This window comes from Pseudoalteromonas sp. S3431 (assembly GCF_000690035.1).
Lineage (GTDB): Bacteria > Pseudomonadota > Gammaproteobacteria > Enterobacterales > Alteromonadaceae > Pseudoalteromonas > Pseudoalteromonas fuliginea.
The window spans coordinates 1-57,671 of sequence record NZ_JJNY01000036.1 but is presented as its reverse complement, the minus strand read 5'-3'; the positions used below and the strand labels follow the sequence as shown (position 1 = coordinate 57,671).

45 protein-coding genes (1 of these 45 running past the window's edge) are annotated in these 57,671 nt (G+C 38.3%); 7 read left to right on the top strand and 38 right to left on the bottom strand.

What is annotated here, in order from left to right:
* Both fldA and fur read left to right on the top strand, forming a co-directional pair.
* Positions 1–501, top strand: partial view of a flavodoxin FldA gene (gene fldA / locus DO88_RS10765; protein WP_007375757.1) — the 3' portion only. 27 nt of this gene lie to the left of the window's left edge; only the last 501 of its 528 coding nucleotides appear in the window; its start codon lies off the left edge, out of view; it ends in the stop codon at positions 499–501.
* 186 nt (positions 502–687) lie between these two features.
* Positions 688–1,131, top strand: a complete 444-nt coding sequence (gene fur / locus DO88_RS10770) for a ferric iron uptake transcriptional regulator (protein ID WP_002962922.1) — start codon at positions 688–690, stop codon at positions 1,129–1,131.
* A 307-nt stretch (positions 1,132–1,438) separates the two neighbouring features.
* On the opposite strand, the gene glnS is transcribed toward fur, so the two are convergent.
* Complete coding sequence (glnS, locus tag DO88_RS10775; protein WP_033039030.1) at positions 1,439–3,097, bottom strand: glutamine--tRNA ligase; 1,659 nt, start codon at positions 3,095–3,097, stop codon at positions 1,439–1,441.
* A 217-nt stretch (positions 3,098–3,314) separates the two neighbouring features.
* Between glnS and DO88_RS10780 the strand changes: the two genes are divergently transcribed.
* Positions 3,315–4,385, top strand: coding sequence for a DUF3083 family protein (locus tag DO88_RS10780; protein ID WP_033039029.1), 1,071 nt, complete (start codon positions 3,315–3,317; stop codon positions 4,383–4,385).
* A gap of 58 nt (positions 4,386–4,443) precedes the next feature.
* Here DO88_RS10780 and sucD read toward each other — a convergent pair whose 3' ends face one another.
* The 8 genes from sucD to sdhC all read right to left on the bottom strand — a co-directional run bounded on the left by sucD (position 4,444) and on the right by sdhC (position 14,307).
* Positions 4,444–5,316: a succinate--CoA ligase subunit alpha gene (gene sucD, locus DO88_RS10785; RefSeq protein WP_002961811.1), complete on the bottom strand. Its 873-nt coding sequence runs from the start codon at positions 5,314–5,316 to the stop codon at positions 4,444–4,446.
* On the bottom strand, positions 5,316–6,482 hold the full coding sequence (gene sucC / locus DO88_RS10790; RefSeq protein ID WP_007375754.1) for an ADP-forming succinate--CoA ligase subunit beta: 1,167 nt from the start codon (positions 6,480–6,482) through the stop codon (positions 5,316–5,318). Before sucC ends, sucD begins: the two co-directional genes overlap by 1 nt.
* A 177-nt stretch (positions 6,483–6,659) precedes the next feature.
* Complete coding sequence (odhB, locus tag DO88_RS10795; protein ID WP_007375753.1) at positions 6,660–8,177, bottom strand: 2-oxoglutarate dehydrogenase complex dihydrolipoyllysine-residue succinyltransferase; 1,518 nt, start codon at positions 8,175–8,177, stop codon at positions 6,660–6,662.
* Between the two features lie 3 nt (positions 8,178–8,180).
* Positions 8,181–11,000: a 2-oxoglutarate dehydrogenase E1 component gene (gene sucA / locus DO88_RS10800; protein WP_033028374.1), complete on the bottom strand. Its 2,820-nt coding sequence runs from the start codon at positions 10,998–11,000 to the stop codon at positions 8,181–8,183.
* 91 nt (positions 11,001–11,091) lie between these two features.
* The gene (locus tag DO88_RS10805; protein ID WP_007375751.1) at positions 11,092–11,808 is read right to left on the bottom strand and encodes a succinate dehydrogenase iron-sulfur subunit; all 717 of its coding nucleotides are present in this window, start codon (positions 11,806–11,808) and stop codon (positions 11,092–11,094) included.
* Positions 11,809–11,818: 10 nt separating this feature from the next.
* Positions 11,819–13,591, bottom strand: a complete 1,773-nt coding sequence (gene sdhA, locus DO88_RS10810; RefSeq protein WP_007375750.1) for a succinate dehydrogenase flavoprotein subunit — start codon at positions 13,589–13,591, stop codon at positions 11,819–11,821.
* Positions 13,592–13,939 (bottom strand): succinate dehydrogenase, hydrophobic membrane anchor protein, encoded by a 348-nt coding sequence (sdhD, locus tag DO88_RS10815; protein WP_007375749.1) that lies wholly within the window; start codon positions 13,937–13,939, stop codon positions 13,592–13,594.
* Positions 13,930–14,307: a succinate dehydrogenase, cytochrome b556 subunit gene (sdhC, locus tag DO88_RS10820; RefSeq protein WP_076914908.1), complete on the bottom strand. Its 378-nt coding sequence runs from the start codon at positions 14,305–14,307 to the stop codon at positions 13,930–13,932. Before sdhC ends, sdhD begins: the two co-directional genes overlap by 10 nt.
* A 419-nt stretch (positions 14,308–14,726) precedes the next feature.
* On the opposite strand from sdhC, the gene DO88_RS10825 reads away from it, so the two are divergent.
* The 3 genes from DO88_RS10825 (at position 14,727) to DO88_RS10835 (ending at position 17,815) form a co-directional block, all read left to right on the top strand.
* Positions 14,727–16,013, top strand: a complete 1,287-nt coding sequence (locus DO88_RS10825; RefSeq protein WP_007375747.1) for a citrate synthase — start codon at positions 14,727–14,729, stop codon at positions 16,011–16,013.
* 125 nt (positions 16,014–16,138) lie between these two features.
* Complete coding sequence (locus DO88_RS10830) at positions 16,139–17,365, top strand: aminotransferase class V-fold PLP-dependent enzyme (RefSeq protein WP_033023176.1); 1,227 nt, start codon at positions 16,139–16,141, stop codon at positions 17,363–17,365.
* A 33-nt stretch (positions 17,366–17,398) separates the two neighbouring features.
* The gene (locus DO88_RS10835) at positions 17,399–17,815 is read left to right on the top strand and encodes a SufE family protein (RefSeq protein ID WP_007375745.1); all 417 of its coding nucleotides are present in this window, start codon (positions 17,399–17,401) and stop codon (positions 17,813–17,815) included.
* Here the strand turns inward: DO88_RS10835 and tcdA are convergent.
* Genes tcdA through DO88_RS10870 form a run of 7 tightly spaced genes read right to left on the bottom strand, consistent with a single transcriptional unit; the run spans position 17,812 to position 25,294 of the window.
* Positions 17,812–18,630 (bottom strand): tRNA cyclic N6-threonylcarbamoyladenosine(37) synthase TcdA, encoded by an 819-nt coding sequence (gene tcdA / locus DO88_RS10840; RefSeq protein ID WP_007375744.1) that lies wholly within the window; start codon positions 18,628–18,630, stop codon positions 17,812–17,814. The two genes, DO88_RS10835 and tcdA, sit on opposite strands and share 4 nt — an antisense overlap.
* On the bottom strand, positions 18,631–19,311 hold the full coding sequence (locus DO88_RS10845; protein ID WP_007375743.1) for a TIGR01621 family pseudouridine synthase: 681 nt from the start codon (positions 19,309–19,311) through the stop codon (positions 18,631–18,633). It lies immediately after the preceding gene.
* Positions 19,308–20,069 (bottom strand): 3-deoxy-manno-octulosonate cytidylyltransferase, encoded by a 762-nt coding sequence (gene kdsB, locus DO88_RS10850; RefSeq protein ID WP_008133700.1) that lies wholly within the window; start codon positions 20,067–20,069, stop codon positions 19,308–19,310. The genes DO88_RS10845 and kdsB overlap by 4 nt, the downstream gene beginning before the upstream one ends.
* On the bottom strand, positions 20,057–20,254 hold the full coding sequence (locus tag DO88_RS10855) for a Trm112 family protein (protein ID WP_007375741.1): 198 nt from the start codon (positions 20,252–20,254) through the stop codon (positions 20,057–20,059). The genes kdsB and DO88_RS10855 overlap by 13 nt, the downstream gene beginning before the upstream one ends.
* Complete coding sequence (lpxK, locus tag DO88_RS10860; protein WP_007375740.1) at positions 20,244–21,224, bottom strand: tetraacyldisaccharide 4'-kinase; 981 nt, start codon at positions 21,222–21,224, stop codon at positions 20,244–20,246. Before lpxK ends, DO88_RS10855 begins: the two co-directional genes overlap by 11 nt.
* Complete coding sequence (msbA, locus tag DO88_RS10865; RefSeq protein WP_033014902.1) at positions 21,221–22,966, bottom strand: lipid A export permease/ATP-binding protein MsbA; 1,746 nt, start codon at positions 22,964–22,966, stop codon at positions 21,221–21,223. The genes lpxK and msbA overlap by 4 nt, the downstream gene beginning before the upstream one ends.
* A gap of 60 nt (positions 22,967–23,026) precedes the next feature.
* Positions 23,027–25,294 (bottom strand): DNA internalization-related competence protein ComEC/Rec2, encoded by a 2,268-nt coding sequence (locus DO88_RS10870; RefSeq protein WP_033039027.1) that lies wholly within the window; start codon positions 25,292–25,294, stop codon positions 23,027–23,029.
* On the opposite strand from DO88_RS10870, the gene DO88_RS10875 reads away from it, so the two are divergent.
* Positions 25,274–25,780 carry a DUF2062 domain-containing protein gene (locus DO88_RS10875; protein WP_033014898.1) on the top strand — a complete coding sequence of 169 codons (507 nt, stop codon included), beginning with the start codon at positions 25,274–25,276 and terminating at the stop codon, positions 25,778–25,780. The two genes, DO88_RS10870 and DO88_RS10875, sit on opposite strands and share 21 nt — an antisense overlap.
* An 89-nt stretch (positions 25,781–25,869) precedes the next feature.
* Here the strand turns inward: DO88_RS10875 and DO88_RS10880 are convergent, their stop codons facing one another.
* The 22 genes from DO88_RS10880 to DO88_RS10985 all read right to left on the bottom strand — a co-directional run bounded on the left by DO88_RS10880 (position 25,870) and on the right by DO88_RS10985 (position 57,079).
* Positions 25,870–27,612 carry a DUF3466 family protein gene (locus DO88_RS10880; protein WP_033039024.1) on the bottom strand — a complete coding sequence of 581 codons (1,743 nt, stop codon included), beginning with the start codon at positions 27,610–27,612 and terminating at the stop codon, positions 25,870–25,872.
* Between the two features lie 11 nt (positions 27,613–27,623).
* Positions 27,624–29,537, bottom strand: coding sequence for an ATP-binding cassette ATPase Uup (gene uup, locus DO88_RS10885; RefSeq protein WP_033039022.1), 1,914 nt, complete (start codon positions 29,535–29,537; stop codon positions 27,624–27,626).
* Between the two features lie 15 nt (positions 29,538–29,552).
* Positions 29,553–29,792, bottom strand: coding sequence for a glutaredoxin family protein (locus DO88_RS10890; RefSeq protein WP_033039020.1), 240 nt, complete (start codon positions 29,790–29,792; stop codon positions 29,553–29,555).
* Positions 29,785–31,902 carry a bifunctional 23S rRNA (guanine(2069)-N(7))-methyltransferase RlmK/23S rRNA (guanine(2445)-N(2))-methyltransferase RlmL gene (rlmKL, locus tag DO88_RS10895; protein WP_033039018.1) on the bottom strand — a complete coding sequence of 706 codons (2,118 nt, stop codon included), beginning with the start codon at positions 31,900–31,902 and terminating at the stop codon, positions 29,785–29,787. The genes DO88_RS10890 and rlmKL overlap by 8 nt, the downstream gene beginning before the upstream one ends.
* 452 nt (positions 31,903–32,354) lie before the next feature.
* Complete coding sequence (locus tag DO88_RS10900; protein ID WP_033039017.1) at positions 32,355–32,885, bottom strand: cell division protein ZapC; 531 nt, start codon at positions 32,883–32,885, stop codon at positions 32,355–32,357.
* A 121-nt stretch (positions 32,886–33,006) separates the two neighbouring features.
* Positions 33,007–34,017: a quinone-dependent dihydroorotate dehydrogenase gene (gene pyrD, locus DO88_RS10905; RefSeq protein WP_033039014.1), complete on the bottom strand. Its 1,011-nt coding sequence runs from the start codon at positions 34,015–34,017 to the stop codon at positions 33,007–33,009.
* 119 nt (positions 34,018–34,136) lie between these two features.
* Complete coding sequence (locus tag DO88_RS10910) at positions 34,137–38,978, bottom strand: NAD-glutamate dehydrogenase (protein ID WP_007375731.1); 4,842 nt, start codon at positions 38,976–38,978, stop codon at positions 34,137–34,139.
* A 209-nt stretch (positions 38,979–39,187) separates the two neighbouring features.
* Positions 39,188–41,509, bottom strand: coding sequence for an efflux RND transporter permease subunit (locus tag DO88_RS10915; protein WP_033039011.1), 2,322 nt, complete (start codon positions 41,507–41,509; stop codon positions 39,188–39,190).
* Positions 41,509–42,504, bottom strand: coding sequence for a WD40/YVTN/BNR-like repeat-containing protein (locus DO88_RS10920; protein ID WP_033039009.1), 996 nt, complete (start codon positions 42,502–42,504; stop codon positions 41,509–41,511). Before DO88_RS10920 ends, DO88_RS10915 begins: the two co-directional genes overlap by 1 nt.
* A gap of 126 nt (positions 42,505–42,630) precedes the next feature.
* Positions 42,631–43,995 (bottom strand): DUF1329 domain-containing protein, encoded by a 1,365-nt coding sequence (locus DO88_RS10925; protein WP_033028385.1) that lies wholly within the window; start codon positions 43,993–43,995, stop codon positions 42,631–42,633.
* Positions 43,996–44,008: 13 nt separating this feature from the next.
* Positions 44,009–46,108, bottom strand: coding sequence for a DUF1302 domain-containing protein (locus DO88_RS10930; RefSeq protein WP_033039006.1), 2,100 nt, complete (start codon positions 46,106–46,108; stop codon positions 44,009–44,011).
* A 252-nt stretch (positions 46,109–46,360) separates the two neighbouring features.
* Positions 46,361–46,582, bottom strand: coding sequence for a DUF2835 family protein (locus DO88_RS10935; protein ID WP_033014893.1), 222 nt, complete (start codon positions 46,580–46,582; stop codon positions 46,361–46,363).
* Complete coding sequence (pepN, locus tag DO88_RS10940) at positions 46,583–49,177, bottom strand: aminopeptidase N (protein WP_033039003.1); 2,595 nt, start codon at positions 49,175–49,177, stop codon at positions 46,583–46,585. It abuts the gene before it with no gap.
* 46 nt (positions 49,178–49,223) lie between these two features.
* The gene (gene nhaC / locus DO88_RS10945) at positions 49,224–50,687 is read right to left on the bottom strand and encodes a Na+/H+ antiporter NhaC (protein ID WP_007375724.1); all 1,464 of its coding nucleotides are present in this window, start codon (positions 50,685–50,687) and stop codon (positions 49,224–49,226) included.
* Between the two features lie 179 nt (positions 50,688–50,866).
* Positions 50,867–52,891 carry a carboxy terminal-processing peptidase gene (prc, locus tag DO88_RS10950; RefSeq protein WP_007375723.1) on the bottom strand — a complete coding sequence of 675 codons (2,025 nt, stop codon included), beginning with the start codon at positions 52,889–52,891 and terminating at the stop codon, positions 50,867–50,869.
* Positions 52,892–52,916: 25 nt separating this feature from the next.
* The gene (proQ, locus tag DO88_RS10955) at positions 52,917–53,567 is read right to left on the bottom strand and encodes an RNA chaperone ProQ (RefSeq protein WP_007375722.1); all 651 of its coding nucleotides are present in this window, start codon (positions 53,565–53,567) and stop codon (positions 52,917–52,919) included.
* Positions 53,568–53,582: 15 nt separating this feature from the next.
* The gene (locus DO88_RS10960; RefSeq protein WP_002961910.1) at positions 53,583–53,861 is read right to left on the bottom strand and encodes a hypothetical protein; all 279 of its coding nucleotides are present in this window, start codon (positions 53,859–53,861) and stop codon (positions 53,583–53,585) included.
* Positions 53,861–54,319 carry a GAF domain-containing protein gene (locus DO88_RS10965; RefSeq protein ID WP_007375721.1) on the bottom strand — a complete coding sequence of 153 codons (459 nt, stop codon included), beginning with the start codon at positions 54,317–54,319 and terminating at the stop codon, positions 53,861–53,863. Before DO88_RS10965 ends, DO88_RS10960 begins: the two co-directional genes overlap by 1 nt.
* Before the next feature lie 128 nt (positions 54,320–54,447).
* On the bottom strand, positions 54,448–54,828 hold the full coding sequence (locus tag DO88_RS10970; RefSeq protein WP_007375720.1) for a hypothetical protein: 381 nt from the start codon (positions 54,826–54,828) through the stop codon (positions 54,448–54,450).
* Between the two features lie 180 nt (positions 54,829–55,008).
* A complete protein-coding gene (locus DO88_RS10975; RefSeq protein WP_007375719.1) occupies positions 55,009–55,257 on the bottom strand; it encodes a hypothetical protein in 249 nt (82 codons plus the stop codon).
* 11 nt (positions 55,258–55,268) lie between these two features.
* Positions 55,269–56,090, bottom strand: coding sequence for a CPBP family intramembrane glutamic endopeptidase (locus DO88_RS10980; protein ID WP_033028391.1), 822 nt, complete (start codon positions 56,088–56,090; stop codon positions 55,269–55,271).
* Between the two features lie 119 nt (positions 56,091–56,209).
* Complete coding sequence (locus DO88_RS10985) at positions 56,210–57,079, bottom strand: LytTR family DNA-binding domain-containing protein (protein ID WP_007375717.1); 870 nt, start codon at positions 57,077–57,079, stop codon at positions 56,210–56,212.
* Positions 57,080–57,671: the final 592 nt, after the last annotated feature.

Sequence of the window (57,671 nt, the reverse complement as noted above, 5' to 3'; positions counted from 1 at the left end):
AGTGACACAGGTAACACAGAACACGTAGCAAAAATGATCCAAAAAGAATTGGGTAAAAAGCTAGTGGCTGTTCATGATATTGCAAAAAGCTCTAAAGAAGAGATAGCTGAATTTGATTTAATCTTATTCGGTATTCCGACTTGGTACTACGGCGAAGCGCAATGTGACTGGGACGACTTTTTCCCTGAGCTTGAGGAAGTGGACTTCGAAGGTAAGCTTGTGGCTATTTTTGGTTGTGGAGACCAAGAAGATTACGCAGAGTACTTTTTAGATGCAATGGGCATGATCAACGATATCGTTACTGAGCGTGGCGCTATTGTTGTGGGCCATTGGCCAAGCGAAAGCTATGACTTTGAAGCGTCTAAAGGCATGGCTGATGAGAAGCACTTTGTAGGCCTGGGTATCGACGAAGACCGTCAACCAGAGCTAACTGAGCAACGTGTTAAAGCATGGTCGGCTCAAGTGTATGAAGAAATGTGTTTAAGTGAATTAGCTGACTAATTTTCTACATATATCGCGAGCTGTTTAAATAACTATCAAACAGTTAGCGATTTAAGCTTTAATAGCAATATAAATCAATTGTTCTTTGCACTTAACGCTTAGGCACGTTATCCTGTTTATTGCTAATGTGTCGTGTACATCTTTGCAAGATGTCTAGTATAACCAAATAAAATTGAGACAGATTTAATGACTGATCATAACTTGGAACTTAAAAAAGCCGGTTTAAAAGTAACTTTACCGCGTATTAAAATATTAGAGATTTTACAATCTCCAGATAACCAACACATCAGTGCTGAAGATGTTTACAAAATTCTTTTGGATCTAGGTGAAGAAATTGGTCTTGCGACTGTATACCGCGTACTTAACCAATTTGATGATGCAGGTATTGTAAGCCGTCATCACTTTGAAGGTGGAAAATCAGTATTTGAACTTTCAGGAAGCACGCACCACGATCATTTAGTATGTCTGAAATGTGGTAAAGTTGTAGAGTTTGAAGATGATATGATTGAACGTCGTCAACTTGAGATTGCTGAAGAAAATGGGATTACCCTTACAAATCATTCTTTGTATTTATACGGTGAGTGTAATGATAAAGCAGCGTGTAAAGAGTTTAGCGACGCAAACAGCTAATAGCGCTTTTTAAAGCAATAAAAAACCTGCTAATTGCAGGTTTTTTTGTGTCTAAAATAAATACTTAGTAAATATACCCAGTAAATACTGGGGATACTAAACCTGAACTCTGGTTAAGAGATTTACCAACGTATTGAATCATGGTGATATTCAAATTTATTTTCTCTAGCCAGAGATTTTAAGTGAAAACAAGGCGAATTCACGCGTCAATAGCTGGCCTATTGCAAGTAAATTCAACGCAGTTAGCGCTGAAAATAGCTGCTCGAGATAGATTTATTATCCAGAGTTCAGGTTTTTTAGATATTACTTATTGAGTTTTAGACCATGAATCACGAAGACCGACTGTTTGGTTAAATACAACGTTCTCTGATTTCGAATCACGAGAGAAATAACCCGTACGCTCAAACTGAAAGCCCTGCTCTGCTTGAGAATCAGCAAGCGATGGCTCTAATTTAGCGTTTGGCAAAACAACCAATGACTCTGGGTTTAGTGTTGTTTCGAACTCATCAGCAGCTGCTGGGTTTGGTACGCTAAACAAACGGTCGTATAAACGCACTTCTGCAGTGATAGACTCTGGTGCTGAAACCCAGTGAATAACGCCTTTTACTTTACGTCCATCACTTGGGTTTTTACCAAGTGTTTCGCTGTCGTAAGTACAGAAGATAGTTGTGATTTCGCCATTTTCGTCTTTTTCAACACGCTGCGCTTTAATAACATAAGCACCACGTAAGCGTACTTCTTTATCAAGTACTAAACGTTTGAATTTGTTATTTGCTTCTTCTTTGAAGTCTTCACGTTCGATATAAATTTCACGCGTAAACGGTACATCACGACGACCCATTTCTTCTTTATTTGGGTGATTAGCCACAGATAAAATTTCAACCTTGTCTGCATCGTAGTTTTCAATAACTATTTTAACAGGATTGAGTACAGCCATTGCACGTGGTGCATTTTCGTTTAAGTCTTCACGGATACACGCTTCAAGCATGCCCATTTCGACCATATTCTCTTGTTTTGTTACACCAATACGCAAACAAAATTCACGAATTGAACCTGGTGTATAGCCACGACGACGTAAACCTGCAATTGTAGGCATACGTGGGTCGTCCCACCCTTCTACATGGTTATTAACCACTAAATCACTAAGCTTACGCTTAGACATAATTGTATATTCAAGATTTAAACGTGAGAACTCAATTTGCTGCGGGTGACATTCTAAACTGATGTTATCAAGTACCCAGTCGTATAAACGGCGGTTATCTTGAAACTCTAATGTACATAACGAATGTGTAATACCTTCAAGCGCATCAGAAATACAGTGCGTGAAGTCATACATAGGGTAAATGCACCACTTATCAGCTGTTTGATGATGGTGAGCAAAACGCACACGGTAAATAATTGGATCGCGAAGCACCATAAATGAGCTTGCCATATCAATTTTAGCACGCAGGACACATTCACCCTCTTTGAATTCACCAGCACGCATTTTTTCAAATAACGCTAGGTTTTCTTCAACTGACGTGTCTCTATATGGACTGTTTTTACCTGGCTCTTTTAATGTACCACGGTACTGTCGCGCTTCGTCTGCAGTTAAAAAACAAACGTACGCTAAGCCTTTATTTATTAGCTCAACTGCGTAACCATATAAAGTATCAAAATAGTTAGAAGAATACTTTATATCGCCATCCCAATTAAAACCTAACCACTGTACATCCTCTTTAATAGAATTTACGTAGTTAATGTCTTCTTTTTCAGGGTTTGTATCGTCAAAACGTAGGTTACATAGACCGTTGTAGTCTTTTGCGATACCAAAATTTAAGCAAATTGATTTTGCATGACCAATATGTAAAAAACCATTTGGTTCAGGTGGAAAACGTGTATGCGTTGTAGCATGTTTCCCGCTTGCTAAGTCTTCATCAATTCGGGTTCTAATAAAGTTACTTGGGCGATTCTCAATTTCCGCCATAGGAGTGTGATCCTCTAATATTACGTAATAACAAAACTAATGCATTATTACAAAAACATACACTAACATACAGCAATAGATTAAGGTTTATTTTAGATATTGATTAACTTTAATCCACAGGTTCCATTGTTTATGAATAAAATTTGTTTTAACGCAATATTTAAGTCATCAAAACCGATTATAGTAATCGAATAACCTACTTTATAAGGATCCGAAGATGGCTACACTTAATCAACACCGCGTATATATTCCAACAAACGCACGCGCTAATCACTATTTATTGGCTGAAATAACACCTAGTGAAGCGTTTTACAGTAGTTTTACCACTATAGATTGTTGCTATGAGCGCATTGCGCGTCAATTATTTGCATGTTGTGATGAATATGAGCTTCATAATGTACATTTACTTGCCAACGATAAGCTACCGGTTGTACGATTTCATGATGAGTCATACCAGTTAGAAACGGATAAGCAGATGCTGTTTTTTTATAATCCTCGCTATCACGAAGCGCATAAACTTTATTACACACCAAACACGAAAAGTAAAAAAATACGTTTACTTTTTTTAGCCACCGGTGAGGACTTACGTGCGAATTCAGCTTTGTTTCACAATAAAGTACAAAAAGTATTGACCCTTTTACAAGAGCAATTATTTCTAAATCAACCTCAATTTAAACTTCGCGATCACCAGCATCTTACTTACGATTTGTTTGCTAAAGACAAAGGCAATAAAGAAAGTTATGGTTATAAGCTAAGAAGCCTCTACCCTCGTTATCAGTCGAGGCAATGCAATATACCGGGTGACTATGCTGAAATGACTTACACGACTTTTACTATTCCAATTTCTCGTGCAATCAAAACACAGTTTCAAACAATGGTAAACGATCAGGATTTTAAAAAGTTTTATGACTACTTTGCTGATAGCTTTAAACGAGCATGTGAAATTAATAAACTAACGCATGGCGCAATGGTTGCCAATGGTGCAATACCAATTATCCGTAACAGTAAAATAGATAAAAATGAAGGCAATGTAGAATTGCAGAAATTAAGTTTTGATGTTGAATCAAATGAAAGTCAGATTAAATATTTTTATGATGAAACTAAACTAGTAGAAACCATCCATTTCGTTGTCGTTGCGACAAACCAAGATAAGCATGAGATTGGGTATGGGCGCTTCATGAACCAAGTAGAAAAAACGGTTCACGCTTTATGTGAAGAGCTTGCTATAAATAAACAACGACAAGATTTGTCTGTGCGCTTCTTTCAGCACATTAGTTATCCATTCTAAATTTAACCCAATAACAAAAAGGCCCGCATAAGCGGGCCTTTTCAGAGGGAACAAGCAATTACCAGCCTGTTTTCTCTTTAAGTGCTTTACCGATTTCAGCAAGTGAACGTACAGTTTTTACGCCCGCAGCTTCTAATGCAGCAAATTTCTCATCAGCAGTACCTTTACCGCCTGCGATGATTGCGCCAGCGTGACCCATACGCTTACCTTCTGGTGCAGTAACACCAGCAATGTAAGATACTACAGGTTTAGTTACGTTAGCTTTGATGTACTCTGCAGCTTCTTCTTCTGCAGTACCACCAATTTCACCAATCATTACGATTGCTTCAGTTTGTGGATCTTTTTCGAACATTTCTAAAACGTCGATAAAGTTAGTACCTGGAATTGGATCACCACCAATACCAACACACGTAGACTGACCAAAACCAGCATCAGTAGTTTGCTTAACCGCTTCGTACGTTAAAGTACCAGAGCGAGAAACAATACCTACTTTACCAGGTTTGTGGATGTGACCAGGCATGATACCAATCTTAGTTTCACCAGGAGTAATAACACCTGGACAGTTAGGACCGATCATGCGAGTACCTGTTTGATCTAGTTTAACTTTAACGTCAACCATATCAAGTGTAGGGATACCTTCAGTGATACAAACAATCAGCTCGATGCCAGCATCGATAGCTTCTAAAATTGCATCTTTACAAAAAGGAGCTGGTACATAGATAACTGAAGCAGTTGCGCCAGTTTCTTGAACAGCATCACGAACTGTGTTGAATACAGGAAGACCAAGGTGCGTTTGACCGCCTTTACCAGGGCTTACACCACCAACCATTTGTGTACCGTACTCAAGCGCTTGCTCAGAGTGGAAAGTACCTTGGCCACCAGTGAAACCTTGACAGATAACTTTTGTATCTTTATTGATTAATACAGACATTATTTGCCCTCCGCAGCAGCAACAACTTTCTCAGCAGCGTCTGTTAGTGATTCAGCAGCGATGATGTTAAGGTCAGACTTAGCTAGAACTTCACGACCTAGTTCAGCATTAGTACCTTCTAAACGTACAACTACAGGTACGTTTACGCCAACTTCTTTAACTGCGCCAATGATGCCTTCAGCAATCATGTCACAACGAACGATACCGCCAAAGATGTTAACTAAAACAGCTTTAACATTGTCGTCAGAAAGAATGATTTTGAATGCTTCAGAAACACGTTCTTTAGTCGCGCCGCCGCCAACATCTAGGAAGTTAGCCGGTTTGCCGCCGTGTAGGTTTACGATGTCCATAGTACCCATTGCTAGGCCTGCACCGTTAACCATACAACCAACATTGCCATCTAGAGCAACGTAGTTAAGCTCGAAGCTTGCTGCGTGTGCTTCACGTGCATCTTCTTGAGATGGATCGTGGAACTCACGGATTTTAGGTTGACGGTAAAGTGCATTACCATCAATACCGATTTTTCCGTCAAGACAGTGAAGGTTACCTTCGTCTGTAATTACTAACGGGTTGATTTCAAGTAGTGCGAAATCAAAATCAGTAAACATTTTACCAAGACCCATAAAGATCTTAACAAACTGCTTCATTTGTACTGGGTTAAGACCCAATTTGAAGCCTAGTTCACGTGCTTGGTAAGCTTGAGGACCTACTAACGGGTCGATTTCAGCTTTGTGGATAAGCTCTGGTGTTTCTTCTGCAACAGTTTCAATTTCAACGCCGCCTTCAGTAGACGCCATGAAAACTACTTTGCGAGATGCACGGTCAACTACTGCACCTAGGTACAATTCGTTAGCAATGTCAGTACAGCTTTCAACTAAAATTTTAGCTACTGGCTGGCCTTTCTCGTCTGTTTGGTAAGTAACTAGGTTTTTACCCAACCAGTTAGCTGCAAACGCTTTTACTTCGTCGATAGTTTTTACTAGCTTTACACCGCCAGCTTTACCACGTCCACCTGCGTGAACCTGAGTTTTAACAACCCACATATCACCGCCGATTTTTTCAGCAGCTGCTGCAGCTTCTTCAGGTGTATCGCAAGCGAAACCTTGAGAAACTGGTAAACCATATTCGGCAAAAAGTTGTTTTGCCTGATACTCATGCAAATTCATGATGCTTTATCCAATTTTTTATACTAAAAGAGCTGAATATTTTTGAAAATAAACAACTATCCCAAATTGCGCACCTAGTATAGATCCCAAGGCTTAACATGAAAACCCCAGTACGACCAAAGGCGCAAAAAAAAAGCTGTGAATGTTCATTCACAGCTTACATTTCATACAACTAGATTAAACATCTAGCAATAAGCGTGTTGGATCTTCAAGTAACTCTTTAATAGTTACTAAGAAACCAACAGATTCTTTACCATCAATGATGCGATGATCATAAGAAAGTGCTAAATACATCATAGGTAGTATTTCAACTTTACCATTTACAGCCATTGGACGGTCTTGAATTTTATGCATACCCAAGATTGAAGACTGTGGCAAGTTAATGATAGGTGTAGATAGTAATGAACCAAATACGCCACCATTAGTGATAGTGAAATTACCGCCAGTCATATCTGCAAGCGTTAGCTTACCATCACGACCTTTAAGTGCTAATTCACGAATACCCTTTTCGATTTCAGCAACAGATAGTTTGTCACAATCTTTAAGTACCGGAGTAACTAGTCCACGTGGAGTAGATACTGCAATGCTGATATCAAAATAGTTATGGTAAACAATATCGTCACCATCAATTGATGCATTAACATCAGGGAAGCGTTTAAGTGCTTCAGTTACCGCTTTCACGTAGAAAGACATGAAACCTAAACGAATACCATGGCGCTTTTCAAATACTTCTTGGTACTGCTTACGAAGGCTCATGATTGGTTCCATGTTCACTTCGTTGAATGTTGTTAACATTGCAGTTGAATTTTTAGCTTCAAGAAGGCGTGTAGCAATCGTTTTACGTAAACGAGTCATAGGAACACGTTTTTGAGTGCGGTCGCCCATCGGTGCTGCAGGAGCTGAAGCTTCTGCTTTTTTAGCCGCTGGTGCTGGTGCTTTTAAGAATGTATCAACGTCTTCTTTAGTTACACGGCCATTTTTACCCGTGCCGTTAATTTTAGAAGCGTCTAGGCCTTTCTCAGCAATTAAACGACGAACTGATGGTGTTAACACATCAGAGCTTTCGCTTGAATCTGCTGCTGGCGCTGCGTCTGCTTTTGCAGCTGGAGCCGCTGGTGCACCGCCTGCTTTAACCGAACCAATTACTTGCTCGCCTAGTACAGTATCGCCTTCGTTGTGAATGATATCACCCATGATGCCATCTTCTTGAGCTACTACTTCAAGAACAACTTTATCTGTTTCAATATCTACCAAGTTTTGGTCGCGTGTTACTGCGTCACCTGGTTGTACATGCCATGTAGCAATTGTTGCGTCTGCAACTGATTCTGGAAGTACAGGTACTTTAATGTCCACTTCTTTACCTTCTGGTGCTGGTGCTGATTGCGCCGCTGGCGCGTCTTCTGATTTAGCGGGTGCTGATTCTTCTTTAGATGAACCTTCACTTGCTGGCGCTGCATCAGCATCACCAAGTAAACCCATAACTTGATCGCCAAGTACGGTTGCACCTTCTTCTTGTGATATTTCTGTAATTACACCGTCATGCTGTGCAACAACTTCTAAAACCACTTTATCTGTTTCAATGTCTACTAAGTTTTGATCGCGAGTTACTTTGTCGCCAACACTTACATGCCATGTAGCAACGGTAGCATCTGCAACCGACTCAGGAAGAACAGGAACTTTAATTTCTGTGCTCATTGCTTATCCTTTATTTTCTATAGTAAGCGCGTCGGCAACGAGCGCTTGTTGTTCTTTAGTATGTACTGACATGTAACCACACGCTGGTGATGCAGACGCTTTACGCCCTGCATATTTTAATTTAGCACCTTGTGGGATTGCATCAATAAAGTGATGTTGTGAACAGTACCATGCACCTTGGTTTTGTGGCTCTTCTTGACACCATACAAAATCAGTTACGTGTTGGTAACGCTCCATAATTGTTTGCATTTCGTCGTGTGGGAACGGATATAACTGCTCAACACGAACAATAGCAACATTATCTTGTTCAAGTTTGCGACGCTCTTGTAATAGCTCGTAGTAAACTTTACCACTACAAAATACAACACGTTCTACTTTCTCAGGGTTAATATCATCAACTTCGTCGATCATATTATGGAAAACACCGTGCGAAAGCTCTTCAAGCGATGAAGTAGCAAGAGGGTGACGCAGTAACGACTTAGGCGTCATAACAATCAGTGGACGACGAAGTGGTCGAACTGATTGACGACGAAGCATAGCGTAAACTTGTGCCGGAGTAGACGGAACACAGACTTGCATGTTGTGATCAGCACATAGTTGCAGAAAACGCTCTAAGCGTGCTGAACTATGCTCTGGACCTTGACCTTCGTAGCCATGTGGTAACAAAATTGTCAGACCACATAAACGGCCCCACTTTTGCTCACCAGAACTTAAAAATTGGTCAAATACAACTTGTGCACCGTTGGCAAAGTCACCAAATTGCGCTTCCCAAAGTACTAATGACGTAGGCTCAGCTGTTGCATAACCATATTCAAAAGCAACGACAGCTTCTTCAGATAAAACAGAGTCGAATACTTGGAAAGTACCTTGATCTTCACTTAAGTGCTGTAGAGGTGTATAAGTAGCACCATCTGATTGACTGTGAACAACAGCATGACGATGAAAGAATGTTCCACGACCTGAATCTTGACCCGTCAAACGGATGTCAGTACCTTCAGTTGCAATTGTTGCATAAGCAAGTGTTTCTGCCATACCCCAATCAAGAGGCTTCTCACCAGAAGCCATTAACTTACGATCATCGTAAATCTTTTTAACGCGTGACTGTGCTTTATATTGCTCAGGGTAAGAAGCAATTTTCTCACCAAGTGCCTTAAGCTCTTCAACAGGTACGCTGGCATCGTAATCAACATCCCATTCATGACCAACATACTTTGCCCAATCTGAAGAATGTGATGTCTCTGGCTGAATTTCTGAAACAACACAATTTCCTTCATCTAATGCGTTACGATACTCATCGGCTAAGGCTTTTATTTCTTGTTCAGAAAAAGAACCTTCAGCAATAAGTTGATCGGCATAGATTAAACGTGGAACTGGATGCTTTTTAATTTTTTGGTACATTAAAGGCTGCGTAGCATTAGGCTCATCAGCTTCGTTGTGACCATGGCGACGGTAACACACTAAATCGATTACTACGTCACGCTTAAACTGGTTTCTGAAATCCAGTGCAAGTTGAGTAACAAATGCAACTGCTTCAGGGTCATCAGAATTAACGTGGAAGATAGGTGACTGAACCATTTTAGCAATATCAGTACAGTAATCAGTAGAGCGTACGTCGTCTTGTTTTGATGTAGTAAAACCAACTTGGTTATTTACAACAATACGAATACTACCACCACAACTAAACGCGTTAGTTTGTGATAAATTAAATGTTTCTTGTACAACACCTTGACCTGTAACCGCAGAATCACCATGAATTGTGATTGGTAGCGCTTTAATACCAGAGCTATCACCTAAGCGATCTAAACGAGCACGAACTGAGCCCATAACTACTGGATTTACAATTTCAAGATGAGACGGGTTAAACGCAAGCGCCATATGAACATTGCCACCTTTAGTAGCAAAGTCAGATGAATAACCCATGTGGTATTTAACATCACCAGAACTTAATGTTTCTTTGTGTTTACCAGCAAACTCATCAAACAACTCTGATGGATTTTTACCTAGTACGTTCACAAGCACATTTAAACGACCACGGTGAGCCATACCAATAACAGCTTCTTGTTGGCCGCTTTCACCAGCGCGGTGAATAAGCTCTTTTAACATTGGAACTAATGCATCGCCACCTTCAAGTGAGAAACGCTTGGCACCTGGGAACTTAGCCCCTAAATATTTTTCAAGACCATCAGCTGCCGTTAATCCTTTTAGGATACGCAGCTTTTCTTCTTTTTCGAATTTAGGCCTAGACTGAACAGATTCTAAACGCTGTTGTAACCAACGTTTTTCTTCTGTCGATGTGATGTGCATATACTCAGCGCCAATCGAACCACAATATGTAGTTTTTAGTGCTTGGTATAGTTCACCTAAAGGCATAGTATCGCGGCCAACGGCAAACGATCCTACATTAAATTCGCGGTCAAAATCAGCTGCTGATAAGTCGTGGTAATCTAGCTCTAAATCTCGTACACGTTCTCGTTCCCAAATACCTAATGGATCTAGGTTTGCATTTTGGTGTCCACGAAAACGGAAAGCATTAATAAGTTGTAGAACTTTAACCTGTTTAAGGTCACCGCCACTACCCTCTGCTACCACTACTTCTCTATGCTTGTTTTTGGCAAGCTGTGCAAACTGCGCTCGAACTTCTGAATGTTTTACTTCAACATCCACACCATCAACTTTAGGTAATTGTTCGAACACTTCTCGCCATTCTTCTGGCACAGAAGTCGCATCGTCTAAATACGCTTCATAAAGCTCTTCTACATAAGCAACGTTACCGCCGTTTAAATGTGAAGATTCTAGCCATGCCTTCATCACACCTTCGTGCATTTATAAGCCCTTTTCTTTAGCGCAGAAATTAATAGTTATCATAACAAGATGGCTAATAATCTGTATTAGCCATCTTACGTTTACTAAGTAATCAAACCGCTCGGTTTAATAACATAGATTTGATTTGCCCAATTGCTTTAGTCGGGTTAAGACCCTTAGGACAAACGCTAACACAGTTCATGATACTGTGGCAACGGAACACACTGAACGCATCGTCTAAATCCGCTAAACGTTCTTCAGTTGCTGTATCTCGGCTATCAGCCAAGAAACGGTAAGCGTGAAGAAGCCCTGCTGGACCAATGAACTTGTCTGGATTCCACCAGAACGAAGGACACGATGTCGAACAACATGCACACAAAATACACTCATAAAGCCCATCTAATTTATCACGCTCTTCGATGGTTTGAAGACGTTCGCCTGCAGCAGGCTGATCATTAATTAAATAAGGTTTTACTTTTTCGTATTGAGTGTAGAACTGACTCATGTCAATAACAAGGTCACGAACCACAGGTAAACCTGGTAATGGGCGTACTACGATTTTACCTTTGCCATTTTTTTGTAGCGTAGATAAAGGAGTAATACATGCTAAACCATTTTTACCATTCATGTTAACACCATCAGATCCACACACACCTTCACGGCATGAACGACGGAAAGATAATGTAGGATCTTGTTCTTTTAAAAGAATAAGTGCATCCAACACCATCATGTCGTGACCTTCCTCAGTTTGCAAGGTGTATTCTTGCATACGAGGAGCGTTGTCAACATCTGGATTATAACGATAAACTGAAAATTGTACTTGTGCCATCGTCTATCTCCTAGTAAACACGTGCTTTAGGTGGGAAAGCTTCACGCGTTTTAGGCGCATAGTTTACATCACGCTTGCTCATTTCATCCGTTACAGGATTAAATACTGAGTGACATAACCAGTTTTCGTCATCACGATCTGGGTAGTCAAAGCGAGAATGTGCGCCACGGCTTTCTGTACGGAAGTTTGCAGCTACTGCAGTTGAGTAAGCTGTTTCCATTAAGTTATCTAGTTCAAGACATTCGATACGCTGCGTATTGAAGTCTGATGATTTATCATCAAGACGAGCATGTTGCAGGCGTTCACGAATTTCTTTAAGTTCTTGAAGACCTGCAGCCATTGAGTCACCTTCACGGAATACCGAGAAGTTAAGCTGCATACATTGTTGTAGGTCTTTTTTGATTTGAACTGGATCTTCACCTTGGCCAGCCGTTGAATTTTCCCAACGATTGTAACGTGCAAGAGACGCTTCTAAGTCTGATTCTGAAGCAGCTTTAGATATTTCAACGTCATTTAGGTACTTACCTAAGAAGTTACCCGCAGCACGACCAAACACAACTAAATCAAGTAATGAGTTACCACCTAAGCGGTTTGCACCGTGTACAGATACACATGCAATCTCACCTACTGCAAATAAACCTTGAACTACTGTTTCGTTGCCTTGAGCATCGATTTGTAGCGCTTGTCCATTTACATTAGTAGGAACACCACCCATCATATAATGACACGTTGGAATTACTGGAATTGGCTCTTTTGCAGGGTCAACGTGAGCAAATGTTTTAGCAAGGTCACATACGCCAGGAAGACGTAAGTTAAGTGTTTCTTCACCTAAGTGGTCAAGTTTTAACTTAAGATGTGGACCCCAAGGACCATCACAACCACGACCTTCACGGATTTCAGTCATCATTGAACGTGCAACAACGTCGCGAGACGCTAAGTCTTTTGCGTTTGGTGCGTAACGTTCCATGAAGCGTTCGCCATCTTTATTTAAAAGATAACCGCCTTCACCACGACAACCTTCAGTTACTAGCGTACCAGCACCTGCGATACCCGTTGGGTGGAACTGCCACATTTCCATGTCTTGCATAGAAATACCAGCACGTGTTGCCATACCAACACCGTCACCAGTGTTAATGTGAGCATTAGTGGTTGATGCGAATATACGACCTGCACCACCAGTAGCTAATACAACAGCTTTAGATTTGAAGAAGGTAACTTCACCTGTCTCAATCTCAATTGCAGTACACCCTACCACATCACCATTATCGTTTTTAACTAAATCAAGTGCATACCATTCAGAGAATACATTTGTTTTGTTTTTAACGTTTTGTTGATATAGAAGGTGTAATAGCGCGTGACCAGTACGGTCAGCAGCTGCTGCAGTACGTGCGGCTTGTTCACCACCAAAGTTTTTCGATTGACCACCGAAAGGACGTTGGTAAACACGGCCATTTTCAAAACGAGAAAATGGTAAACCCATGTTTTCTAATTCGGTAATCGCTTCTGGGCCAGTTTGACACATGTATTCAATAGCGTCTTGGTCACCGATAAAATCGGAACCTTTAACGGTATCGTACATATGCCATTCCCAGTTGTCTTCGTGTGAATTACCAAGCGCTACTGTAATACCACCTTGTGCAGATACAGTGTGTGAGCGAGTTGGAAATACTTTAGAAATTAATGCACACGTTTTGCCAGATTCAGTAATTGCTAAAGCAGCGCGCATACCTGCACCACCTGCACCAATTACTACGGCGTCAAATTCACGAACAGAATATTTCACTTAAACACCCCATAATACAATTAGACCAATAGCTACGTACGCAACGGCCATTAGGTTTAATATAAAACCTAAAACAGCACGTAACTTCGCACACTTAACATAGTCTGTAAGAACTTGCCAAAGGCCAATGCGGGTATGAACCATAACGCACACAAGGGTAATTAATGTAAACCCTTTCATTGCTAGGTTAGAGAAGAGGCCTGTCCAGGCTTCGAAAGTGACTTCTGGCGTCGCTAAAAAATAGCCGATAATAAAAATCGCATACGCGCTGATTATTAATGCCGTGGTACGTAAAGATACGAAATCTTGTACACCATCACGTTTAAGAGTTGCTTGATTTAAAACCATATCCACACCCCTGCCAATACGGCAAACACAACACCAAGAGCCATTGAAACTTTAGCGCTGAGGTTACCTGATTCAAGTTCTTCCCAATGTCCCATATCCATAATCATATGACGGATACCACCAATAAGGTGATAACCTAATACAGAAACAGTGCCCCAAGCTATAAATTTGGCAATGAATCCGTTAAACAGACCCTTGACGAATTCAAAACTTTCAGCTGAAGAGAGAGACTCAGACCAAGCCCAAATGACAAACGTTAAAGCAAAAAACAATGCAACACCGGTGACGCGGTGGAATATTGACGCTTTAGCCGTTGCCGGCATAGATATAGTTGTTAGATCTAGATTTACAGGTCTTTGCTTTTTCACAGTTACTTGCCCATCTTGCTCGCAGTGGAGCTCATCTACTTGCTTTTCTAAAAACCCACCAAATATTACTGGTGGAACTATCAAAGTAAACGTATTAAAACAGTTAAAGTTCACATTTAAGCAAAAGTTAAGCTGTAAAAAAATGTTTACCCAAATACAATGCGGTTTAAAACCACTGTTAGTATATATACCCACAGGGCTTTTTACAATTCTTGTTTATTTATAGATGTTTGCGAATTAGCCAATGGTATTATATTTAATTAATACAGAATATTTATTATACATATATGCATAATGTTTATAAAAATTGACTTTACACCCCTCTTTCACGTTAAAATGCGAAGATGTGCTTAAAACAGATTTCAGAACTTTAAAAATCTAAAAATCAGAATAGATATCTTAATAGGAGATACATAACGATGGCAGATAAAAAAGCCACAGTCCAAATTGATGGGCTAGATCCAATCGAACTTCCAATTTATCAAGGCACTGCTGGCCAAGATGTAATCGACGTACGTACGTTAGGTTCACATGGTCACTTTACTTATGACCCAGGTTTCATGTCGACTGGTTCTTGTGAATCTGCAATCACCTACATTGATGGTGGTAAAGGCATTTTACTTCACCGCGGTTACCCAATCGAACAATTAGCTGACGACTCAAACTACATTGAGTTATGTTATTTACTGTTAAATGGTGAATTACCTTCTAAAGAGCAATACGAAGTTTTTAAGAATGAAATCACTACAAGCACTATGCTTGACGAGAAGATTGCTAACTTTTTCCAAGGTTTCCGCTTTGACGCTCACCCAATGGCAATGCTTTGTGGTGTAGTGGGTGCGTTATCATCTTTTTATCATGAAGACCTTGATATTACTGATGCAGAACAACGTAAAACAAGCGCAGTTAAGCTAGTTGCTAAGTTACCAACTATTGCTGCAATGGCTTATAAAACAAACATCGGCCAACCGTTTGTATACCCACGTAATGATTTAAGTTATGCAGAAAATTTCTTACATATGATGTTCTCTGTACCTGCTGAAGAATACAAAGTTAACCCTATAACAGCTAAAGCAATGGATAAAATATTCATGCTTCATGCTGACCATGAACAAAATGCATCAACGTCTACAGTACGTCTTGCAGGTTCGTCTGGTGCTAACCCATACGCTTGTATTGCTGCTGGTATTGCTTCTCTTTGGGGCCCTGCTCACGGCGGCGCTAATGAAGCATGTTTAAACATGTTAGAAGAAATCGGTTCTGTTGACCGTATCGATGAATATGTAGCAAAAGCTAAAGATAAAGCTGACCCGTTCCGCCTTATGGGCTTTGGCCACCGTGTTTACAAAAACTTTGACCCACGCGCTACAGTAATGCGTCAAACGTGTCATGAAGTTTTAGCTGAGCTTAATATCCAAGATCCATTGCTTGATATTGCAATGAAACTTGAGAAAATCGCGCTAGAAGACCCGTACTTCGTAGAGAAGAAATTGTACCCTAACGTTGATTTCTACTCAGGTATTATCTTAAAAGCGATTGGTATTCCAACAAGCATGTTCACTGTTATTTTTGCAATGGCACGTACTGTTGGTTGGATCACTCACTGGGACGAGATGTTATCTCAACCTGGTCATAAGATAAGCCGCCCTCGTCAGCTTTATACTGGTTACACTGCACGTGACTACGTATCAACTGATAAGCGCTAATCCGCTTTAGTATTGTTTGAATTTTTTAAAAGGCCGCTTTGCGGCCTTTTTTATTATTTGTTACTTGAGAATAATAAAAAAGTGTCTACAATTCTCGCCTTAAAATGACTACATTGATGAAGCTAATGACTGTTTTAGAGTTTGACATAAATAAAATTCGAAGTGACTTCCCTACCTTAAATCAAACTATAAACGGCTGCCCGCTTGTTTATTTAGACTCAGCTGCAACCTCGCAAAAGCCTCAATCAGTTATTAATGCAATTACTGAGTTTTATACTTCTCAAAACGCAAATGTACACCGTGGCCGTCACTCGCTCAGCGAACAAGCTACTAATTTATACGAGCAAGCACGAGATAAAATGGCTCAGTATTTTAATGTGTTCAGCAACGAGATTGTTTGGACAAAAGGCGCTACAGAGGCAATAAACTTGGTCGCTAACGGCTTAAAAAAGCGTTTAGATAAAAGTCATACCATAATGATATCTCCACTTGAGCATCACGCAAACATAGTGCCTTGGCAAATAGTGAGTCAACAAACAGGAGCTAAGTTAGTATCGCTGCCGCTTAATAAAAATGGCACATTAAACACGCAAGAATGCTGTGAATTTATAAAACAAATAAGGCCTACCCTATTAGCTATTACACAAGTATCTAACACACTTGGTAATATCACTGACTTATCGCCATTGATTAGAGTAGCAAAAGAGGTAAATTCACTTGTTTTAGTCGATGGTGCGCAAGGTGCACTGCATTTAAAGCCTGATTTACGGAAATTAAACTGTGATTTTTATGTCTGCTCAAGCCATAAAATGCTTGGTCCAACAGGCTTAGGTGTACTTTATGGTCGATATGAGGAATTAAACGCCTTAGATATATATCAATCAGGCGGTGAAATGATCGATAAAGTATATTTAACCCACAGTACTTATCGCCCAGCACCTGCAAAATTTGAAACCGGCACACCGAATATTTCCGGCGTTTTAGGCTTTAGTGCTGCATTAGACTATTTAAATGAATTAGACCACGGTAAAATTCAGCGCTACGAGCAAAAATTATTTAATTATGCAGCAAAAAAATTGGTAATGATTGAGGGTATTACAATATATAGCAACCTATCTGACAATATTGGTACGCTCTGTTTTAACTTTAATAATGAACATCCTTACGATTTGGCAACTTTACTTGACGGATATGGGGTTGCGGTAAGGAGCGGACACCATTGTACACAACCTTTAATGGCACATTTAGGCGTTAATGGAACAGTTAGAGCTAGTTTAACCTTTTACAATACCTTTGAAGATGTAGATATATTTATCCATTCGCTTAAAAAATGTATCGCTTTATTGGATTAAACGTCACTTTAATAGAATTAATTAGGATAACTCATGACAAATACGTTTAAAAAAGTCACTGAATCTATAAAAAATGCACCCGCTTGGCAGCAAAAATATCGTGAAATAATGCTGTTGGGTAAAACATTACCTATATTACCAGAATCGCTGAAAATTGATGATGCCCTTGTACCAGGCTGCGAAAGTAAAGTGTGGATGTTTGTAGAGTTTGATTTAACAGAGAGCTCTTTAGTCGTTATAGGTGACTCAGATACACGTATTGTAAAAGGCTTACTAGCCTTAATATTAGCGCTGTATAACGGTTTAACACCAGAGCAGGTAATTAAAATTGATGCGTATGAAGAGTTTGAAAAATTAGGCTTAATTAGTCACTTAAGCCCTTCTCGTGGCAATGGAATTAAAGCCATGATTGAAAAAATAAAAACCATGGCACAACAAAAAGTGCTCTAAGCTCTATCACAATCAAGCGTTGTAAGTAGACGCTGCTTTTTATCCAAATATTTTCGAACAGCTTTTGCCGCAACAAAAAAGCCGAAGCTTCCTGTGATCATAGTCACAGATCCAAAACCGTTATTACAGTCCATATTCATCGAGCCATCAGCACTTTGCTTAGCATGACATACACTGCCATCGCTTCCTGGGTAAACCAATTGCTCTGTTGAGTAAACACAATCAATATTGAACTTACGCTTAGGGTTATTACTAAAATTATACTGCTTGCGCAAAATATAGCGCACTTTTGCAAGTAATGGGTCTTGCGTAGTTTTAGCTACATCACCAAAAGTTATTTGGCTAGGATCAGTTTGCCCGCCAGCACCACCGGTTGTAATTATAGGGAGTTTATTACGTTTACAATGCGCTATTAATGCCGCCTTTTCTTTAACTGCATCAATACAATCAATCACATAATCAAAACCTTGAATATGTTCTTGAATATTATCAAGTGTAATAAAATCATCTATTACATTAATTTGGCATTCTGGGTTAATAAGCTCGCAGCGCGCTTTCATTGCATCGACTTTAGCTTGACCAATAGTGCCCGTTAACGCATGAATTTGCCTATTTACGTTAGTGGCGCAAATATCATCCAAATCAATCAATGTTATTTTACCAACACCAGTACGCGCGAGCGCTTCAGCCGCCCAGCTTCCTACACCACCAATACCTACTACACAAAAGTGTGCTTCTTGAAGCCAATCAAACTGTTGATGACCATATAAACGTTTAATACCACCAAAACGTATATCTGTAACTTTTTCGCTCATTTACCAATCCAGTTGCCATGGCGATTGCCATGCTTGAAAATCTTGATGTTTAATTAACGCCAAATACTCATCACCACTATCGGGTAATAAAGTTAGCTGTATTTGTTCACCTTGCCATAAAAAGCTTAACGCATATGCATGTAAATAGGTACGATTAGAAGGCGTGCCTGAATACATTGCATCGCCAAAAATAGCTGCGCCCACACTTTTTAGTGCCACTCTTAATTGATGCGTCTTTCCTGAATAAGGTTTTAAAATATACCCTCTAAATCCTGGCTTATAACTCAGAGAATAGAATCGGGTGATTGCAGGGTTAAGTGTACTCGTTAGTAACTTAAATGAGCCACGGCGAGATTTAGCCATATCGCCTTTTATCCACCCTTGCTTCTTTTTAGGTTTAGCATCACTAATCGCTAAATAAAATTTATTAATCGCATGCTCAGTAAACATAACAGTAAAGGCGGCTGCAGAGGCTTTGTTTCTTGCTAAAATAATAAGCCCTGATGTCACTTTATCTAAACGATGAACACCATAAAGTTTTTGCGATAATTGTTGTTCGGCTAACACAACAAAACCAGGCCCCTCCTCTGAATGAAAATTAAGACCTGCTGGCTTTTCTAAAATATAAAAATCGTTATGTGTATAAACAACGTTTAATATCTTACTTACTTGCTCACTCACACGTTTTTACTTTTAATATGCGCTATCACTTTAGCTAAGTCATCGGGCGTATCGACACCTGCATGGGGAGCTATTTGAGCTTGTTCTATTTTGATTTTATAACCATGATACAAAACACGTAACTGCTCAAGCGATTCAAGCAATTCAAGTGGTGATACACTCAGTTCTATATATTGTTTAATAAAACCCGCTCTGTACGCATAAATACCTACATGGCGTTGGAACGGTGATAAATTAAGAGCCGTGCTATCATCCATCATTGTATTTCTATCAAACGGTATACTTGCACGAGAGAAATACAGGGCATTTTTATTTATATCACTCACCACTTTAACGGCATTAGGATTAAATACTTCATCACGCTCTTCAATAGCAACACTTAACGTTGCCATTGGTGCTGTTGAATCACTTAATAGCGCAGCAACTTGAGATACGTTTTCTGGTGCAAGTAATGGCTCATCGCCTTGTACGTTAACCACAATTGTATCGTTATCAAGTTTAAGTAAATCAACTACTTCTGCTAACCGTTCAGTACCAGACTGGTGATCTTCGCGAGTCATTACTACGTCGCTAGTAAATAAACTTACTGCATCAAATACTTTTTGATGATCGGTTGCTACAATAACTTTGCTAGCACCTGATAAACATGCTTTTTCGTAAACATGTTGAACCATTGGCTTACCGCATATATCGGCAAGTGGTTTTCCTGGTAGTCGGGTTGATGCAAAACGCGCAGGTATAACAACTACGAATTCCACTTTTCAACCTCTTCTAAAGATAACTCACGCGCTTCATTTTCAAGCAATACTGGAATATCATCTTTTACAGGATAAGCAAGTTTAGCTGCCGTGCTAATTAGTTCGTTATTTTCTCTATCAAAACGTAATTTACCCTTGCCTACTGGGCAAGCAATTATCTCGAGTAGTTTTGTATCAAAGGCCATTGAGTATTCCTTTTTCTTTTAATAATGAATTTAGTTTATTTATAACGCTATCGGTAGGTTGTGCATCTACTGGTAAATAATACCAATTAAGTTTGGCAAAGGGCTGACATTTAACGGCGTCTTTTTCGGTCATTATAATGTAATCATCGCCAAACTGGGCAAAATCATCGGCTGTATAAGCATAGTGATCTTTAAAATGATGAGTCGATAATAACGTAATGCCTTGTGCTTCAAGTGAGTTTTCAAACCGTTTAGGATTACCAATTGCACTTATTGCATGTGCATGAGTCACTGTGTGTTTTACATCATCACTTGAATTAACTAATCGTAAGTTACTTACTTTTAGCGTGTAGCTATTATTAGCCTCACCACCATTTTCAATTACTATATCCACATTTTGTAAGCGTTTAGTTGTTTCGCGAAGTGGCCCTGCTGGCATAACAAAGCCATTACCAAAACGGCGTTCACTATCAACAATACAACACTCAATGCTACGTGGCATTTTATAATGCTGCATTCCGTCATCAGAAATAATGACATCTAGCGTATAGTTATTTTCTAATAAATCGATATTGTGTTGTCTATTAGGACCAACCGCTATCGGGCATTTTAAACGGTGGTATAAAAGTACAGGCTCATCTCCAGCCTGTTGGGCGTTAACAACTGAAGTGACTAACAGCGGGTAATTATCTGATTGCCCACCGTAGCCTCTACTAATAATACCCACTGATAGACCTTGCTCGGTCAAATACTCATACAACCACAAAACAAAAGGTGTTTTACCATTGCCGCCTACACTTATATTGCCGACTACAATAACAGGCGTTTTACACTCAAACGCTTTAATTATTTTAGCGCTGTACAAGCATTTTCGAAATGTCGATACAATCCAAAACAGAGCACTCAATGGTAATAACAATAAAGTAATTAGACCAAATGGTTTATACCAACTTTGTTCTATTTTGCTCACGCCTGATCACCAAACTGCATTTTGCAAAGGGCTGAATACGTACCGTCATTTGCTAATAAACTATTGTGATCGCCACTTTCTATTACACGACCGTTATCAATAACATAAATTCGGTCACTGTTTTCAATAGTAGATAAGCGATGCGCAATAACAATTGAGGTTTTGTCTTTCATTAGCGTTTCTAACGCTTGCTGAATAAGCTTTTCAGACTCTGTATCAAGTGCTGATGTTGCTTCATCTAAAATCAAAATAGGTGCATCTTTTAATATTGCACGCGCTATCGCTATACGCTGGCGTTGACCACCAGAAAGCATTACGCCATTTTCACCTACCATGGTGTTTAATTGTTCTGGAAGATCTTTAACAAACTCCCAAACATGCGCTTGTTTTGCTACTTGTACTAATTCGTCATTAGTTACATCATGCTTTATGCCATAACAAATATTGTTAGCAATCGTATCGTTAAATAACACGACTTGCTGAGAAACCAAAGCAAATTGGCGACGCAAATCTGTTAATTTATAATCCTGCAGGGCTATGCCATCAAGTAATATTTCACTCGGCAGATCTAAATCATAGTAACGTGGTAATAAATTAGAAATAGTTGATTTACCCGAGCCTGAGCGCCCTACTAAGGCAATACTTTCACCCGCTTTAATCGTTAGCGACAAATCGTTTAATACGGCTTCATCTTTAGTTGGGTACTTAAAGGTTACATTTTTAACTTCAATTAACCCTTTAACTTTATCAACAGCGACTGTGCCAGTATCTTTCTCTACATTTTCATCAAGTATTAAAAATATACTTTGAGATGCAGAAATGCCACGTTGCATATCGCTATTAACATTAGCCAATTGTTTAAGTGGGCGCAGCAACATCATCATTGATGATATCAAAACAACAAAATCCCCAGAGCTTATAGTATCAATCATAGAAGGCATCGATACCACCCATAAAATAACAGCCATAGCACTTGCGGCGAGTATTTGAATAATGGATACACTTAAGGCTTTTGTCGCATCCATTTTAATGCGCTGCTGACGGTTATGATTATTAATTTTAGAAAATTTATTTATTTCTTGCTCTTGTCCACCAAACCCGTGAATTACTTTATGTCCGCTAAGCATTTGTTCAGAGCTACGTGTAACCTGCCCCATAGCTGATTGGATACTTTTAGAAATATGGCGAAAACGTTTCGATACAACCGCTACAATAATAGCGACAAGAGGGATGATGACTAGAAATATAAGTGAGAGCTTCCAACTGGTATAAAACATTACACCAAGTAAAAAGACGACAAAGGCCCCTTCACGTACAACAATAAGTAGCGCTTTAGTTATTGCTTGTTGAACTTGCTCTGTGTCAAAAGTGATTTTTGAAATTAAATCGCCCGTAGAGTTTTTGTCATGAAAAGAAACGGGTAAATGCAATATGTGCTCAAATAACTCTTGGCGTAAAGATCGTACAACTTGTGAACCTACATAGCTTAAACAATACGATGACATAAAATTAAAAATACCACGCCCAATCACCAGTGCAATAACAACAAATGGAGCATACTTTAATACATCGCTGTTTCGTTGGTTCAAACCTTCATCAATAAATGGTTTCATTAATTGAATAAATAGCGCATCCATTCCTGAATAGCCAATCATTCCTATAATAGCGACGAAGGCTACACTCTTATATGCACCGACGTAAGAAATTAACCGTTTATAAATTTGTGTAGTACTTTGATCCATAACACTCTCTTCATACAATTACAGACTCTATTGTATCCTTAGGGACACTAAAACAAAACGTCAATTTTTGATAAACCAGTAACTTTCATCCTCTCGAGCCGCTTTTACTCGAACATTATCATTGTAAAATTCAATACTTATTTGTCCTTGTTGACCTGTCACATATTGAGTTGCATTTATTTTTTCGTAACGATCAACAACCTCCTCCTTCGGGAAGTGCCATTGTCCTTTGTAAGCACTAGAATGAATAACAATTTTAGGATTTACAGCACTTATAAACTCATTACTAGACGATGTATCGCTACCATGATGTGGGCTTAGCATAACGGTACTTTTTAAAAAATAGTTCTCTTGCAATAATTGCAACTCTCGTTGTTTAGATATATCACCCGTTAATAAAACACTGTGGGTTTTATCAGCAACACGAATAACGCATGAATCATCATTCTCATTTTTGAAGTTTAACGTTTTAAAGCTTTCAATTTGAAGGCCAAAAATATCTATTTTGGTTACTTTGCAAGTGTCTTGTAAGTTATGGGGATGAAATGTGGTAAAACGAGTTTCGTAGCCTGCTTTTATAAAATGCTCTACCCCCCCCGCATGATCGTTATCTTCATGACTTAAAATAGCTGTTGATACAGTAAGATTGTTTGACTCAATAAAGGGCAGTAAAATACTACGGGTACGACTAAAACGATTGAAATAACTAGGCCCAAAATCATAAATTAGTGCATGTTTATCTTTTTCTATTAGCACCATTAATCCATGTCCTACATCAAAAACATGTAATTGCCATTTTGGCTTATCCACTATTAAGTAGTTAAACAATATGACACTTAATGGAACACCTGCTAGCCATTTATATGGGACTAAATAAAAAATCGAAATAGTAATGTATGAAAAAACAACAACAATAGCGTCAATATTACCTATATTTAACCAACGAATATAACTAGGTATTTTCAATAGCCATTCGAATAAATAACTTAAGCCTTCATCAAAAACACTAATAATCATGCCTATATCAAGTAAGCTGCTAATAAATGTGATAATAATTAGACAAGGCATAACGACTAAAGAAAGTAATGGGATAGCAATTAAGTTCAGTACTAAACCAACTAAGCTCACGCCATTAAAGAAGTATAATGAAACTGGTAATAAACCAATAAATAAAGCAATTTGAACGACAGTTAATGCAACGACCTTATTTAGAAATGATGTATTAAAAATCGGTATTTGCTTAACAACTAGAAATATAATAACCACAGCAATAAACGAGAAATACAGCCCAGCGTTTAATACATTAAAAGGATTAATTATAAGCAGAATAACAAGTGCATATAAAATACTTCGCCAACGTAATGGTTGTTTTGCCAAAAAGTAGAGTGCTAAATAACACCCAAGCATGATTAAGGCGCGTGTAGCTGAAACTAAAAAGTCACTCAAATATACATAGAAAAACGATCCAATAAAGCCAACTAGACTATAAACAACAGACAGGTTTTTAGTCTGCTCACCAGCGTATTTTATTTGTTTAAATAAAAATCGCGTAATTACATAGCAAAAACCAAATATTAACCCGATGTGTAATCCGGATATTGCCAGTAAATGGCTCAACCCCAATGATTGCATTAATTGCTTATCTGTAAAGCTCATTAACGACTTATCACCCGTTAATAGTGCATAATATAGCCATCTAAGTTTTGTATTACTGTAAGTCCTTTTTATATATTCCCTATAATTTATAAGGTGGTTGTGTTTTTTATTACGCGCAACAATAAGTTCTTTATTGAGTATTTTTCCTTTAAAAAATATCCGTTGTGTAAAAGCATATCTCTCGTTATCAAATACATTAAAATTTTTAGTACTTCGAAAGTTTTTTATAGCTATTGTTGCTTTAAAAGTATCACCAACAAAAAGTATTTGTTCAGAATTCACACTTAGCATTGCACTCGGTGCCCTAAAATATGCGTATTGAGCAGTATCAAATTCTATTATTTTTACTCTTATGTATTGAGGTTGCTTATTTGAAATTATATCTTCGACAATTAGCTCAGTTGCATATGCATACTTTTCATCCTGTTTTGGGCTTTCAAAATTATAAAAAGTATAATAATGCAGTGATACACAACAAATAGCGCAAATAAAGCCTAACAATACATTTAAAAACGGCTTAAAATACAAACTCACAATAAGGACTGATATTGTGAATATTATAAATTCGAGAGTTTGATAATAAAATACGGTTGCGATACAGCCAATTACAAACCCAAGACTTATCCACACTGATGTAAATGGTTGCTTTAAATGGCTAAAAAAACGATCCAAAGATTTTTACCTGATCCAAATAAAATTAGACATCATAAATATCTAAGAATTTTTGGGCACCTTTTGCAAGATGCAAATCTTTGGCACTTAAATAGACGGTCCGCTCGAGGAGCATTTGCTGTTGGGCTATTTTTTGCTTTCATCCCTGTTCCCTTTCAAATGGTCTTAGCCGCAGCTGGAGCTATAGTATTTAGAGTTAACTTACCTATTTCGGTTGCTTTAGTTTGGCTTACAAATCCATTAACTATGCCCCCTATATTCTACGGTTCGTATTTAGTTGGTACATTAATTTTAAACCAGCCAGAGCAACACTTTGCCTTTGAACCTAGCTGGGCTTGGTTTCTAGAAAGTATAGAAACTATTGGACCCGCTTTTTTAATTGGCTCATTGGTATGCGCCTCTATCGCGAGCATAATTGCTTACTTTAGTATAGATATTATTTGGCGACGTTCGGTAGTCAAAGCGTGGGCAACACGCAACAAATAACCAAATATTTATAAGCTCTAATTACTATAGACGAAAAAAATCCCAACTTAATGAAGTTGGGATTTTTTTATGCGAATCACTTTAGTTAATTAAAAACGGAATATACGTCTTATGCCAACTAAGGGGAGTAATAATAATGTGAACCAAGGAAAGCTCGCAGAGTTACGTTCATAAACTTCTGCTTCAGGAGGTGCACAGTTTTCAACTTCACCATTAGCAATAGGAGTTAACTTTACTGCAACTGCGACACTTTCAAATTCAATATTGCCTTCAATATCAGTAACAATTCCACCTAACGAATCACGTTTTTCAACTGTTTTGGTTGCTACACCAAAAATCTCATTATTTTCGTTAATTACTTTAGCTTCAGCCATTGTATAAGCATAATTTGTCTCACCATCAGTTTCATAGCATGGTAATAAGTCATTTAGGTTGGTTATTTTATCTTCGCCAATCTTATATACAAATGCCTCTTTACGACGTGAGCTATCTGAAACACCTACCTCACCTTCCCCAACAATATAACCTTGGCTATTTATATCATTACCATAAGAACTTGAACTAGAAAAATAGTCAGTAGGAAATACCGTATTGCCTGTTGCTATATCATGATAAAAAAACTTATTTCGAAGTGTTCCTTCAATTCGTTTAATAGCATAACCCGTAATAACATCATTATTACTTATTGCTAATGCTTTACCGCCTTGCCAATCATCTTCTTGATTTATAAAATCAACTACCGCACCATCTTTATAATAAACGGGCATGGTTAATATAATGTCATCATCTTTGTAGTATCGCGTATGCGATGAACCTACAGCAACACCATTACTATTAACCGCAAGTGCAGTACTTATAAATGCATCATCTTCAGTTTCACCTTCATCAGGTGTCAGTGCTAAACCAAGCTCTTCGACAGAAGTAATATTTAACGATTCATCAAGTTCCCATTTTACAGCACGCTTATTAAATAAGCCTCGTGATATATTAGAATTTAATAAATTAACACATACTGATATAGGTTCATCTTCATTATCACAACTATCTTCAATATTTTCTAACCTATCCGCTGGAATATCTATTGATATATTTCCAACAACCGTGTATCCGCTGTTTGTCTTTATAATATCGTTAGCACGACTTGTACCGCCATGTTCATTAAACTCAGGGATTAACGGAACTTGTAAACCATCTGCGCCAATTACGATGCCTCGTTCAATAAATTCATGAGTGAACCATGTTTCAGCTTCGTCATCTCCATCAGGAGTGAATAAAACTTTATCGTAGGGTGCACTGCCCCAACCAACTGAAACACCATCTTCGCTAACAGCATTATACAAATTCGTAGTAGAGCGCGTTAATCCATCGTAATCAACTGAAGCTATATCAAATAAAGGCTGCTCTGTTAAAGTAGAATCATTAAAATTAACGCCTATTAATGAACTTATTTTCTGATACTCAAAATTTGTAGAAATCGATGATAAAAAGCTAATCATAAAACTATGAGCGTCAGAGTTAGTCGCAACAGCATCATTGTTTTCGATATCATCAAGCGTAAAGGTAATTACTTTATCGCTTAACTCAAATGCATCTTCTGTATTACTGTAACTATTCTTGATAATACTTTCTGAAAAATCTATATAGCTTGTATCAATTGGTAAATTATATAAACCATTAGCGACACCAATAATATGGCCGCTTTCACTAACATCGGTAACGTAAGAGTGTTTAGCGTTTTCAGAAGACCCTAACTCAGTTAATTGATATGTCGCACTTATTGCTGAAGTGCTTAATGTCGCTAAAATACTGGCAGCGAGTAATTTATATTTCATTTTAGTCCTTACTACTGATTCTGTAATTCTTCAAGTTCTTCCCAGCGCTCAAGGGCAGCTTCAAGGTCAGACTCAAGTTGTGCTAAATGGTTCAATGCTTTAGTTGTTACATCACTCTCTTGTTTAAAAAAGTCTGCGTCACTCACTACAGCTTGTTGAGCTTCAATTTCAGCTTCTAGTTTTTCCATTTTATTCGGTAGTTGCTCTAATTCAAGTTTTAATTTGTAAGAGAGTTTATTTGTCTTAGCTGCAGGTTTGGCAGCTGGAGTTACTACTTTTTCAACTTTTTTTACTGGTTGTTGCTGAATTTTTTTTTCTTGTTCAGCTAAGTAACTAACATAGGCTTCATAGTCGCTATAACCACCAACGATATCTGTTACTTTACCATTGCCTTCAAATGCCCATACACTAGAACATGTATTATCAATAAATTCTCGGTCATGGCTTACAATCAGCACTGTACCTTGGTATTGATTAATAATGTCCTCGAGTAACTCTAATGTTTCTATATCCAAGTCATTCGTTGGCTCATCGAGAACAAGTATATTAGATGGTTTTAAAAACAGTTTAGCTAATAGCAGTCTATTTTTTTCACCACCAGAGAGTGCTTTAACCGGTGTACGAGCGCGTGCTGGCGGGAATAAAAAGTCTTGCAAATAACCTAAAACATGACGTGAACGACCGCCCATCATCACTTCTTGTTTACCTTCGGCAACGTTATCTTGAACTGTTGCTTCTTCGTCAAGTTTTTCACGGTACTGATCAAAGTAAGCAAATTCTAAATTAACACCTTGCTTAGTTATGCCGCTATCTGGTTCTAAATCACCAAACATTAGTTTTAATAGTGTTGTTTTACCAATACCATTCGGACCTACTAAGCCGATTCTGTCACCACGCATAACAAGTGTCGAAAAATCATCAGCAATAACTTTGTCTTTAAATGCATGGCAAAGGTGCTGAGCTTCAAATACTAATTTACCAGAGCGGTCTGCTGTTTCAATATTAAAGTCAGTTTTACCAACTTGATCAACACGTTCTTTACGCTCATTACGTAGCTGCTTTAACTCTCTAACACGCCCTTCGTTACGTGTTCTACGCGCTTTAACACCTTGGCGGATCCACGTTTCTTCTTCTGCTAAACGCTTATCAAATAATGCATTTTGCGCTTCTTCTACTTTTAAATCATGCGCTTTTTGCTCTAGATAAGTCGCGTAATCACCTGGGTACGAAATAAGTTTACCGCGATCTAAATCTAAAATACGCGTAGCAACAGCACGAATAAACGCACGGTCATGTGATATAAATACAATGCCGCCTTTAAATTCTTTTAAAAACTGTTCAAGCCACATGACACTTGCCATGTCTAAATGGTTTGTCGGCTCATCTAGTAGCAATAAATCAGGCTCACTTACAAGTGCACGCGCAAGTGCCACTTTGCGTAACCAACCACCAGAAAGGGACTCAAGTTTAGCCTCTGGCGTTAGTTCTAATTGTGTTAAGACTAATTGAATTCGGCTATCAAAGCGCCAGCCATCAGCGGCTTCAAGTTGGTTTGATAAACGTTCAAGCTTGTTTAATAACTTATCAGTACACTGTGTTTGCAATTCGTTACTAACATGATGAAAGTCAATGAGTAAGTTAGCAATTTCTGGCATACCTTGCGCAACGTAATCAAATACAGTGCCACTTGCACCTTTTGGTGGATCTTGCTCTAAGCGAGAAATTCGAATGCCACCGAGTTGATTTATTTCGCCATCATCTAAAACAACTTGTCCATCAAGTACTTTTAGCAGCGTTGACTTGCCCGCGCCATTTCGACCAACAACACACACTCTTTCGCCACTTTCTATAACCGCATCTGCTTTGTTAAGCAAAGCATGTGTACCAAAAGCAAGTTGTGCTTTTAAAATTCTAATTAAATCCATAGTTCTTATTTGCTCTTATTCTGCTTGTGCTAAAAATTCGCGCACAGAGTGTAAGGTAAAAGGCCAATATAATTTCTCGCCTTTTTCACTTTTTAATACAGGAATAGTAATTTGATACTCAGCAATAAGCTGCTCATCAGTCATAATATCAATGAGTAATAACTCACTAGCATCACGAAGTACTTCAGTGATAAGTTGCTCAGCTTGCTCGCACAAGTGGCAACCATCAGTATGATATAAAACCCATTTAGCCATGCGTAATTAGCCAGCTATTATGGATTTTTTTATTACGTTTGAAGTCTGGTGATAGTGTTTTATCTGAGATATTAACGGCTTTTAAGCCTAAACCAATCAGGCCAACTTCATCCATTACAAAACCACGTTTGTTATTAGAGAAAATCAAAGTACCTGATGGACTTAAGATCTTTTTAACCCACGTTAATAATTTAATGTGATCGCTTTGCACATCAAACGCGTCTTTCATACGTTTTGAGTTTGAGAACGTTGGAGGGTCTAAAAATATCAAATCATATTGTGCTGTTGCATGCTCTAACCACTTTAAACAATCTGCTTGTTCAAAACGGTAACGTGTATTACTGATATTGTTTAAATCGAAGTTATCTTGGCCCCATTTCAAATAGGTTTTAGATAAATCAACTGTTGTAATTGCTTTAGCGCCACCAAGTGCAGCATGCACAGAGGCAGTACCTGTGTATGCAAACAAGTTTAAAAAGCGTTTATCTTTTGCATTTTCTTGAATATAACGACGCATTAAACGGTGATCTAAAAATAAACCTGTGTCTAAGTAGTCGAATAAATTAACTTTAAACTTAGCACCAAACTCTTCAACTATCATAGTTCGGTTTTGTTTAGACATAGCGGTATACTGGTCTTCACCCTTTTGCTTTTTACGCACTTTTACAGCAATATTTTCAGGTGAGATATCAAGTTGTTGCGAAGTCAATGTTATTACGTCTTGCAGGCGTTTTTCTGATGTTTTTTCATCAATTTCTTTAGGCGCTGCATATTCAAAAATAACCGCTGAATCACCGTAAATATCTACAGCAACATTGTACTCAGGGATATCCGCTTCATAAACACGATAAGCGTCTACTTTATTTTGTTTAAGCCAGTTTTTTAAGCCTTGCTTATTCTTTTTCAATCTATTTGCGAATGACGTAGAGCCTTCAAAATTAAGCGCTTTTTTATCATCGGTGGTCAAACTTACTTGCTTATCATCTAATTGATATAAGTTAAGTTCAACATCAAGTGGGCCATTTTTAAACTTATAACGCTTAAGACGCACAAGTTTTAAAAGTTTAAATAAGCTCTCGTCCATACCCAGTAAGGCAAGTTTCCAATGATTAAAGTGCTTTTTAAAGCCAACACCTAAATTACGGTGTAAATCAACAAGCTCAGCCATAGAACCAATACGCTCACCATAAGGTAAGTTTGAAATTACCACACCAGGTAACTTAGCAACGGCTGTAAGCTTAGTGGCATCACTTTGCTTAAACTTAATAACATCATCAAGCTCAGCCCGTTTGGCATTATCAATCGCTTTACTTAAAACTTGTTCATCGTAATCGTGGCCAATTAACCACAATTTAGGGTCGGTAATGTTAGCAAGTAACTCTTCTTTAAGTTCTTTAAACTTAGCGGCTCTAAAACTGGGTAAACGTTCAAAAGCAAAGCCTTCACGGAATAATCCCGGCGCTTCGTTTCGTGCCATGCCGGCCGCTTCGATTAAAATAGTACCCGCACCACAACATGGATCGAATAAAGGCTGTTTTACATTATCAAGCCAACCACTTCGCTTAATTAGTGCAGCAGCTAGGTGCTCTTTAATTGGAGCTTTACCTTGGCCTTGACGGTAACCACGTTCAGACAAACGAGGGCCAGAATAGTCAATATACATAGAAACGCCGTAACGATTTAGTCGTGCAACAACACGTACGTTAGCGTCTTGCTTATCAACGTTGGGACGCTGCTCGTATAAATCATTAAAATAATCAACAATCGCATCTTTTATTACAAGACCAGAAAATTGTGTGTTTTTTAATGAGTCATTGGTACCGTTGAAGTCGACAGCGAATGTTTGGGTAGGTCCAAACCACTCTTGCCAAGGTTGCGATCGCGCAAAATTATACAGGCTACTTTTGTCATCTACGCCTTCTTTTTCTTCAATAAGCATAAGCACACGCGTTGCAAAACGACTTGATAAACAAACCTTTTGCGCCAGTAATGAGTCAGCCTCAAAACGAACAGAACCAACAGTTTGCTTAGACACAGTTGCGCCAAGTTCTGTTAATTCATCAACCAATAAATTTTCGATTCCGATAGAAGTAAGTGCGATAAATTGCAAAGTAATAACCCTTAATAGCTAATTGCGCAGGATTATAACATAGGTTGAGTGACATACACGCCATAAAGACACGCTTAAAAACTTAAATTTGATGAGGGTCTGTTGAACTTTCAAGGTTAAATTTGCAGCAGTCTGTTTGGTATTTAGGCAAGGCAGAGCCTATGCAGTGTGGTCATTCCCCATAAATGGGCGATAACGTAGCATTAATGCCAAACAGGCGCTGCCCAAACGGTTCTTCCTAGGGGCTATTTACTCTTTGTTGCCTAAGTGGATGTAGGTAAGGGGCGTGAGCAGGACGCGGAAGCTTTGCTCGGTTTTACTTATTCTTACATGGATGTAAGCCAGTATGGTAACGAAGGAGCAGTTACCGAGCCCACTAGGTTACAAATCTCGCGCCGCGATTAAATAGCCCCTAGTTTGAACAAATTTCAATCCGCAAAGATCAGCAGACCTTAGGCGGTTTGACTTTGGTATTGCTGATTTAGGATGGGGTGGACTCGATTATTCAAAATACGGATTACTTCAAATTGTGCTAAAGATAAGTTTTCGTCCAATTTAAAGGTTTCACTTAGATTCAAACAAATAGATGCATCAGAGCAGTGCTCTACAATTAAGAAATCACCCGATTGCGCTTTAGATGTTAATTTTACTATTGCCTCTACGCTTGGCTCTGTCCCGGTGTATTCTTCAAAAAACCAACTTTTTGCTAAAACGGGCTTTAAGTGATACTTAACAGCGGTCGCATTTAGCGATATTTGACAAACTTGAGCCGCAGACCACAATTCAAACCCATCAAGGTAATTATAAACTTGCTCGTAAAATGCCGCATCTTCGAGGCTAAAGCGTGGATTCTTAAAAACAGAATCCGTTAACTGTCTTAACTTATAAGGCGTACATAATTGCATATCGTCATTTAAATCAAGTAATAAACGGTTTTTATCAGGACAAGCAATCCACTGCCATTGCTTTGATGCTTGTAACATTTACTCCTCCTTGGGTTTATTAAATAATTAGACGATGCTTAGAGTATAACGGCTTCTGACCATTTTTTAAATATTTTTTTAGAACATTTATCGAACGATCAAAAGCTTAGATAACTGATCCTTATAAGCCGTTAACGATCGTCTTTACCAATTGTGGACCTTTGTAGATGAACCCAGTATAAACTTGAACTAAATTTGCGCCTGCATCTAACTTTTCTTTTGCAGATGTAGCATCGTCAATACCGCCTACTCCGATGATTGGCAACTTACCTTGTGTTAAACGCTTTAATTCGCTTACGACCTCTGTAGAGCGCATTCTAACAGGGTGACCTGACAAACCGCCGGCCTCTTCTGCATATTGCTGCCCCATAACTGCAGCTCGTTCAAGTGTAGTGTTAGTTGCAATCACACCATCAATTTTATTATTTAAAAGTGACTCACTTACTTGCTCTATTTGTATTTGATCCAGATCCGGCGCAATTTTTATCAGCATCGGAACTTGCTTATTGTGTTTAGCTGCTAGATCAAGTTGCTCGCTTTTAAGGCTTTGCAGTAAATCATCAAGCGCTGCACCATATTGTAAATCACGAAGTCCAGGGGTATTTGGTGATGAAATATTTACCGTAATGTATGAGGCATGCTCAAATACTTTACGCATACAATAAATGTAGTCATCTTTACCTTGCTCATTAGGTGTATCTTTATTTTTACCAATATTGATACCGAGTATCCCACTGTACTTTGCCGCTTTTACGTTAGCGATTAAGTTATCAACGCCTTTATTATTAAACCCCATGCGATTAATAATTGCATTTGACTCTGGCAACCTAAAAATACGAGGTTTATCATTACCCACTTGAGGGCGCGGTGTAACCGTACCGACTTCGATAAAACCAAAGCCCATTTGGCTAAATGCATCTATACATTCAGCATTTTTATCAAGCCCTGCAGCAAGCCCAACTGGGTTTTTGAATTCAAGGCCTAAAAAATTAACTGGTTTGTCTGCAATACTTTGCGACCAAGCGGCACTTAACGGTGTGTTAGCGAAGCGACGTAGGTTACTTAGAGCAAACTCATGCGCCCACTCCGCATCACGGGTAAACATAAAACGGCGAGCTAAATCGTAAAACATGAATATAATCCTCTATTAAAATACAGACAAAAAAATACCTCAGACAAGGCTGAGGTATTGTATAACAAAATAATCAATTCATTTATTTTTTGTGGAATAAAAACAAATGAAAGGCTAAATTATTTTCCTGAAGTATTACAATTATGGCTCAATAACATTAATTCACGAAGTGCTACAGAGAACTTAGCAAAATCATGACTTTGTGAAGTTTTAAATTCAGCCAACATCTGTTTCCAACGAAGTAATAATAACTCTTGGTTATCCATCCATTCATCTATTTGACTATCAACATCTTTTTCATCAGCTTCAAAGCTATTTAATACTACTTCAGCTAACGTACGTTGTTGCCAATCTAGCTCTTCACGGTAAGAAGAACGAGCAAGCGCTTGCCAATGGTTTGCAACCGGTTGATGGGTAATTTGATCTAAGAACCAATGCAGACCCATTCGCGCACCAAGTTTAAAGTACGTATTAGATACCATTGAGATACCTCGGCCCGAACTATTCGCAATTTCCGCTAAGTCCATTACCGAGAACAAACTTGATAATGCCACAATTCGCTTAGCAATAGCTTCCGGTACACCACTTTCAATTAGCTTATTAGCTTCTTGTACTATGCGATCATTTTCTTTCTCAACGATATAAGTATTTAAGTTTTCACTTAAATCTTTGAATGTTGGTGCAAAATACTCAATTCCTTGCTCAATCGTTTGCGCCTTATTACGATGACGTAAGAACCAACGTGTAGTTCGACGCACAGTACGACGAAGTTGGTAAAGCATCTCAGTTTGTACAGCTGCTGGAATCTTATTATCTAATGCGCTTATAGAAGACCATGTATCGCGCATTTCAAAAATTTCACTGGCAATTGAATAACACATAGCTATTTCAGCTTCGCTTGCGCCAGTTTCTTCATGCATACGTACCATGAAGTTTAAACCCATATCATTAACGATATTGTTAGCAAGTTTAGTTGCAATAATTTCTTTACGTAGTGGATGGTTGTTCATCGCATCGTTAAACTTCTCACGTAATGGCCGTGGAAACGATTTAACAAGCAGCTGACGGTAATATGGGTTTTCAGTAATTTCATCACTTACTAAAGACTCTTTTAATACCATTTTAGCGTAAGACACGAGCACTGAAAGCTCAGGGCGAGTTAAGTCTTTACCTGCGGCTGCACGTTCTGCCAATTCTTCATCACTAGGAATGAACTCGATAGCACGGTTTAGCTTGCCGTCTTTTTCAAGCGCATGAATAAAACGTATTTTTTCTTTAAGAGTAGACGTGCCCTTCGATTGCGTAATTGAAATCGTATGCGTTTGGCGATAACAATCTTTAAGCACTAATTCAGAGACTTCATCAGTCATTGAATAAAGTAGCTCATCACGTTGTTTACGGGTTAAATCACCTTCCGCAACTAAGCCATTAAGTAAAATTTTAATGTTAACTTCGTTATCAGAACACGCAACACCCCCTACGTTATCGATAAAGTCAGTGTTGACACGCCCGCCTTTTGCTGCAAACTCTATACGGCCAAGTTGAGTTGCGCCTAAGTTACCGCCCTCACCTATAATTTTTGCACCCAACTCATTACCATTAATGCGAAGTGCATCGTTTGCACGATCTCCAACATCTGCATCAGTTTCTTTAGAGTTTTTAATGTACGTTCCGATACCGCCATTCCACAGTAAATCGAAGTTCATCATTAATGATGCTTTCATTAATTCGTTTGGTGTCATACTTGCTTTTTTAGTGCCAAGCATTTTTTTCATTTCAGGGCTTAATGTTATTGATTTAGCCGCGCGAGAAAAAATACCTCCACCTGCAGAAATAAGGTCTTTGTTATAATCTTCCCAAGATGAGCGTGGCATATTAAATAGACGTTCGCGCTCTGGGTAAGATGTCGCTGCATCTGGGTTAGGATCAATAAAAATGTGCATATGATTAAATGCAACTTGTAAACGAATATGTTTAGACAACAACATACCATTACCAAACACATCCCCTGCCATATCGCCTATGGCGACCACTGTAAAGTCGGTAGTTTGACAATCGATATCCATTTCACGGAAATGACGCTTAACTGATTCCCATGCACCTTTAGCAGTGATACCCATTTTCTTGTGGTCATAACCAACTGAACCACCTGAAGCAAACGCATCACCTAGCCAGAAGTTATATTCATTCGCAATACCATTTGCAATGTCTGAGAAGGTGGCTGTCCCTTTATCAGCCGCAACTACTAAGTAAGCATCATCTTCGTCATGACGAACAACATCTCGAGCTGGCACTATTTCACCACGTTCAATGTTATCTGTAATATCTAATAAGCCGCGAATAAATATTTTATAACATTCTTGGCCTTCTTTTATAAACGCTTCGCGTTCAGTCGGTAGCTGTTTACATACAAAACCACCTTTAGAGCCAACAGGTACAATTACTGTATTTTTAACTTGTTGCGCTTTTACCAGACCAAGGACTTCTGTACGGAAATCTTCACGACGATCAGACCAACGAAGTCCACCACGAGCCACCTTACCATAACGTAAATGCACGCCTTCAACACGTGGGGAGTAAACAAAAATCTCAAATGCAGGAAGTGGCAATGGTACATCAGGAATTAGACTAGGTTGAATCTTAAATGAGACATAAGATTTAAACTGACCTTGTGCATCTTTTTGATAATAATTAGTACGAAGCGTTGCAACAATCATATCAACGTATAAACGTATAATTCGGTCATCATCAAGGTTGGCAACATTTTCAAGTTCTAGGTAAATTTGTGCTATTAATTTCTCAAGTGTTTTAGCACTAGCCGGGGCTTTAATTGAGAACTTTTTAGCGAACAAATTAACTATTTGCGCAGCAATATTTGGGTAATTAGCAAAAGTACTTTCAATATACGTTTGCGAGAACGTAACACCAATTTGACGCATATATTTAGCATAAGCACGTAAAATAGAAGCTTCACGACCTGCTAGGCCACCCATTAAAACTAAACGGTTAAAACCATCGTTTTCTAGACGGTTGCCCCAAACATTTGTTAATGCAGCGCGAAAACGTGCTGAAATTTTATCAAAGTCAGCCATTCCTTTGCTGTCTATTAGCATAGAAAAATCCATGATCCAATTAATACGACCATCACTGGTTTTAACTGAATATGGCGTTTCGCCAACAACACGTAGACCAAAGTTTTCAAGCATTGGCATAACATCAGATAAATGAATTGGCTCATCTTTATGGAATAAGCTTAATCGTACAATATTGCTATTAGCTTCTTCTTGTGGACGATAAAACAACATTTCTAGTTTATTTTCGTCGGTCAATAATTCTAGTTTTTCAATATCTACAACTGCGGCACTGGGAAGCACTTCATCCTTATATGAACGTGCAAACGCATTACAGTATTTACGGTTTAAATCGTTACCGCGTGCTTCACCAGCTGATTCTAAAAGCGCAGACTGCAACTTGTCTTCCCAAGTACGCGCAGCTTCTATTAAATTATTTTCGATGTCTTTCACGTTATATTCAATATTGTTATCGGTCACACGAACAGTGTAATGGGTACGCGCCAGTGTTGACTCAGAAAAGTAAGTAGTAAATTCGACTTTGTTGTCAGAATTAAATGCGTTGCCTAAAATATCTTGCGTTTCACGACGAAGCGCTGTGTTGTAACGTTCTCGAGGAACATAAACCATACATGAGAAAAATCGGCCGTAAGCATCTTTACGAACGAATAAGCGACACATGTCACGCTCTTGTACTTGTAAAACCCCCATGGCAACTTCAAGTAGTTCGTTTTCACGCGCTTGAACTAGCTCGTCGCGGGGATAGGTTTCTAAAATATTTAAAACCGCTTTGTAAGCATGCGTGCCTTTAGCAAAGTCACATATCTCCATGATGCGGTTAATCTTACTCTTTAATACAGGGACATCCGCGGCGCTATTATTATAAAAACTTGAAGAAAACAACCCAATAAAACGGTCTTCGCCAATTACATTCCCTTCATCGTCAAAACGCTTTATACCAACATAGTCAATATAAGCGGGGCGATGTACACGAGAAAGTGAATTGGTTTTTGTTAAAATTAATAAATTACTGCTACGCGCTTCTTGGCGTGCTACTTCTGGTAATTCTGATAATAATCGTGTGTGTTCTTCAGTTGAATTTTTCATCAAGCCAAGGCTAGTGTCCATTTTGCCTTTTAATTGGTAGTCACCTTGCACAGGGCTCAATTCATATTCGCGATAACCCATTAGTGTGAAATTATCTTTAACTAACCAATCTAAAAACTCTACCGTTTCGGCAACTTCGTTTTCATTTTTATTGTGGCGACGCTTAGGTAGCCCTTTGGTGACCGCAATTAATTTTTTACGAATAGGCTGCCAATCTTCAACTGCAACGGATACATCAACGAGTACTGATTCTAATTCTTTTTTGAAAGACTCAATTACAGAAGAATCTGTTTGACGATCAATTTCAATAAAGAAAACCGTTTTAGTCGACGTCGATTCTTGCTCTGCTTTTAAATTAGATAAACCCGATATTTTCGTGTTTTTGTCACGTTGAATTTTAAGTGGGCTATGAAGTAATAAGTGAGAGGCGATATTTTCACGAGTCATGGCCATACGCACTGAATCTACTAAAAAAGGCATATCTTTAGCAATAATTTCAACAATTGTATGCGATGACTGCCAGCCATCTTTAGCCACTTCGGGATTGAAAACGCGGATAACAGCATTATCAGTTGTATTCTTTTCTAGCGAATTCCAAAGGCTTAGTGCAGCGCCATATAAGTCACTATCGTTACGATTAGCCAAATCCTCTTTAGACATGTTGCTGTACAAGGCTTTGGCGAATTTTTCAACGAGTAACACATTATCAGCGTGAACTTTTTTTTGGATCAGCTTACAAACATTATCTAGGATAACCGAGGCTTGGCCTTCATTTCGTGTCATTGTATGTTCCTTAATCTATTACTGCCTAGTGGCAGAATATTTGTACAGCCATTTATTAGCGTGGAGTCAGTTAAATTCTAACCCTTTTACAGCTAATAAACAGCCTTTTCGATGAAAACATTTTAAGCTTTTCAGCTATTTGGTCATCTATTCACAAATTATAGATATAAATGGCCATTACTGGCCATTAAGGAGCAAAATTATTCACTTTATTTCTTCTGGTCAGTCCAGAGTAAGCTTCCAATCGCAGGTAATAACAGTACTGCACCTAACATATTTACTAAAAACATGAAGGTAAGTAGTATTCCCATGTCTACTTGAAATTTCAAATCAGAGAAAATCCATGTGCTAACACCAATTGCAAGCGTAATACCCGTAAATAACACGGCACTACCACGTTCAACCAATGCATTGCGATAAGCAACACTCAGTGGCACGTTTTGTTTAAGCTGCCCCATCATTGATGACAGGATATAAATGCCATAATCAACACCAATACCGACTCCTAAAGCAATCACCGGCAATGTAGAAACCGTTAAGCCTATTTCTAGTTGAACCATAAGTGCTTGTGCAAGTGTTGATACAATATAAAGTGGTAATACCACGGCTATTGTTGCTTTTAGGCTTCTGAAACTTAGTAAACATAAAATAATTACTGCACCATAAACGTATATCATCATTGGTATTTGTGCTTCAGATACTGACTCATTTGTTGCAGCCATTACCCCAACTGGCCCAGATGCTAATTTAAAGGCTAATTTATCAGTGCCTTCTTCTATTGAAAATTGTTTAACGTTTTCAATTACGCGGTCAATCGTTTGTGCTTTGTGGTCATCTAAAAAGATAATAACAGGCATAACAGAGCAATCACCATTGAGTAAACCCGTACTCGTTTCTACTCTTGAAGTGGATTGCACTAAACTAGCAGAATTTCGTGGAAGACTTTGCCACTTAAGATTACCTTCGTTATAGCCTGCATTCACTGACTGCGCAACGGAACTCAAACTAACAACTGATTGCACGCCGGCTACATTTTCAACTTTATATTGAAAGCGACTAATACGCTCCATAACATCATGTTCAGTACACGCTGCAGGATAGGCCTCAACAATGACCTTTAAAATGTCAGATGAAATTGTATATTTATCTGATATTAAGAAAGTATCTTGATTATAGCGAGCATCTTGATGAAGGGAAGGCGCTCCGGCATGTAAATCACCTATGCGCATTTTATCTGCTTGCCAATAGCCCAAAGCAAATAACACCAAAGTAAAGCCTATAATAATTTTAGCAATTTTAGGATCGGTTGCTTTAACGAGTATGTCACGAATCGCATCAAGCAGATTTGGTTTATCCGCATCACCTGATTGAATATGCACACTGCCTTCAAATTTCATGTAAGAAGCCCAAACAGGCAATAAAATTAAATTAGTAAATATAATAACCGCAACACCTAAACTGGCTGTTATTGCCAGCTCACGGATAATACCAATATCAATGGTCAATAATGTTAAAAAGCCAACAGTGTCTGATAAAAGTGCAATACCACCTGGAATAAGTAACGTTCTAAAACTTGATTGACAGCAAATCCTAGTACTTTTCCCTTCACCTACTTTTTTGCCTATTGCATTGATCATCTGCACACCATGACTTACGCCAATAGCGAAGACTAAAAATGGCACCAAAATAGACATAGGATCAAGGCCAAACCCTAAACTTGAAAGCAGGCCTAGCTGCCAAATAACAGCAATGATGGAACACGCAATAGGCAAAATAGTTAGCTTTAAACTACCACAAAACAGCCAAACCATAATAAAAGTAAAGGCGATAGCAATGGCAAAAAATACAACCACCCCCTTTGCGCCTTCAGCTATATCCCCGGCCATTTTTGCAAAGCCAATAATATGAATACTTACTTTGTCTGTACTTAAAGGCTCTCTTAAATCACTTTCTAGCTTTTGTGCAAAAGCTAATGTGTCTAATTTTTGTTGTGTTTGAGGATCTGTTTCTAAAAGTTGAGCCGTTACCATCGCGCACGAATAATCGCTGGCAATCATACGCCCTACAACTTTTGCTTTTTCAATGTTTTCCTTTACTACACCTAAACCACGCGTATCTGCTTTAAAGTTTGCAGGAATAATTGGACCACCTGCAAAGCCATCCTCTACTACTTCAACAAAACGAGCGCTGGGGGAGAATATAGAATTTACTAATGGACGGTTTACTCCAGGTATAAAATAAAGCTGATCATGAACCGCTTTTAGCTGAGTAAAAAATTCTGGATTAAATATATTACCACTGTCGTCACAGACTGAAATAAGAATACTGTTTGCACCACCAAACTGCTTTTCATGCTTGGTATACACTTTCATATAATCGTGGTTTAACGGGATATTTTTATTAAACGATGCATCAAGTTGAATTTGCGTTGCTTTAAATACAAGTAAGCACGTTATGAGTGCAAAGCTTATAAGCATGATTAAGCGATGTCTAAAAATCGCTTTTTCTATTAAATCTAAAATCTTATGCATTAAGGGGTCAACTCCTTCACTTTAATGCCATCTTCTGTAGCCATGATTAGGTTATTATTTATAATCACACCATCAAGTATTGCTTTACCATCAGCGAGTTGCTCGTGAGTAAGTAACCCATCTTGTAAATGAAAAATAACTCCACTGTTGGCCAGCATTAACCATTGTTCATTGTTATAATTAATGATGCTGTTAACGGTTGCAGCTTTTACATTTTCTAAATGCTGCCACTCTTGCTCCCCTCGTTGTTTCGTAAATACGTTACCGCGTAGACCTGCAACAACCTCTTGTTGTTCATCTGAATTAAACGCAAAAAAGGAACCAGGGTAAATTTCTTCTAAACGTTCCCAAGTAACACCATTGTCAGAACTTCTGGCCATTAACCCCATTTCACCAACGATTATTAATCCGTTAGTCGTTTTTTCTATACGATTAAAATGCGGTAAAATTGAAGCTGTTTCAGCCTCATAACCTTCAGGATCATTTTCTTTTAAATCATTTAAATAATCGCGATCATCACTAAATAACAAAGAGTCTAAAAAACGCTTTTGCCAATGCTTTCCACCATCTGTGGTGTGGTAAAACATACCATATGCGCCAACGGCAAAGCCTTGTAAATCGTTTTCAAATAAAATATCTAAACACGGTTTATCTAATTCAGGTTTTACTTGTTGTAATTGCCAATTAAGACCACCGTCAGTAGTATTTATGATTGTTGCATCGTGGCCACACGCCCATCCATTATTTTCGTTACTAAAATCAACGGCAGTTAAGAGCACTTGAGTTGGAACTAGCTCAGCTTGTTGCCATGAATCACTCGATGTACTTTTAATAACAGTACCGTGTTTACCAACAGCAATTAAGCCATTACCCGTGTTAGTTATATCGGTGAGTAAGGTTTTAGCTGCATTTGTTGCACTGATTGCATAGTTAGGGGCTTCTTGTGCAACACTCGCACCGCTTATTATCAGGCTGGCATATACCAAATACTTCATAAATTTTAATCGCCTTGTACGAGAGAGTTGTTTGTCTTTTTACTAGGGAGTGCGTTGCGCGCTGTAAGACAAACGCGATGAGAAAGGAAAAGGCACTTAACATATTGTTAAGTGCCGAGTTTAATACTATCTACCTGCGCGACGTAAAGCACTTGAAGTAAATTCGTTATCGTTAAATGACTGTGAAAAATCGTACATTTTTTCTTGGTTATCTAAACCAATTGCTAAATAACGACGAGAGTTCAAATCATGGTAAACCTCAAGCGTACTCCACTGTGTAGGTACTTCGTAATAGTTAAGGCCATAAGCCATTGCTACACGATAAAGTTGGTCGCGGTTATCATAAATATCAGTGACCTGTACCTGCCAGCTATCTTCATCAATGTAAAATACACGTTTTTTATAAATATGGCGTGTATCATCTTTCAAGTTAGCTTCAACAACCCAAACACGGTGCTTTTCGTAACGTGTATGTTCTGGGTTAATATGGCCAGGCATTAAAATATCATCGTACTCAAGTTTGTCACTATGTAGCTTATAGCTGTTATACGGTACGTATAATTCTTGCTTACCTTTTAACGTCCAATTGTAACGATTAGGCGAGCCATTAAACATATCAAAGTCATCGGTAGTACGTAAGCTATCCGCTGCAGTACCTGGTGCATCATATGCCACGTTAGGTGCGCGACGAACACGTCGTTGACCTGAGTTATACGTCCAAGCTTGGCGTGGTGTTAATATTTGGTCCATCGTTTCATGAACTAATAACGCTGTACCCGCTAAACGAGCAGGCTCTGTTACTTTTTGTTTAAACTTAAACAAAATGTTTGAGTCTTGTAGCTCAGCTGGTGTTGCGCTTGGGTCTGAATATTTAACTAATAATTGCTCATCAAAGCCAACATAATTGTAAGAACCTGATGCGGTTGGTGCAGCTTGTCCACCAAAACGCTCAATAGATTGGCCACGATAGCGCAATAAGTGATTCCAAATTGCCTCTAAACCAGTTTTAGGGATAGGGAAAGGGATACCAATTGCAGTATTTTTAATCCCGTTACCACCTTCAACTAGCTCTGCCGTTGCTGCAAATTTTTTCGTTGCATCATAAACAAATTGAGGATACGAAGCAGAACGACGTGTTTCGTATACTGGCATTTTGAACGTGTCTGGATACGCTTCAAATAAAGCAATTTGCCCAGGGCTTAAATTTGCTTTGTATTTTTCAATATTACTTTTATCAATAGTGAAAAGCACTTTATCTGTTGAAAACGGGTCAAGATGATGCATACCAGGTTCATAACCTGCTGGCGCAGATGTAATCCCGTTATTCCATGCAGGAATAGAACCATCAGCATTGGCTGATTTTTCTGCACCCATTGGCGTTAAATCTTGGCCTAAGTGAGCAACTTCATCAGCACTTAATTTGGCTAATGCCGCGCTGCTTGCAAACAAGCTACAAAAAGCAGTAGCAATGAGGGTAGGTTTTTTAATCATGGTAATGTTACCCCTAAATAGAATATTTTAAATTGAAAGAAACGTAATCGCGGTCTGAGAATGTATTAACACCACCGCCGCCCCAAAATGAGTTATAGCTCACATCAAGTGACCATGCATTTTGGTAATTAAAGTTCATGGTAGCACCTAAAGATTTACGGTCTTCAATAAACAAGAACATAGGATCTGGTGTATTACCATTTACGTCATGAGAGAAAACAAAACGTGGTGAAAAGTTAATACCATTGTAGAGATTAAAATAATCACCTTTAGCAATTAAGCGGTAACCCCAAGAAGAAGCGGTTGCAAAAGACTTTTCTTCAGCACCATTTGATAAACCAAGCTGTAGCGTTGAATAATCGGTAGTACCTGGACCCGTAATTGTTCCACTTCGGCCAGTGCCAGATACATTTAAGCGCATTTCATCGTATTCAGGCATATTGTGAATTTTTACAGCGCCCACTTCACCAACAACAGCCCAGCTATCAGCACCTAACGAAGGGCCAAATAAATGGGTCGCAGTGAACTGAATCTGTGATGTATCACGTTCAATATAACCTTGGGCAACTTCACCTGGGCCAACTGAGCTTATAGCATCACCAAAACTCATTTGCGAAATACCCGCAAAATCAGGACGAATACCCGCAACAGCTAACTGTTCAGGCATTGCTGTGTAGAGTAATTCAACGTCATCAATTTGCAGTGGTTCATCTTGACGAAAAGCAAATTCACCGGCAAAGGCTGTTTCGCCTATCGTGGTATTAAAACTTAAACCGTATAATTTGATATCTTCAGGGTAATCGTTTTCCGCTTTAGAGAAAGCAGTTAAATCAGCAACATTATCAGACGTAATTTCTGTTGCCATAATCATTGCTAAATCTTGTGCAATAGCTGCTTGAGTAAAGTTTGATACACGACCAGATATAAGCGGACGACGACTATGATAATTCACATGATACAGTGCAATTTCAGTATCATTAAATTCAGGCAAAAATACACCTAAACGTAAACCGTATTGGCCGCCATCTTCAGGTTCTGTTTTACCGTTACCGCCTTTACCTTTAAGTGCAACTTTAGTGGGGTAAGCAAGGTACATTTGAGCAAGTAAAGCACTGCCTTCAGCACTAGATGGATCAATCCCCTGTGCAGCTGCCGCTAAAGCAAAGTCAGATGTTAGGTTGTTTAGACTATCAGTTAAAAATGCAACATCAATATCAGGGTTAGATGTAAAACCTAACTGAACATTTTGCTGATAACCATTTTCTGCCGCAAAGTCATTAGTAGAAAAGTAAGTACCTGCTGCAGGCAAACGCGTTTCTTGCCATTGATACTGATAAAAACCTTCAAGCGTAATATTGTCTGTTATACCCAATGAAGCCCATAACATGCCCACCGGAATGAATGCCTCTTTAAGCTCAGCACCAGGTGCTTTTAAACGATCTATATCTACAGGGTTTACATTAATACCATGAGATATAAGCGTACTTTCACCCCAGTTAACAACTTGCTGACCTAAACGTACTGATAATGGGTTGTTACCGTCATTTAAATCAAAATCAGCCCAAACAAACGCATCTAATAAACGAATGTCGGCGCAACTTTGTGCTTTAGTATCTTTATCGTCACATGGGTCAACACCTTGACCTGATGTAGGATTAGCATATGCATGATTGCCATCCATTAAGGCAAAATCATAAAAATACATAAAACGTGTAAACAAACCGTAGTTGTCTTTATTTATTGAAAGGTCGTGTGTACCTTTTAATAATTTAGAAAATGAATCACCACTATCGAAATTCAAATTACCCGCGTCACCATTATTTGAGTAAGAGCCTGGTTGAGCCCACACATCTTGAGATGAATAAACGGTATTACTTAACGCAGGATTGTAACCTGCCCAGTTAAACGCCGGGTTATTACTTTTACCAATTAAGCTAAAGTCTCGGTCTTCTACACGGACACTTTGCCCATATGAAAAGGTTGAATCGAAGGTAATATCAAACCCTCCGGCTTCAAATGTTGCAGCTTGTACATTAGCTGTTGATAAACCAAGGCTAGCGACTGCTAAACCTATAGCGATTTTATTTTTAACAAAAAGCGATCTTCTTATCATTTTTGGTTCCCCCCTGTCGCGGGTCATTTTGTGTGATCAAGTTATTGTTTTTAGTGTAATCGTAACGATAGAAGCGAAATGGATAAATTACAAATAGTCGCATTCAATCTGTTATATATTTTCATTCTGGTTGACGTTTACGTATTGGTAAGACGTCGTACCAGATAATTTATACACGTAATTTAACAATAGAACAAATTGAAATTAACAAAAAGACAATATTTTATGATTTTATAACATAAAAACAGCGTACTAAGCCACTCGTTCAATACGAATAAATTTATTTTCAAGGGTTAGTAACATTCTGAAACGCCCTCTTATACCTAAGCTAGTAATAAATGGCCTTAAGTGATTAGCAGAAAAACGCACTGTTTTCCCGCCATCTTCGACAACCTGCAATGAGCTAAAACGACCATGGTAGTAATCCATGCATTCGCTGTAGCTCAATCTTAAATTAAAATAATATTCGATCATTTACTTAAGTGCTTTTTCAACCTTTTCAAATAAATCGGCGCTTAACCCATCTAAATTAGCTAAACGTTCTAGTTGCAGTCTCATTGCTGTTGAACGTGTATTATCGTATCGCTTCCACGACATAAACGGCGTTAGCATACGAGATGCATTTTGAGGGTTTATAGCATTTAATTTAATGAGTAAATCACCTAAGAGCGCGTAACCTTTACCATCAAGGCGATGAAACTGAGACGTATTGAAATGGCTAAAGCTACCTACAAGTGCTCGTACACGATTGGGGTTTGAAAAATCAAAACACGGATGTTCGTAAAGCGCCTTAATATTATCAATTGCATTGTCACCAGTTTGCATCGCTTGCAAAGCAAACCATTTATCCATTACTAATACATCGTGACGCCATTGACTATCAAAGTAGTTTAACAATTCTTCACATAGCTCATGTGACGCTTTAACAGCGGCACTTAGTGCACCTAAAACATTCGTCATATTTTTTGAGCTTGCAGCATGTTTAATAAAATCAGCAGCGTGCGGGTCATTAGTTTTAGCAAGGTAATGAAGGCATAGCTGCTTTAAAGACCGAATTGCAACGGCGCTTGCATTTACACTGCCATCATCGATTAACGATTCAAAACACGTTATAAACTCGTTAATTAACTCATCCGCTATTTGCCTTTCAAATTGCTCAGCAATATTGACTATTACATCTACTGGAATTACTTCAAATTCAGCAGCCAACGTATCAAAACTTGGTAATTTTAATAGCTCTGCAATAAGCGCTAGATCGCCCTGTTTTTCATTAACTAATCCACGAAGCGCATTAATTATCTCATCACTAAGCCCAACACTTTCAACACTGTTTAGATTCGCTTTCATTGCTTTAATAAATAGCTGCTGCTGTGCATCCCAACGAGAAAAGTCACTGCGTGCGAAACGCATAATATGAAGTAGCTCATGTTCATCTGTCTCTTGGTTTAAAATACATGGAGCAGAAAAGTCTTCAAGTAATACTGCAACAGGTTTAGCAGTCATATTATCAAAGTGAAATGTCTGTGATGGTTGAGTTACATTTAGAACGTGGTTAACTTTTTCGCCTTGGTACTCAAGCTCAATACTTTGTCCATTTACATCTAACAGTTCAATTGCAAATGGAATGTGCAAAGGTGCATTACTTTGCTGGTTCAGCGGTGCAAATTGTTCAATTGTTAAACTGTATGTATTTGAATCCAGATCAAAGTTTTGAATAGCATTTAAACGAGATGTACCTGCTTGACTATACCAACGTTTAAACTGATCTAAGTTAACGCCTGATGCGTCGCTCATTGCACTTACAAAATCATCACAAGTAACAGCTTGTCCGTCATGGCGCTCAAAATAGAGTGCCATACCTTTTTGAAAGTTTGGCTCGCCTAATAATGTATGCATCATTCGGATTACTTCGGCGCCTTTATCGTACACAGTAACCGTGTAAAAGTTATTCATTTCAATAACTTTTTCTGGACGAATAGGATGAGCCATAGGGCCAGCATCTTCGCTAAACTGGTGTGTGCGCATTACTTTTACAGCGTCAATTCGATTAAGCGCACGAGAGCCTAAGTCACTACTAAACTCTTGATCCCTAAATACAGTTAAACCTTCTTTAAGCGATAACTGAAACCAATCTCTGCACGTTACTCGATTACCTGTCCAGTTATGGAAATACTCATGCCCTACTATAGATTCAATCGTATGATAGTCTTTATCTGTCGCTGTTTCTTGGTTGGCTAAAACACATTTACTATTAAATATGTTTAAACCTTTATTTTCCATTGCACCCATGTTGAAAAAATCAACGGCTACAATCATATAAATATCTAGGTCATATTCTAAATTAAAACGCGCTTCATCCCACTGCATTGCTTTTTTAAGTGAGGCAATAGCATGTGGTGTTTTAGATAAATTACCTTTATCTACAAATAGAGCAAGTTCAACATTTTTACCGCTTTGAGTAATATAGTTGTCTTTTAATACATCAAAATCACCAGCAACCAAAGCAAACAAATAACTTGGCTTTTTAAACGGGTCTTGCCATTTAGCAAAATGACGCCCATCTTGAGTTTCACCACTGTCTACTTGATTACCATTAGATAGGAGCTGAGAAAATTTTGTATCTGCAATTACGGTCACATCAAATGTAGATAAAACATCGGGGCGATCCATGTAATAGGTTATTTTTCTAAACCCCTGAGCCTCACATTGCGTGCAATACGCACCACCTGATAAATATAAACCTTCTAGTGAAGTATTAGTCTCAGGTGATATCTCGGTGACAATACTTAATTGGCAACTATCCGGTAGATTATTAATTATTAGTTGCTCGCCAATAATTTCATAATCCGTTATATCAACAGTATCAATTGATAAAGAGAGCAGGCGTAAATCAATACCATCAAGCACTAAGGGTGCTTTGTTATCACCTACTCGTGTAAGTGTTAATAAGGAACTTACCTTCGTTGTTAATGGCTGTAAGTCAAATGTTAGCTCAGTGTGGTCAATTAAAAAGTCTGGGGCTTTGTAGTCTTTAAGATATTGTGCTTGAGGTTTACTTGATTCAGTCATAGATGCTCCAAAACAGCTCCTTTAAATTTAAAAGAGCTGTTTAAAATTAGGCCGATTGTTTTGGTTTGATACGTAAAATTTTAATACCTAAATAGGCATAAACAACCGCTAATACAGGGTTAATTAAATTAAAGAAAGCGTACAGTGCATAGTCAAACGGATTTATGAGTAAAACGCTTTGCATGTAAGCGCCACAAGTGTTCCACGGAATTAATGGGCTGGTAATTGTACCGCCATCTTCCAATGTACGAGATAAGTTAACAGGCTTCAAACCACGTTTTTTATATTCATCTTTAAACATACGACCGGGTACAACAATAGCAATATATTGATCAGCAGCTATCACGTTAGTACCAATACACGTTGCTATTGTTGCCGCAATTAACGATCCCGTACTTTTAGCTATTTTAAGAATACTTTTAACAAAAATATCAAGAAGACCTGTTTTTTCCATGATAGCGCCAAACATAAGTGCGGTCATAATAAGCCAGGTCGTTGTAAGCATTCCAGCCATACCACCACCACTAAGTAGCGAGTCCATTTTATCATCGCCGGTGTTTATGCTAAAACCGTCAAAAAAAGTGGTCCAAACAAGCTTAAAGTAGCCTACTAACTGTCCTTGAGAGACATCAATTTGGCTAGCAATTAAATCAGATTGAAACAACATGGCCCAAACAGCGCCCACAACAGCACCAATAGAGATAGCAGGAAAGGCTGGCATTTTTTTAATTGCTAAAACTAACAATACAATTAGTGGTATTAGCATTTCAAAACCAATATTAAAATTTTGTTGTAAAATAGCTGTAATTTCGTCAATACGCCCTGCTTCACTTGAAGCCGTTGCATTAAAACCCATAACTATAAATATAATCAGTGCAATAACAAAGCTAGGTACTGTCGTCCATAACATATGTTGGATATGCTCAAATAAATCAGCCCCAACAACTGCAGGTGCAAGATTTGTAGTTTCTGACAGTGGGCTTAACTTATCACCAAAGTACGCGCCCGATATAACCGCGCCGGCTGTTACTGTTTGTTCAAGCCCAAGACCGGTTGCTACGCCAAGTAAAGCAACACCTATTGTTGCAGCCGTAGTCCACGAACTACCAATACTCATTGCAACAATGCCACAAATTAAGCAGCTAGCTGCATAAAACCAGCTCGGATTGATAACCTGTAAGCCATAATAAATTAAGGTCGGTACAGTTCCTGATAGTAACCAAGTACCAATTAATGCACCTACCATGAGTAAAATTAGAATAGCACCAAGTGAAAGCGTTATGCCTTCAATCATTGCTTGCTCTAACTTTTTCCAAGTATAACCATTTTTAAGACCAATTAAAGCAGCTGCAAAAGTTGCGAACAAAAGTGCAATCTGGTTAGGACCTGATGAAGAATTATCACCAAATAAGTATACGGCAGCGCCGAGTAGGCAAATTAATACAGAGATAGGAACTAATGCATCAAAAAACGAGGCAGGCTTGATTGGTTTATCTTCCAATGGCTTCAAAGTAGAGACTCCTACACACTCAATGTGTGTTTAATTATTATTTTTAGCACGTAAAGCGCATTAATTGAACTTTAATAATCTAGCTCAACTTTATGTAATGGGAGATTATAACAATTTAGTAAATTATAGGTAGCAAAAAAGGCGCAAAAGCGCCTTTTTTATAGAGGTAAAACCAGCGGTTACTTCTTAGCTATGCGACCATAGTTAATATAATCTTGGGTAATTAAAGCGGCTTCTTCTAAAAATGGATCAAGCTCTTCAATAACCTCAGGTAAATCATCTAAGTTTTCTACCGGATCTTTACCTAAACGCTTAAGACGTTCATTAGTACGTACAAGTGCACGTGCCTCACCTTCGTCTTTTTCTTTAATGCGGTCTGCTTCAACTAAAGAGATCGTTTTACGATCTTTCTCTTCGTTGTATAAGGCAATATCATTAAATACATAACCAAACTCAGGTTCTGATTTAATTCGTACCTCATGTTGCTTCTCAAGATAGGTAATAACTGGCGTTAAATTACCAAGTTTTTTATATTTCGCTTTAACAATGCTATCCCAAGGCAGTGCATTGTCTTGTTTACTTTCGCCCCATTCTGCAGGATCGATTGCTGATGGAAACGAGATGTCTGGAATCACACCTTTGTGTTGCGTACTACCACCATTGATGCGGTAAAATTTAGCAATTGTATATTGCACGCTACCCAATGCATTATCATACAAGTCATAAGCACGGCCTAAGCCTTTGTGCTGTTGAACCGTGCCTTTACCAAAGGTTTGCTCACCAATAATAACTGCGCGGCCATAATCTTGCATTGCCGCTGCAAATATTTCTGATGCTGACGCACTGTATCTATCAACTAATACCGTAAGTGGACCATCATAATAGGTAATGCCATCGCGGTCTCTTTGTTCTTCAATACGGTTATTTAAAGTGTGTATTTGAACTACAGGTCCTTGGTCAAAAAACAATCCCGAAAGCTGGGTAGCTTCATATAATGAACCACCACCGTTTTGGCGTAGGTCAATAATAATCCCATCAACCTTTTGCTCTTTAAGCTTAGCAAGTTCAACTTTTACATCTTTCGAAAGATTATTGTAAAAGCCAGGGATTTCAATCACACCCACTTTGCTTGTTAAATCTGAATATTTAGCTTCAAAAACTTCTGATTTAGCGGCTCTGTCTTCCAATCTGATTTTATCACGGGTAATTTCAACAACTTTTGGTGTGCCGTGAGCATCAGCGCCTTTTAAATACTGAAGACGTACTTTAGTACCTTTAGGGCCTTTAATTAAATCAACAACGTCATCTAAGCGCCAGCCAATAACATCAACAAATTCTTCACCATCTTGAGCAACACCTATGATTCTGTCATCGGCTTTAATTTGCTCTGTTTTATCCGCAGGACCACCAGGTACTAAACTGCGAATAACTGTGTAATCTTCGTCTGGACTCAATACTGCACCTATGCCCTCGAGCTCTAGGTCCATATCCATTTTAAATTGTTCAGCACGACGCGGCGATAAATAAGACGTATGCGCCTCAATACTGCGTGCTAAAGAATTTAATACTAATTGAAATGCATCTTCTGGATTTGATTGCACTAAACGCTTTTCTGCATTTTTATAGCGTTTGGTCAGCACTTCTTTAATGCCTTCCCAATCTTTACCTGTCATTTTTAAACGCAGTGCATCGTACTTAACACGTTCGCGCCAAATTTCATCAAGCTCGGCTTGAGATACAGGCCACGCAGCATCTTCACGATCAAAAAAGTATTCATCTTCTTTATCAAAGGTCATTTCTTTTTCAAGTAATGCTAGGGAATACTCGTAACGTTCAAAACGGCGTTTAAGGCTTAAATTAAAGATATCAAATGTGAAACCCAATTTGCCGGTAGTTATAGCGTTATCAAAGTCATCGCGGTATTGGTCAAAAGAAGCAATATCGCTTGCTAAAAATACGCTTTTATTAAAATCAAGGGATTCGATATAACGATCGTACACTTTACTAGAAAGCTCATCGTTAAATCGAACCGGGATATAGTGTGAACGAGTAAATAAGCTAGCCACGCGTTTGCTGGCAGTACCATGTTGACTTTCTTGCTTGAGCAGTGGTAAATCGTCAATAGTGACGGCTTCTACAGCAGCAAATAATGAACCTGAAAACAGGGCAGCAACTAACGGAATGAGCGTAAACTTTTTACTCATACAAACTCCTTAATTTATTTACAGTTTAAACGATGTATAAACTGTCAGCTTTGGTTTTAACTTGCATGCCTGTCACTAATTCAACATGAACGTCATCTTTGTTCACTTCAGTGATTACTGCATTTACAAGTGCTTGGCCAAGTTTAACCTTAACCTTATTATTAACCTTGACCTCAGTAGCTGGTAAAGGTTCAATTTTTCCTGAACGTTTAGCAGGAGCTGCTTTGGCAGGTTTATTAGCTGCAGAAGCGTTTTTATCACCTGTTTTACTAGCATGCGCTGGTTTTTTCTTAAAAGATTTAGAATCTGAGTCTTGGCGTGGACGTTGTTGTTTTTTACGTTTTGCCATTTTAGCGCGGCTTTCTTCCAATGCTTTTTGTGCATGGTCGATATGCTCTTGCTCAACTTTTTCACCTTGATTACCATCAAGATCAATACGAAACTCTGACTTAGTTACCGCTTCTAAATAACGCCAGTTAGACGTGTATTTTCTGAGCGCTTGACGAACTTGAGTCTTGCTTACTTTGTCAGAGCCTTCAATACGCTCAGCGATATCTTTGAAAATACCTACTTTAAGCGGCTTGATGCCATCTTTTTGTTTAAAACATTGTGGGAATTCTTGATACAAAAATTCCAATACTTCGTTAATATCTTTTAGCTTGTTTGTGGTTTCCATTTTAGAACCTATTTTTCACATCTTTTCATCAAGGGACGAATCGACGTAGTGTGTTACCCAGTCGACCAGCTCTTCAAAGTCGGCTTCTATTACAGCCATATCGCCTCGAAGGTGTTCCCAAATACCATTAATCGTTTCATCAATAAATTCACATTCAGAATCGTCCGGAAGACGATCCCAGGCAATATGAATCAAATCATTGAGCGTTTCCGCTACATGTTCTTCTTCGCCTTCCCAGTCGCCAACATCTTGCACAGCAAACAGGTAGTCTTGAACATTTAGCAAATCTTTCATTACAGGCTCGCCTCTAAGCATTTCACTAGCGCTTCAAGTCCGGCTTTATCGTCAGTATCAAATCGACCAACACTTGGACTATCGATATCAAGAACAGCAAATACTTTACCATTTTTCAAGATAGGTACAACAATCTCAGAATTTGACGCCGCATCACAGGCAATATGACCGTCAAAAGCGTGAACATCTTCAACTAATTGTGTTTCTGCGGTTGCCGCAGCAGTTCCACATACTCCTTTTCCTACTGGAATACGAATGCATGCAGGATTACCTTGAAACGGGCCTAGTACTAATTCAGTAGGAGAATCCATAAAGTAAAAACCCGCCCAATTCACATCTTCTAAAGAGGTAAATAATAACGCGCTTATATTTGCCAAATTGGCAATTACATTAGATTCACCAGCTATTAGTGATTCAGTTTGCTTAACTAATGACTGGTAAAAATCGTACTTTTGCATACCAAACTACTTCTTATTAAACAGACAGTAGCTAAAGGTACTCTTTGTCGTTAAAAATTGGAACCTTTAAAGGGTAAAAAAAAGGAAATTGCGCTGTTTATCAGCGCGCTTGGTCAATAATTCTGCGATTATTTTTTTGCACAATTACGAAGGCCAAATAAAAATAGTCCTGCGGCGAATCCAGACATCACACTATTAATTAAAAATATCTCGCCTGTTGAAGCACTTAATAGATAACTAAAAATAGCCCCACCTAATAACCCAAGTGTTAAAACACCTGAATAATTAACTTTTGAATACTTAAACATGAGTAAATAACCCGGCACAACAAAAGCCGCCATTGTTAAACCTACAATATGTGCATTTGATATGGCTGTCATCAATAGTTGAAAGAACACTGATAGAAAATCACCCTGCAACGCTAGTGCATAATACAAACCTAATAAACTGCCAACAATCACCGGGGACAATAATGAAAGCGCGACGCTTTTTGCAAGTTGATGTTTCATCTAATAATCCTTAATACAGCGTATAAAATTTAATGTATTAAGCATGCACCAAGATCTAAAGCTTAGAAATAGAGACTATGGTCGTAACTTATGATGATAAAACATACAACATAAAAGCTAGGTAATTTAATAAAGTAATAAAAGCCCAGTTTTTAAAAGAAATAACAAATAGCTCAGTAGTTACAACTGAGCTATTTTTTGTGATAAATCGATATTTTTATTTATCGCCAACTCTTCAAGCACTATGACTCTTTCAACTAAAACGTCTAACTTTCTTTGCAGCATAATAATCGTATTTTTCTGATTTTTATCTTGTAATAAAAGTGACTTTTCTTTAGCGGTCGTTTTATAGGTAAAGTAATTTTTAATTAGCACTAAAAGTAAAAAAGGCGACAAAAAAATCATTATAATTAAAAATAATTCAAACATTATTATCTCCTTTAAGTGTTTTGTGTTGCTAATTTATAATGCTGAGACGAAAAACCTGGACGTTTTTTAAATAGTGTAGAGAGTGTTATTTGGCGCGGTTTACCACGACGGATAAGTAAGTTTACGTAGAGTATGCTTAAAATTATTGCAGTTGCCTTGAACAAATTGCCTTTTAAATCCCCTGCTGCACCACCTGACATGCTAAATATGCCATAAGCCGCATTCATAAATATATGCATCCATAATGGAAACCAAATACGGTATCCACATTCGCAAAATAACCACGCAAACCAAGTTCCTGCGATTGTTGTAATTGCAACAGCCATCACAGCTGAAATAGCATCATGTCCTTGATAAATATGACCCAAACCAAATATCGTTGAGCTAATTAATGCGGCGGGAATAAACCCCCAACGACAAAAACGAAATAACACGCCGAACAAAGCAGCTCTAAAAATTATTTCTTCAAAAACTCCCGCGTATATTGAACCTGTAATTATCCCCGTAATTGAAAGGTTTAGCGCGTTACTCAAATAAGCGTAACCTATCACCATAGGTGTGCAACAGACTACCGCTGCGAGTAAATAACGTTGAAAACCTTCAATGTCGACACCTAAAACGTTGTACCAACTCTCATGTTTAAATAATAATGTTGCCACAACTAACAATGGCCCATAAATAAACAAGTATTTAGCAGGAAATAACAAAAGGGCTGATTGTTGATCAAGGTCAGATAGGACACTTACCCAGTTATCCCCCCAGAACTCTTTCATCATGTAATGACAAAATATAAATGTGGTGATTAGTAGCAGTGCTTTAATTGTATGTTTCATACGTACCTTCTTAAGTTACAATTTTAAATTCAACTTAATCATGGCAATCACTAATTATGAAATCGATCAATTAGGGCTAAATTTCATTTTTAGGTGCTAACTACATGTTTTTGGGGTCATCAACAAACATCAGGGGTTAACAACAAGGCTTGTTTAATGACATCAACATAAGTTCGCGAAACTGGAATTGTGAAATCAAATGAGTTCATCGATAACTGTAATCCTCCGGCATTCCCTTTACTTACTGCGACTAATTGTAAATTAACTGCATAAGACCGATGACAGCGATATAAAAATGTATTTTGGGGTAATTGTTTTAATAAACCAGTTAACGTTATACGCAGCAATTTATGAGAAACAACATCGTTTTCTATCGTTGCGAGCTCACAGTAATTATCGGCTGACTTAATAAACAATATATCCGATAGCGCAATTGTTAGCTTGTCACCTTTATTATCGCCAATAAGTGTTATTAGACGGTGTGGGGGGACGTTATTTTTTTCTACCTCTTCACAAGCACGCTGTTTAGTCTTAACAACCGGTATTTTTTCAGTTGTTAAGACCATATGCTTTGCATGACGATTGACAACAAATATGAAACTAATCGGGAATAACCCAACTGCTAATGTATATACAATGAAGAGTATTTGGTTTTGCCAATGCCAAGCCCCTAACATAGCAACAACAAAATATCCGTGGTTAAACAAAGCAGTAATTAAAATATAAAGGCTGGGGGTCACTATTATTCGAAATTTATTGCTAAGATTTAACCGAATTAAAAAGATCTCAATAAAACCCGAAAGCAATAAAGCGCAAAACGTGACTAAGCCGTAACCTGAAAGGCGGAGTAATTTATAAGGTTCAGTATCGTTGGTTGTACCAAAAGGTTGGAATACGAATAGAATAAATAGAGTTACTATCGAAAATAAAATTGCCCTGTATACAACCAACTTTCTTGACGCTAAATCATCTTTAAGCCACAACGTCATATTTTACATACCTTTAAAAACTCGCTTGCTAATAAAATACCACAAATTCATCGCTAATTACTGGTTTCATTTTCTCAGTAAATATAAAATGATAAGTAATACCAATTAGCTTATATACGAAGTCTATTTAACGATAAAGAAATTGCGCTATAACTAGGCGAATTTTTATACCTAGTCGGCTTGGTAACTGCTCCTGCGTTATCCTACAGGCTTACATTCATGTAAAAATAAGTAAAAATTGAGTAAAACATCCGCGTCCTGCTCACGCCCCTTACCTACATCCTATATGTAGGCAAACCCAAGAGCAGCGCACGCTTGGCATTTGAGCTGCGTTATCGCCTATTTATGGGGAAATAACCACATAACATAGGTTCTGCCTTGAACAAAAACCAAACAGTCTACTGTAAATTCAAGCTCGAAAGATAAAAAGGCCCTAATCTGCCCATATAGACTCTATTTAACAATAATGCATTTTATACCAACCTGCATAAATCTTTGATCAATTTAACGAATTAAATTGCACTATAACGTCGTTAAAAATTTTTTATTTAGAACAACTAGATACAAAAAATTTTGCCTAGTTCTAGCGTAA

Coding starts and splice junctions, on each gene's coding strand:
- fur (WP_002962922.1), top strand. CDS start 688: ATGACTGATCATAACTTGGAACTTAAAAAAGCCGGTTTAAAAGTAACT.
- glnS (WP_033039030.1), bottom strand. CDS start 3,097: ATGGCGGAAATTGAGAATCGCCCAAGTAACTTTATTAGAACCCGAATT.
- DO88_RS10780 (WP_033039029.1), top strand. CDS start 3,315: ATGGCTACACTTAATCAACACCGCGTATATATTCCAACAAACGCACGC.
- sucD (WP_002961811.1), bottom strand. CDS start 5,316: ATGTCTGTATTAATCAATAAAGATACAAAAGTTATCTGTCAAGGTTTC.
- sucC (WP_007375754.1), bottom strand. CDS start 6,482: ATGAATTTGCATGAGTATCAGGCAAAACAACTTTTTGCCGAATATGGT.
- odhB (WP_007375753.1), bottom strand. CDS start 8,177: ATGAGCACAGAAATTAAAGTTCCTGTTCTTCCTGAGTCGGTTGCAGAT.
- sucA (WP_033028374.1), bottom strand. CDS start 11,000: ATGCACGAAGGTGTGATGAAGGCATGGCTAGAATCTTCACATTTAAAC.
- DO88_RS10805 (WP_007375751.1), bottom strand. CDS start 11,808: ATGGCACAAGTACAATTTTCAGTTTATCGTTATAATCCAGATGTTGAC.
- sdhD (WP_007375749.1), bottom strand. CDS start 13,939: ATGGTTTTAAATCAAGCAACTCTTAAACGTGATGGTGTACAAGATTTC.
- DO88_RS10825 (WP_007375747.1), top strand. CDS start 14,727: ATGGCAGATAAAAAAGCCACAGTCCAAATTGATGGGCTAGATCCAATC.
- DO88_RS10830 (WP_033023176.1), top strand. CDS start 16,139: ATGACTGTTTTAGAGTTTGACATAAATAAAATTCGAAGTGACTTCCCT.
- DO88_RS10835 (WP_007375745.1), top strand. CDS start 17,399: ATGACAAATACGTTTAAAAAAGTCACTGAATCTATAAAAAATGCACCC.
- tcdA (WP_007375744.1), bottom strand. CDS start 18,630: ATGAGCGAAAAAGTTACAGATATACGTTTTGGTGGTATTAAACGTTTA.
- DO88_RS10855 (WP_007375741.1), bottom strand. CDS start 20,254: ATGGCCTTTGATACAAAACTACTCGAGATAATTGCTTGCCCAGTAGGC.
- msbA (WP_033014902.1), bottom strand. CDS start 22,966: ATGGATCAAAGTACTACACAAATTTATAAACGGTTAATTTCTTACGTC.
- DO88_RS10875 (WP_033014898.1), top strand. CDS start 25,274: ATGGCTAAAAAAACGATCCAAAGATTTTTACCTGATCCAAATAAAATT.
- DO88_RS10880 (WP_033039024.1), bottom strand. CDS start 27,612: ATGAAATATAAATTACTCGCTGCCAGTATTTTAGCGACATTAAGCACT.
- uup (WP_033039022.1), bottom strand. CDS start 29,537: ATGGATTTAATTAGAATTTTAAAAGCACAACTTGCTTTTGGTACACAT.
- DO88_RS10890 (WP_033039020.1), bottom strand. CDS start 29,792: ATGGCTAAATGGGTTTTATATCATACTGATGGTTGCCACTTGTGCGAG.
- DO88_RS10900 (WP_033039017.1), bottom strand. CDS start 32,885: ATGTTACAAGCATCAAAGCAATGGCAGTGGATTGCTTGTCCTGATAAA.
- pyrD (WP_033039014.1), bottom strand. CDS start 34,017: ATGTTTTACGATTTAGCTCGCCGTTTTATGTTTACCCGTGATGCGGAG.
- DO88_RS10910 (WP_007375731.1), bottom strand. CDS start 38,978: ATGACACGAAATGAAGGCCAAGCCTCGGTTATCCTAGATAATGTTTGT.
- DO88_RS10915 (WP_033039011.1), bottom strand. CDS start 41,509: ATGCATAAGATTTTAGATTTAATAGAAAAAGCGATTTTTAGACATCGC.
- DO88_RS10920 (WP_033039009.1), bottom strand. CDS start 42,504: ATGAAGTATTTGGTATATGCCAGCCTGATAATAAGCGGTGCGAGTGTT.
- DO88_RS10925 (WP_033028385.1), bottom strand. CDS start 43,995: ATGATTAAAAAACCTACCCTCATTGCTACTGCTTTTTGTAGCTTGTTT.
- DO88_RS10930 (WP_033039006.1), bottom strand. CDS start 46,108: ATGATAAGAAGATCGCTTTTTGTTAAAAATAAAATCGCTATAGGTTTA.
- DO88_RS10935 (WP_033014893.1), bottom strand. CDS start 46,582: ATGATCGAATATTATTTTAATTTAAGATTGAGCTACAGCGAATGCATG.
- pepN (WP_033039003.1), bottom strand. CDS start 49,177: ATGACTGAATCAAGTAAACCTCAAGCACAATATCTTAAAGACTACAAA.
- prc (WP_007375723.1), bottom strand. CDS start 52,891: ATGAGTAAAAAGTTTACGCTCATTCCGTTAGTTGCTGCCCTGTTTTCA.
- proQ (WP_007375722.1), bottom strand. CDS start 53,567: ATGGAAACCACAAACAAGCTAAAAGATATTAACGAAGTATTGGAATTT.
- DO88_RS10960 (WP_002961910.1), bottom strand. CDS start 53,861: ATGAAAGATTTGCTAAATGTTCAAGACTACCTGTTTGCTGTGCAAGAT.
- DO88_RS10965 (WP_007375721.1), bottom strand. CDS start 54,319: ATGCAAAAGTACGATTTTTACCAGTCATTAGTTAAGCAAACTGAATCA.
- DO88_RS10970 (WP_007375720.1), bottom strand. CDS start 54,828: ATGAAACATCAACTTGCAAAAAGCGTCGCGCTTTCATTATTGTCCCCG.
- DO88_RS10975 (WP_007375719.1), bottom strand. CDS start 55,257: ATGTTTGAATTATTTTTAATTATAATGATTTTTTTGTCGCCTTTTTTA.
- DO88_RS10980 (WP_033028391.1), bottom strand. CDS start 56,090: ATGAAACATACAATTAAAGCACTGCTACTAATCACCACATTTATATTT.
- DO88_RS10985 (WP_007375717.1), bottom strand. CDS start 57,079: ATGACGTTGTGGCTTAAAGATGATTTAGCGTCAAGAAAGTTGGTTGTA.